50 protein-coding genes (1 of these 50 running past the window's edge) are annotated in these 57,671 nt (G+C 46.6%); 32 read left to right on the top strand and 18 right to left on the bottom strand.

What is annotated here, in order from left to right; genetic code table 11:
• From CWE08_RS11290 to CWE08_RS11265, 6 genes are all read left to right on the top strand, one after another.
• Positions 1-136 carry the 3' portion of a DUF6868 family protein gene (locus CWE08_RS11290; RefSeq protein WP_126768328.1) on the top strand. The gene continues 110 nt to the left of window position 1, outside the view, so 136 of the gene's 246 nt are visible here — the last part of the coding sequence; its start codon lies off the left edge, out of view; its stop codon occupies positions 134-136.
• A 105-nt stretch (positions 137-241) separates the two neighbouring features.
• Positions 242-1,201: a calcium/sodium antiporter gene (locus CWE08_RS11285; RefSeq protein ID WP_126768327.1), complete on the top strand. Its 960-nt coding sequence runs from the start codon at positions 242-244 to the stop codon at positions 1,199-1,201.
• A gap of 148 nt (positions 1,202-1,349) precedes the next feature.
• Complete coding sequence (locus tag CWE08_RS11280; protein WP_198677164.1) at positions 1,350-2,312, top strand: Kelch repeat-containing protein; 963 nt, start codon at positions 1,350-1,352, stop codon at positions 2,310-2,312.
• Between the two features lie 162 nt (positions 2,313-2,474).
• Positions 2,475-2,669 (top strand): YqaE/Pmp3 family membrane protein, encoded by a 195-nt coding sequence (locus CWE08_RS11275; protein WP_126768324.1) that lies wholly within the window; start codon positions 2,475-2,477, stop codon positions 2,667-2,669.
• Between the two features lie 64 nt (positions 2,670-2,733).
• The gene (locus CWE08_RS11270) at positions 2,734-3,276 is read left to right on the top strand and encodes a DUF3750 domain-containing protein (RefSeq protein ID WP_126768322.1); all 543 of its coding nucleotides are present in this window, start codon (positions 2,734-2,736) and stop codon (positions 3,274-3,276) included.
• Between the two features lie 3 nt (positions 3,277-3,279).
• Positions 3,280-4,146: a DMT family transporter gene (locus CWE08_RS11265; protein ID WP_126768320.1), complete on the top strand. Its 867-nt coding sequence runs from the start codon at positions 3,280-3,282 to the stop codon at positions 4,144-4,146.
• A gap of 40 nt (positions 4,147-4,186) precedes the next feature.
• Here CWE08_RS11265 and CWE08_RS11260 read toward each other — a convergent pair whose 3' ends face one another.
• Positions 4,187-5,131: a hypothetical protein gene (locus CWE08_RS11260; RefSeq protein WP_126768318.1), complete on the bottom strand. Its 945-nt coding sequence runs from the start codon at positions 5,129-5,131 to the stop codon at positions 4,187-4,189.
• The gene (locus tag CWE08_RS11255; protein WP_126768316.1) at positions 5,128-5,481 is read right to left on the bottom strand and encodes a PadR family transcriptional regulator; all 354 of its coding nucleotides are present in this window, start codon (positions 5,479-5,481) and stop codon (positions 5,128-5,130) included. The genes CWE08_RS11260 and CWE08_RS11255 overlap by 4 nt, the downstream gene beginning before the upstream one ends.
• A 192-nt stretch (positions 5,482-5,673) precedes the next feature.
• Between CWE08_RS11255 and CWE08_RS11250 the strand changes: the two genes are divergently transcribed.
• The gene (locus CWE08_RS11250) at positions 5,674-6,225 is read left to right on the top strand and encodes a DUF924 family protein (RefSeq protein ID WP_126768314.1); all 552 of its coding nucleotides are present in this window, start codon (positions 5,674-5,676) and stop codon (positions 6,223-6,225) included.
• Here the strand turns inward: CWE08_RS11250 and pnuC are convergent.
• Positions 6,222-6,962: a nicotinamide riboside transporter PnuC gene (gene pnuC, locus CWE08_RS11245; protein WP_126768312.1), complete on the bottom strand. Its 741-nt coding sequence runs from the start codon at positions 6,960-6,962 to the stop codon at positions 6,222-6,224. The two genes, CWE08_RS11250 and pnuC, sit on opposite strands and share 4 nt — an antisense overlap.
• A 102-nt stretch (positions 6,963-7,064) precedes the next feature.
• Between pnuC and CWE08_RS11240 the strand changes: the two genes are divergently transcribed.
• Positions 7,065-7,517, top strand: coding sequence for an energy transducer TonB (locus CWE08_RS11240; RefSeq protein WP_126768310.1), 453 nt, complete (start codon positions 7,065-7,067; stop codon positions 7,515-7,517).
• Positions 7,518-7,524: 7 nt separating this feature from the next.
• Here CWE08_RS11240 and CWE08_RS11235 read toward each other — a convergent pair whose 3' ends face one another.
• Both CWE08_RS11235 and CWE08_RS11230 read right to left on the bottom strand, forming a co-directional pair.
• On the bottom strand, positions 7,525-7,755 hold the full coding sequence (locus tag CWE08_RS11235; protein WP_126768309.1) for a helix-turn-helix transcriptional regulator: 231 nt from the start codon (positions 7,753-7,755) through the stop codon (positions 7,525-7,527).
• Positions 7,755-8,240: a hypothetical protein gene (locus CWE08_RS11230; protein ID WP_126768307.1), complete on the bottom strand. Its 486-nt coding sequence runs from the start codon at positions 8,238-8,240 to the stop codon at positions 7,755-7,757. The genes CWE08_RS11235 and CWE08_RS11230 overlap by 1 nt, the downstream gene beginning before the upstream one ends.
• 242 nt (positions 8,241-8,482) lie before the next feature.
• Between CWE08_RS11230 and CWE08_RS11225 the strand changes: the two genes are divergently transcribed.
• Both CWE08_RS11225 and CWE08_RS11220 read left to right on the top strand, forming a co-directional pair.
• A complete protein-coding gene (locus CWE08_RS11225) occupies positions 8,483-10,672 on the top strand; it encodes an OsmC domain/YcaO domain-containing protein (RefSeq protein ID WP_126768306.1) in 2,190 nt (729 codons plus the stop codon).
• A 30-nt stretch (positions 10,673-10,702) separates the two neighbouring features.
• Positions 10,703-12,538: a DUF805 domain-containing protein gene (locus CWE08_RS11220; RefSeq protein ID WP_126768305.1), complete on the top strand. Its 1,836-nt coding sequence runs from the start codon at positions 10,703-10,705 to the stop codon at positions 12,536-12,538.
• A 1-nt stretch (position 12,539) separates the two neighbouring features.
• Here the strand turns inward: CWE08_RS11220 and CWE08_RS11215 are convergent, their stop codons facing one another.
• Positions 12,540-13,520: a metallophosphoesterase gene (locus CWE08_RS11215; RefSeq protein WP_126768304.1), complete on the bottom strand. Its 981-nt coding sequence runs from the start codon at positions 13,518-13,520 to the stop codon at positions 12,540-12,542.
• 198 nt (positions 13,521-13,718) lie between these two features.
• On the opposite strand from CWE08_RS11215, the gene CWE08_RS11210 reads away from it, so the two are divergent.
• Positions 13,719-14,894, top strand: a complete 1,176-nt coding sequence (locus CWE08_RS11210; RefSeq protein ID WP_126768303.1) for an exonuclease SbcCD subunit D — start codon at positions 13,719-13,721, stop codon at positions 14,892-14,894.
• Entirely contained in the window at positions 14,891-18,028 is a 3,138-nt protein-coding gene (locus CWE08_RS11205) for an AAA family ATPase (RefSeq protein WP_126768302.1), read from the top strand. Before CWE08_RS11210 ends, CWE08_RS11205 begins: the two co-directional genes overlap by 4 nt.
• A 7-nt stretch (positions 18,029-18,035) precedes the next feature.
• Here CWE08_RS11205 and CWE08_RS11200 read toward each other — a convergent pair whose 3' ends face one another.
• The 7 genes from CWE08_RS11200 to CWE08_RS11170 form a co-directional block, all read right to left on the bottom strand.
• On the bottom strand, positions 18,036-18,770 hold the full coding sequence (locus CWE08_RS11200; protein ID WP_126768300.1) for a hypothetical protein: 735 nt from the start codon (positions 18,768-18,770) through the stop codon (positions 18,036-18,038).
• A 40-nt stretch (positions 18,771-18,810) separates the two neighbouring features.
• On the bottom strand, positions 18,811-19,227 hold the full coding sequence (gene rnk, locus CWE08_RS11195; protein ID WP_126768298.1) for a nucleoside diphosphate kinase regulator: 417 nt from the start codon (positions 19,225-19,227) through the stop codon (positions 18,811-18,813).
• Between the two features lie 234 nt (positions 19,228-19,461).
• Positions 19,462-20,715 (bottom strand): DEAD/DEAH box helicase, encoded by a 1,254-nt coding sequence (locus CWE08_RS11190; protein ID WP_126768297.1) that lies wholly within the window; start codon positions 20,713-20,715, stop codon positions 19,462-19,464.
• Positions 20,716-20,855: 140 nt separating this feature from the next.
• Positions 20,856-21,713: an EamA family transporter gene (locus CWE08_RS11185; RefSeq protein WP_126768295.1), complete on the bottom strand. Its 858-nt coding sequence runs from the start codon at positions 21,711-21,713 to the stop codon at positions 20,856-20,858.
• A 70-nt stretch (positions 21,714-21,783) separates the two neighbouring features.
• Positions 21,784-24,873, bottom strand: a complete 3,090-nt coding sequence (locus tag CWE08_RS11180) for an efflux RND transporter permease subunit (RefSeq protein ID WP_126768294.1) — start codon at positions 24,871-24,873, stop codon at positions 21,784-21,786.
• Positions 24,866-28,207 carry an efflux RND transporter permease subunit gene (locus tag CWE08_RS11175; RefSeq protein WP_241973892.1) on the bottom strand — a complete coding sequence of 1,114 codons (3,342 nt, stop codon included), beginning with the start codon at positions 28,205-28,207 and terminating at the stop codon, positions 24,866-24,868. The genes CWE08_RS11180 and CWE08_RS11175 overlap by 8 nt, the downstream gene beginning before the upstream one ends.
• 39 nt (positions 28,208-28,246) lie before the next feature.
• Positions 28,247-29,314 carry an efflux RND transporter periplasmic adaptor subunit gene (locus CWE08_RS11170; protein WP_126768292.1) on the bottom strand — a complete coding sequence of 356 codons (1,068 nt, stop codon included), beginning with the start codon at positions 29,312-29,314 and terminating at the stop codon, positions 28,247-28,249.
• A 363-nt stretch (positions 29,315-29,677) separates the two neighbouring features.
• Here CWE08_RS11170 and CWE08_RS11165 point away from each other — a divergent pair, with 363 nt between their 5' ends.
• Positions 29,678-30,946 (top strand): O-acetylhomoserine aminocarboxypropyltransferase/cysteine synthase family protein, encoded by a 1,269-nt coding sequence (locus CWE08_RS11165; protein ID WP_126768291.1) that lies wholly within the window; start codon positions 29,678-29,680, stop codon positions 30,944-30,946.
• 130 nt (positions 30,947-31,076) lie between these two features.
• On the opposite strand, the gene CWE08_RS11160 is transcribed toward CWE08_RS11165, so the two are convergent.
• Together CWE08_RS11160 and gltA are read right to left on the bottom strand one after the other, a co-directional pair.
• Positions 31,077-31,940, bottom strand: coding sequence for a homoserine O-acetyltransferase/O-succinyltransferase family protein (locus CWE08_RS11160; RefSeq protein ID WP_126768289.1), 864 nt, complete (start codon positions 31,938-31,940; stop codon positions 31,077-31,079).
• Positions 31,941-32,100: 160 nt separating this feature from the next.
• Complete coding sequence (gene gltA, locus CWE08_RS11155) at positions 32,101-33,381, bottom strand: citrate synthase (RefSeq protein WP_126768288.1); 1,281 nt, start codon at positions 33,379-33,381, stop codon at positions 32,101-32,103.
• Positions 33,382-33,677: 296 nt separating this feature from the next.
• Between gltA and sdhC the strand changes: the two genes are divergently transcribed.
• From sdhC to sucD, 8 genes are all read left to right on the top strand, one after another.
• Entirely contained in the window at positions 33,678-34,052 is a 375-nt protein-coding gene (gene sdhC, locus CWE08_RS11150) for a succinate dehydrogenase, cytochrome b556 subunit (protein WP_126768286.1), read from the top strand.
• Positions 34,046-34,393 (top strand): succinate dehydrogenase, hydrophobic membrane anchor protein, encoded by a 348-nt coding sequence (sdhD, locus tag CWE08_RS11145; protein WP_126768284.1) that lies wholly within the window; start codon positions 34,046-34,048, stop codon positions 34,391-34,393. Before sdhC ends, sdhD begins: the two co-directional genes overlap by 7 nt.
• 9 nt (positions 34,394-34,402) lie before the next feature.
• Positions 34,403-36,163, top strand: a complete 1,761-nt coding sequence (gene sdhA / locus CWE08_RS11140; RefSeq protein WP_126768283.1) for a succinate dehydrogenase flavoprotein subunit — start codon at positions 34,403-34,405, stop codon at positions 36,161-36,163.
• Positions 36,164-36,175: 12 nt separating this feature from the next.
• Positions 36,176-36,892, top strand: a complete 717-nt coding sequence (locus tag CWE08_RS11135) for a succinate dehydrogenase iron-sulfur subunit (protein WP_126768281.1) — start codon at positions 36,176-36,178, stop codon at positions 36,890-36,892.
• A 146-nt stretch (positions 36,893-37,038) separates the two neighbouring features.
• On the top strand, positions 37,039-39,843 hold the full coding sequence (locus tag CWE08_RS11130) for a 2-oxoglutarate dehydrogenase E1 component (RefSeq protein ID WP_126768279.1): 2,805 nt from the start codon (positions 37,039-37,041) through the stop codon (positions 39,841-39,843).
• Positions 39,844-39,859: 16 nt separating this feature from the next.
• Positions 39,860-41,470, top strand: a complete 1,611-nt coding sequence (odhB, locus tag CWE08_RS11125) for a 2-oxoglutarate dehydrogenase complex dihydrolipoyllysine-residue succinyltransferase (RefSeq protein WP_126768278.1) — start codon at positions 39,860-39,862, stop codon at positions 41,468-41,470.
• A 130-nt stretch (positions 41,471-41,600) separates the two neighbouring features.
• Positions 41,601-42,770 (top strand): ADP-forming succinate--CoA ligase subunit beta, encoded by a 1,170-nt coding sequence (gene sucC / locus CWE08_RS11120; RefSeq protein WP_126768276.1) that lies wholly within the window; start codon positions 41,601-41,603, stop codon positions 42,768-42,770.
• Positions 42,770-43,642 carry a succinate--CoA ligase subunit alpha gene (gene sucD / locus CWE08_RS11115; RefSeq protein ID WP_126768274.1) on the top strand — a complete coding sequence of 291 codons (873 nt, stop codon included), beginning with the start codon at positions 42,770-42,772 and terminating at the stop codon, positions 43,640-43,642. The genes sucC and sucD overlap by 1 nt, the downstream gene beginning before the upstream one ends.
• A 124-nt stretch (positions 43,643-43,766) precedes the next feature.
• On the opposite strand, the gene CWE08_RS11110 is transcribed toward sucD, so the two are convergent.
• Complete coding sequence (locus CWE08_RS11110) at positions 43,767-44,720, bottom strand: tetratricopeptide repeat protein (protein ID WP_157981253.1); 954 nt, start codon at positions 44,718-44,720, stop codon at positions 43,767-43,769.
• 124 nt (positions 44,721-44,844) lie between these two features.
• Complete coding sequence (locus tag CWE08_RS11105; protein ID WP_126768271.1) at positions 44,845-45,762, bottom strand: LysR family transcriptional regulator; 918 nt, start codon at positions 45,760-45,762, stop codon at positions 44,845-44,847.
• A gap of 80 nt (positions 45,763-45,842) precedes the next feature.
• Here CWE08_RS11105 and CWE08_RS11100 point away from each other — a divergent pair, with 80 nt between their 5' ends.
• The 6 genes from CWE08_RS11100 to CWE08_RS11075 all read left to right on the top strand — a co-directional run bounded on the left by CWE08_RS11100 (position 45,843) and on the right by CWE08_RS11075 (position 51,513).
• Positions 45,843-47,072: an acyl-CoA dehydrogenase family protein gene (locus tag CWE08_RS11100; protein WP_126768269.1), complete on the top strand. Its 1,230-nt coding sequence runs from the start codon at positions 45,843-45,845 to the stop codon at positions 47,070-47,072.
• Complete coding sequence (locus CWE08_RS11095) at positions 47,069-48,142, top strand: phosphotransferase family protein (protein WP_126768268.1); 1,074 nt, start codon at positions 47,069-47,071, stop codon at positions 48,140-48,142. Before CWE08_RS11100 ends, CWE08_RS11095 begins: the two co-directional genes overlap by 4 nt.
• Before the next feature lies 1 nt (position 48,143).
• On the top strand, positions 48,144-48,836 hold the full coding sequence (locus tag CWE08_RS11090) for a histidine phosphatase family protein (RefSeq protein WP_126768266.1): 693 nt from the start codon (positions 48,144-48,146) through the stop codon (positions 48,834-48,836).
• Positions 48,837-48,918: 82 nt separating this feature from the next.
• The gene (locus CWE08_RS11085; protein WP_126768264.1) at positions 48,919-49,671 is read left to right on the top strand and encodes an SDR family oxidoreductase; all 753 of its coding nucleotides are present in this window, start codon (positions 48,919-48,921) and stop codon (positions 49,669-49,671) included.
• Between the two features lie 24 nt (positions 49,672-49,695).
• Entirely contained in the window at positions 49,696-50,499 is an 804-nt protein-coding gene (locus CWE08_RS11080; RefSeq protein WP_126768263.1) for a PhzF family phenazine biosynthesis protein, read from the top strand.
• A gap of 78 nt (positions 50,500-50,577) precedes the next feature.
• The gene (locus tag CWE08_RS11075) at positions 50,578-51,513 is read left to right on the top strand and encodes an alpha/beta fold hydrolase (protein WP_126768261.1); all 936 of its coding nucleotides are present in this window, start codon (positions 50,578-50,580) and stop codon (positions 51,511-51,513) included.
• 90 nt (positions 51,514-51,603) lie between these two features.
• On the opposite strand, the gene CWE08_RS11070 is transcribed toward CWE08_RS11075, so the two are convergent.
• Positions 51,604-52,302: an OmpW/AlkL family protein gene (locus tag CWE08_RS11070; RefSeq protein ID WP_126768259.1), complete on the bottom strand. Its 699-nt coding sequence runs from the start codon at positions 52,300-52,302 to the stop codon at positions 51,604-51,606.
• Positions 52,303-52,442: 140 nt separating this feature from the next.
• Here CWE08_RS11070 and CWE08_RS11065 point away from each other — a divergent pair, with 140 nt between their 5' ends.
• From CWE08_RS11065 to glnS, 5 genes are all read left to right on the top strand, one after another.
• Positions 52,443-52,844: a hypothetical protein gene (locus CWE08_RS11065; RefSeq protein ID WP_126768258.1), complete on the top strand. Its 402-nt coding sequence runs from the start codon at positions 52,443-52,445 to the stop codon at positions 52,842-52,844.
• Entirely contained in the window at positions 52,834-53,583 is a 750-nt protein-coding gene (locus CWE08_RS11060; protein ID WP_126768256.1) for a 5-oxoprolinase subunit PxpA, read from the top strand. The genes CWE08_RS11065 and CWE08_RS11060 overlap by 11 nt, the downstream gene beginning before the upstream one ends.
• On the top strand, positions 53,580-54,401 hold the full coding sequence (locus CWE08_RS11055; protein ID WP_126768254.1) for a 5-oxoprolinase subunit B family protein: 822 nt from the start codon (positions 53,580-53,582) through the stop codon (positions 54,399-54,401). Before CWE08_RS11060 ends, CWE08_RS11055 begins: the two co-directional genes overlap by 4 nt.
• Complete coding sequence (locus tag CWE08_RS11050; RefSeq protein ID WP_126768253.1) at positions 54,398-55,324, top strand: 5-oxoprolinase subunit C family protein; 927 nt, start codon at positions 54,398-54,400, stop codon at positions 55,322-55,324. The genes CWE08_RS11055 and CWE08_RS11050 overlap by 4 nt, the downstream gene beginning before the upstream one ends.
• A 117-nt stretch (positions 55,325-55,441) precedes the next feature.
• The gene (glnS, locus tag CWE08_RS11045; protein WP_126768251.1) at positions 55,442-57,109 is read left to right on the top strand and encodes a glutamine--tRNA ligase; all 1,668 of its coding nucleotides are present in this window, start codon (positions 55,442-55,444) and stop codon (positions 57,107-57,109) included.
• The last annotated feature ends 562 nt before the right edge of the window (positions 57,110-57,671 follow it).

The following is a 57,671-nucleotide window of genomic DNA, read 5'->3' as shown; positions in this document are numbered from 1 at the left end:
CGGTATTCATGCAAAATTATTTGGATTATCGGAAACAGATCTACAAAAAGCCTACTTTCAATACCTTGCAAACTACAAAATAGCGATTACCGTGTTTATTATTGTGCCCTATATTTCACTCAAAATTATCGCGTGAACGCTGCAGCTAGCTTATAGGAGCTCTCATAAAATAACCTTGTATCTTGCATAGAACTCTGAAAACATCCATCCCAGTTATTTTCCAAGAACAAGGTTCTTAAATATGTTGGATCTACTCTTTGTCGCCATCGGCATTGCTTTTCTCACGGGTGGCGGTGAAGTACTTATCAGAGGCTCGCTGGCTGCGGCCGGTAGGCTGGGCATTTCCCCGCTGCTGAGCGGTTTGCTAATTGTAGGCTTTGGTACCTCAATGCCCGAACTGGTGGTTTCAATAGATGCGGCAATGAGCGGCCGGCCGGATATAGCCGTGGGCAATGTTGTCGGCAGTAACATCAGTAATATTTTATTGATTTTAGGGCTATGCGCCTTAATTACCCCACTTGCCGTGCGCCCCCTCGTGTTGCGCCGTGATGCAGTAACCGTTGTTCTTGCCAGTATTTTGTTTCTAATTTTAGTAGGTGGAAGTGCATTAGCTCGAATCGATGCCGCTATTTTTCTTTTTGCTTTGGCCGCCTACCTTAGCTGGGCTTATTGGACAGAGCGCTCAGGGCAAGCACCCTCTGCAGAATTGCACATAGCCGAAGGTAAGGAAGTAACCTCGTTACCGAAAACATCGTTGTGGATAATGACAGCGGTTTTAGCGGGCTTACTTTTATTAATTATAGGCTCTCAAATTTTGTTGAAAGGCGCTGTGGGTATTGCCGAATCCTTTGGTGTTTCAGAAGCGGTGATAGGGCTTACCCTTGTGGCAGTTGGCACATCGTTACCCGAGCTATCAATTTCAGTGATCGCGGCTTTTCGGCGGCACGCTGATGTGGCCATCGGCAATGTGTTAGGTAGCAATATCTTTAACCTTCTCGGCATATTAGGGATTTCTGCGTTATTACAGCCACTGCCAGTTCATGCAAGAATTTTAGATTTTGACCAGTGGGTGATGTTAGGTGTATCGGTAATTCTCTTGATTTTCTTATACACAGGGCGCAGGTTGAGCCGGCTCGAGGGCGGATTACTCGTGCTTGGTTACATCACTTACGTAACATTGAGCTTTACCCTGTTTAGTTGATGTAATGAGTTAACGCAATCAGTTACTGGAATGAACCGCAGGCGGGGTTGCAAAACTTAGTTAATTTTTGCAACAACTGTTTTACAATTGCTCATGCCGTGGGTAATATTCTCGCTTCCCAATGGAACTCAAATTACCAGGATGTAGGATGCTTACTCATCGGTTTAGCCTGAAATCACTTTTTGCGGTGGTTCTTATTATTATTCTCTCTGGCTGCGCAAGCTCAATGCCGCCTCCCGAAACCTTCAAATTAAACTCTGCTCGCTACGGCCATACTGCAGTAGCCGATGATAGCGCCATTTATGTATTTGGTGGCTCGAATGAAAGTGGATTTCACAGAAGTGTTGAGCGTATTGACCCAGTAACGAAAAACTCGGAAGTGCTACCTGTGCAGCTTCTGCCGCGCCGCTATGCGTCAGCCGTGTGGGATGGTAAACATTCTATCTATATTTTCGGTGGGGTGGGGATTCGGCGTGGTCAGGCTTACCTTGAATCGACCATTGAGATCTTGAACACGCGCAACGGCCGAGTAACGCGAACTCAAATGGCTTCGCCACGCCGGTTTAATAGTGCGGTATTCCTCAATGGTGATTTCTATGTAGTAGGCGGCTCAGTGTTTGATTACCCGGTAGCGGGTGAATCGTTTGAGTATCAAGCAAGTTCATTGGTTACCGCATATAATTTTGAACAGCGGCAAATGCTACAGTTCAGCGATTTACCGAATGCACGAGAAACCAGCGTGTTCGCCCATAATGGTAAAGTTTGTGCCATTGGTGGTTATGATACCGAGCAAACCTATTCTCGCTTTGATTGCTTGAATCCAATGAGTGACACATGGGAAAGCATGCCTGATGCACCCGTAGCTGTGAGTGCTCATTCTTCGGTAGTGCACGGTGATACCCTCTATGTTTTTGGTGATTACACAAACCAAAGCCAAGTTCTTACTTTTAACTTTAATAGCGGTGAATGGGCGTTCTCTGATATTCCGTTTCAGGGAAGCCGACATCATGCAGCTGTTGTGTTCGATGATGAAATTTTCGTAATGGGCGGAACAAACAACTCATCGGGGCCCGCTCTCGATATGATTCAAGTTTTTAAGGTGAGCAACTAAGTAGAATTAACTTTCGAAATTAATTTCAGAGCCCAGCTTTCATGCTGGGCTTTTTATTAATATGATTAGCTTAATAGCTATGAATTCAGTAATAATTAGAATTCTTCAGCGCTCCAAAACATAAACTAAGAATCTCTAAAATAACCATGTAAGGATTTAAACATGCGGCTTTTACTGGCAATTTTTTTACCATTTCTAGCTTTTTTTACCATCGGCCGGCCGATCGCGGGCATCATTTGTTTGATTTTGCAGGTAACATTAATCGGTTGGCTGCCAGCCGCTATTTGGGCTGTTTACTCATTAAGTCAGTATAATACAGATAAGAAAATTGACAGAGCGATGAGCAGACGGCCATAGAGGTTAAGTTAGAGAGGCTCTCTCGCCGCTGCGTTGCTTGAACGAGTGAAAGAGGTTTTTAAAAATGAAGAGAGCACTTCCTACCATATTGGCGTTTTTATTTGTTCTCACCGCATGTTCCAGCGGTGATTGGCGCGATGCATCCCGAGAGCCTGCTGGATTAGCGCCTTCTCCTGTTGATACTCGAGAAGCCGTTATTGAGGTGTATGCTGCCGATGCGTTCGGTTGGCGTGGTTGGTTTGCGGTTCATACCTGGATAGCTGTAAAGCCCGAAAACGCGGAAGAATACACAGTATTTGAAGTGGTAGGCTGGGGTGTTGATGAAGGCCGGCCGGCTTTGCGCACTTATCAAACGAAAACGCCAGATCGTTATTGGTACGGCGCGCGGCCTGAAGTGATTCTCTCGCTTCAAGGCGCCAACGCGGATTCCCTAATACCACGCATAGAACAAGCAGTAATCAGCTATCCGTGGGCGGATCAGTATCGCGCAGTGCCAGGCCCGAACAGTAATACACTACCTGCCTGGATCGGCCTGCAAGTGCCGGAGCTTGGTTTAGAGTTACCGTTTAGCGCTATCGGCAGTGGCTATGCGAATCGAGGGGGGTAATTTATTAATCGCATTGTTGTTTTAACCCTTTTGGCGATGATTGCATTCGCCGGCAACTCCATACTGAACCGCATTGCATTAAACGATACCAGCATCGATGCGGCCAGTTTTACCACCATTAGGCTGGTTTCTGGTGCATTGATACTGTTGCTGATTGTACAATTTCGTTCTCCTCCAGTCGGGTTTAAGCCTCCCGGAAAGCGCTCAGACACAGGGAATTGGCTCTCAGCCATTGCGCTTCTGGTATACGCTGCAGGCTTCTCATTTGCTTATATTCATCTTTCCGCAGCCATAGGCGCCTTAGTGCTCTTTGGGGCGGTGCAAGCAACTATGATTAGTTATGGGCTCTGGCGAGGTGAACGCTTAAAAACTTGGCAAACACGTGGGCTTTTATTGGCGCTTGCGGGGCTTGTAGGGCTATTTCTACCGGGTATATCAAAACCACCGTTACTTGCTTCACTGCTGATGCTGCTAGCGGGCGTTGCTTGGGGCGTGTATTCATTGCGGGGAAAAGGCGCCGGTGATGCTACTCGAGTAACTGCAGGTAATTTCCTACGGGCGGTTCCCATTGCACTGATGTTAAACGTATTTATGTATCCTTATTTTTCTATCGATAGTGCGGGATTTTGGTATGCCGTTACTTCAGGAGCACTCGCTTCCGGCCTTGGTTACGCCGTTTGGTATACAGTGTTACCAACTTTGCGTTCAACAACCGCAGCTACGGTGCAATTAAGTGTACCCATAATCGCGGCAATAGGTGGTGTTGTGTTTCTCAGCGAGGCGCTAACCCCTCGTTTAGTACTAGCAGCGATGGCTATACTCGGTGGTATAGCCATGGTTATTTTAAACACTCGGGCGTGTTCGGATTAAGGTTGCCAGCAACAGCCTTCTCTTGTGTGTTTACATTGATTCACGATATGCGGATGAGCCTGCGGATATCCCGAATTACTTCGTAAGCTGCGATGAACGCTATTACGAGTACGAAAATTTGGATGCTAAGTTCTAGGTATGAAACATTTATGGAGGCATGCAACGCTTCTGTATGAATACGCAGTATTGGAGTATTCACGACAAGCCAGAGCGATACTAAGAAAAATGCTGTGCTTATGCCAATATTTAGCATGAGCATATTTCGATTCCACAAGCGTGTGCGTAGCTGCCATAAACTGTGCACTATCGCGATTCCAATTACTGGCGTGAACCAAAGCAGCACACTGTGAGCTTCCAAGGTGAAAATGCTAGTGGCACCGCTATCCGGTTGCCAAATTGGATACCAAATAAGCATCACTAAGAAAAGCATAGTAGCAAGATCACCAAAGATATTCTGCAAACTAATGTGCTGCCAATCTTTACCTGCGGCAGGTAGCTTTTCCGGGCTCCACTTGCCGGTTCCAGGCGCTTCAGTAGAATCCGTTTTCTGCTTGCGAGAGAGCACAGCAAAACCGATAGTGATCGCGGCAAAAGCAAAATAGGCATCATTAAGGAAACTGCTAGCCAACCCTTTTAAAAACCAAAAAAGGTTCATTTCAGCACCATCGAGCCAACGGCTGGTTATAGCGATTGTTGAAATAACCAGTAGTACGCCCAGTACCATGTAAAGCGTGTGCAGGTATAAAGGCATAAGAGCCGCAGAAATAAGCGGGGTAGGCGGACAAAACTGCAACGCTACCGAGCGTGGGTGGCCCATCTCTTTGAGTAACTCTGTTATTTCAGCTTCTGTAACACTGCCTTGCTGTGCTTCCATGGCCTCTATTTTATCGAGAATATTGGCTTTCAGCTCACGGCCAATATCATCCTGTTTGTTCTTTGGCAATTCCCGCTGCACAGCAGCGATATAGCGTTCAACCATCTTCATTCGTGTTGCTCCTCATCGGTTTTACACAACAGTAGGGGGCCAATCGCGCTGTTTAGCGAGATCCACTCCTGAGTGAGTTGTTCTAGCAGATCGGTGCCAAGCGCTGATAACTGATAATAACGCCGTTCTCGCCCTTCACCTTGTTTCCATTCGCTATCGAGTAGCCCTTGTTCGGCTAATCTTCGAATTAACGGATACAGCGTGCCTTCATCAATATCTACCCCTGCATCTTGCAGTTGCTTGCGCAGCGAGTAGCCATAATGCGGTTGGCGTAAAGAAGCGAGCACTGCTAACACGAGTACGCCACGGCGCAGTTCTAGCTTGAGTTTATCGAGTGGTGCAGTAGCCATAGTGGTTCCTCTTTATACTGTGCGCTACATACTGTTTGGTGCACAGTAGAATTATACTAGGCGGCACATAGTATAAATGCAAGTAGAAAAACAAAATAAATCATGCTTTGATTAAAGCTCGTGGTTATGGGAATGAGATTTTAAATGCAGCAACCGTTATTCACGGGGCGTGCATCAGAATACGGAGGCAATATGGCAGCACCACTCAATGAAGATACTGTGCTTAGTTTTTGGTTTAATGAGCTCTCGCAAGAGCAATGGTTTAAGAAAGATGCCGCGCTTGATGCCGAGATCGCCGCTCGCTTTGGTAGTACTTTGCAAGAAGCAGAACGCTGTGAGTTATATCGCTGGCGGCGGACCCCGGAAGGGCGGTTGGCTGAAATTATCGTACTCGATCAATTTTCCCGGAATATCTATCGCGATAAGCCACAGGCTTTTGCGAACGATGCGCTGGCACTGGCCTTAGCGCAAGAAGCTGTTGCCCATTGCTTAGATAATCAGCTTACAACGGCACAGCGAGCGTTTTTATACATGCCGTATATGCATAGTGAATCCTTGGTCATTCATAATATTGCGATACAGCTTTTCGATCAGCCAGGGCTGGAAAATAACCTCGATTTTGAAGTGAAACACCGCGATATTATTGCGCGTTTTGGCCGATACCCACACCGCAATGAGTTGCTAGGCCGTACTTCTTCGGCAGAAGAATTGGCGTTTTTACAACAACCCGGTTCATCCTTTTAACTGGCCGGTTGGCGTAATGATCGCCGCCAACCATACCATCCAACAAAGGCGTTGATTTGATACACCATGGTTTGAATGGCGAATATGTAGTTGTTGTTTGCTAAATTTACGCTGAGCCACACAAAGTTAACGATGATCCAAATACTCCAACTGAATGAGTAGCGCAGTATCATGGTGGTTTGCGCGGTCACACCCAACACAAACGCCGTTACATTGATGGCATACCAGCTAATATCAATACCGAATACACTCATGGCTGTATCGCTGCTCGATTCGATAAAGCTATATTGCTGCAACTGTTCATTGAGCCATGGGAATAGGGCAAGGCCGATAGTAATAAATACCGCTGTAATTATCCAAACACTCACAGTGGCCTGGCGCGGCAGCATATTGCCATCACCGTCTTGATTTTTGCGCCAATAGAAAAGCCCGTATACATGCGTAGCTAAATAGAAAATAGGCGCGAGCATCAAGCCGGTGGCACCGCTTCGCCCTTGCGCTAGCACTTCGCCAATATTGGCAGTAATACCCAAACCATTGCCAGTTAAGTTACGGCGAAAAGCTAACGAAACAACGCAGATCAGGCCGATTAGTGCTACGGTAAGCATGAATATATCTAACCCTGCGCGCTCAGTAGTGAGCCAAAAGCCAGCAAACAATGCAAGCGCACCGCAAATAAACCAAACCACAGCCCATTGCCGTTGCCATTCTTGGGTAATTTTATCGAGTATATGCATTCTTTTTTCGCGCTCTTTGACATGGCCGATGAAGGCTATTACTTTAACCATTGAAAACTGTAAGTTTCAAATAAAATAATAATTAAACAAGGAAAGTGGATCATGAAAAAACTGGCACTTATTAGCGCTTTTACCCTTACCTCGTGCATTGCAGCAACAAGCTTCAACGCCAACGCCTCTAATTACGCTCATGTGCATTTATCACACTTAGAACCAAGTAAAGAAGAATCGATTTGGCTTCGGGCGATTCAAGCAACACCTATGTATCCCCGACAACTGGCGCAACGAGGCATTATTGGTTGTGCCGTTTTTAACGTAAAGATTGATGAAGCCGGTGAAACTGAAAGTATTAGCTTAGAGAGTTCTGTTCCTGAGCGTGGTATTGAACGGCCTGTAGCCGCTGTTATTCGCAGCTGGGAATGGGAAAATGTATCCGGCGAAGCCAACATGGCGGAAGAAAAGCAAATACGCCTGGATTTCTGCATGGGCGGAAGCTCCCCGGAAGAAGCTGAACAACTTTGCATTGCGCAATCGCAATGGGCGTGCTCCTCATAATGTTTAACTAGCTTTTCGGAAAACCTTCAGCGGTTTCCTGTGTGAGTGAGAAAATTGATTCCACAGGAACCGCAAAATAGCCTGCAATCTTTAGAGCAACCACCACTGAAGGTGTGAAACGCCTGGTTTCAATGGTGCTGATGGTTTTGCGGGAAACCCCAATCGCATCTGCAAGTTGCTGCTGAGATAGCCCTTTAAGTTTTCGCTCTATCGCTACTCTGTTATACACATCTTCCATTATTCACTTGCTTCCTCATCGTGGATTAAACGCATTACCGTCATTGCCCAGATTAAGGTACCTGATAACGCAAATAAGCCACCGAGTTGCCCTGCAGAAACAGTTAACATATCGAAATTAGCTAATATTAAATCGGCGAAAAGAAATACGAATAAAGCGAGAAGCATTAGCCCCCAAGTAACCGCTCGATAAGCTTGATAAATAACCTGCTGACAAAACTCATCACTAAATTTTGGCAATTGATAGGGGTTATCGCTCGATAGAATTCCGCTGCTGAAAAAGATAATAGGGGCTACGGTTATGGCTATAAATACACCGATAAAACTTATGATCATAAAAATAGCTGGAAGCTCGAACCAATTGGATACAAAGGTGATGAGAACCCCAAAAGCTGCCACAAAAATGCTTTGCGCCAAGCGTGTTAGTGCTTTTACTTGCCGATCAGGTGTCCATGCGTGGTGTGGGTTCTTGTTTACGTTGTTCATTGAAGCTTCTCTATTCAAGATAATTGATAATGGTTTCTTAGATTAATCCCGATACCTGCGGGTATCAATATATAACCCATAGGTATCATTTTCAAGTGCGAAATAGCGTGTTTGCGGAAGCCTTAATTTAGCTGAGCAAGACAAAAGCGCTAGAAAGAGCGATAATGTAGGCGATAGATATTCATAGTATGTTTCTAGCAACAAAACGTGCTTCACACGACCCAACACCCGGTGCCCCACTCATGCAAATTAATGTTAACTTTCTGGAAAATCTTCGATTAGAAGCGAAATTCGATGATTTTACAGTAATCGCCGATCAGCCTATTCGCTATAAAGGCGATGGTTCAGCCCCCAGCCCATTTGATTATTTCTTGGCTTCCTCGGCATTATGCGCAGCTTATTTTGTACGGGTGTATTGTCTATCGCGGAATATTTCTACCGATAATATTCGTATTTCCCAGAACAATATTGTGGATCCGGAAAACCGTTACAATCAAATCTTTAAGATTCAAGTTGAGCTTCCGGAAGATATTTCAGAGAAGGATCGCGAAGGTATTTTGCGCTCTATCGATCGCTGCACAGTAAAAAAAGTAGTGCAAACTGGCCCTGAGTTTCAAATTGAATCCGTTGAAAACCTTGATGAAGATGCGCAAGCGCTATTGATGGTTAAGCCTGAAGCAGAATCGGCCACCTTTATTGCCGGTAAAGATCTACCGCTCGAGCAAACCATTGCCAATATGTCGGCCATTCTAGCTGATTTAGGCATGAAGATTGAAATTGCCTCGTGGCGGAATATTGTTCCCCATGTTTGGAGCCTACATGTTCGTGATGCCGCTTCACCGATGTGTTTCACCAACGGCAAAGGCGCAACGAAAGAAAGTGCGTTGTGTTCGGCATTGGGGGAATTCATTGAGCGTTTAAGCTGTAATTTCTTTTACAACGATCAGTTTTTCGGCGAAGAGATAGCCAATAGTGAGTTTGTGCATTACCCGAACGAAAAATGGTTTCTGCCAGGCCCGAATAATGAACTGCCAGCTGAGATTTTAGATGCCCATTGTTTAGCTATTTACAATCCAGATGGCGAACTGCAAGGGAATCACCTGATTGATACCAATTCTGGCCGCGCTGATCGCGGTGTGTGTTCATTGCCGTTTGTGCGCCAATCTGATGGGGAAGTGGTGTATTTCCCTTCCAACCTGATTGAAAACTTGTTCTTAAGCAATGGTATGAGTGCCGGCAACACATTGGTTGAAGCGCAAGTGCAGTGTTTATCCGAGATATTTGAGCGGGCGGTTAAAAAGCAGATTATCGAAGAAGAAATTACCTTACCTGATGTTCCTGCTGAAGTATTAGCGAACTACCCGAATGTACTTGAAGGTATTAAAGCGTTAGAAGCTCAAGGTTTCCCAGTGTTGGTGAAAGATGCCTCGTTAGGTGGCCAGTTTCCAGTAGCTTGCGTTACCTTAATGAACCCGCGCACCGGTGGTGTATTTGCCTCTTTTGGTGCGCACCCAAGCTTTGAAATTGCGCTGGAACGTAGCCTTACGGAATTGTTGCAAGGCCGCAGCTTTGAGGGCTTAAACGATTTGCCACTGCCCACGTTCAACTCTATGGCGGTTTCAGAGCCGAATAATTTTGTTGAGCACTTTATTGATTCTAGCGGTGTTGTTTCCTGGCGGTTTTTTAGTGCCAGCGCGGATTACGAGTTTGTGCCATGGGATTTTTCAGGTACAAACGCAGAAGAAGCCGAAACCTTGTTTGCGATTTTGCATGAAATGGGGCTAGAGGCCTATATGGCGGTACATGAAGATTTAGGTGCGCCGGTATGCCGAATTTTGGTGCCAAGCTATTCCGAAGTGTATCCGGTTGAAGATCTTATTTGGGATAACACTAACGTGGCGCTGGAATACCGTGAGGATATTCTCAATCTTCATCGTTTAAGTGATAAGCAACTGGCTGATTTGGTTGCGCGATTAGAAGAAAGCCAACTGGATAACTACACTGATATCATTACCTTTATTGGGGTGGAGTTCGATGAGAACACGGTATGGGGCCAGCTTACTATTCTTGAGCTTAAACTGTTGGTTTACTTAGCCTTGGGTGAGCACGAAGAAGCGCTCGATTTGGTTGAGCAATTTTTGCAGTACAACGATAACACGGTAGCGCGGGTGTTGTTTTACCGCGCCATACAGGCGGTACTGGAAATAACCTTGGCGGATGATCTTGAACTTAATGACTATACGCACAATCTGAGCCGTATGTATGGTGAAGAAACCATGCAGGCGGTTATTGGCTCGGTACAGGGCAGTGTGCGTTTCCATGGCTTAACGCCAACGAATATGCAGCTTGAAGGCCTAGAGAAGCACCAACGTTTAATTGAAAGTTATAAGAAACTGCATGCTGCGCGGGCAATGGCGGCAAAGCGTTCGTAGAATAGGCACTTAGATAACTACGAGGTGCTATTGAGTAAGTTAGCGAATGAAAAGAAAGGCAACTTAATACGCCATGCGATCGCGGTAATTGTGGCGGTTGTGTTGCTCGTTGGCGGCCAATTATTAGCGCTTGAACGTTTGCACGAACCTGCATTTTTAGTGCTACTTGTTATACTCAGCTTGCTTGCCTACCAATATCTTGATGCGGTGCGGATGCTGCGCCGCCAAGCCTTTTTGAGCCATGTGTATAAACCCGAAGGCAGAATTCGCCGGTTGTTTTGGGATAGCCTTTGGCTGCGTGTTGTTTATACCATTGTTTCGGTAGTTTCCGCAGTAATCGCCCTGATGCTCATCGCTCAACTACAAGCACTTGAATGGCTGATTCTGTTTATTGGTATCGGCTCGTTTGTGTTGATTGCTCTCCTAGTTTACCGCTTTCTTAGTAACGAAACCCAACCTCAGTATCATGTAGCGATTGTATTACGCGTAAGTGCGTGGATTAATTTGATCTTGCTCGCGGTGGCCCTCGCGATAGTGCAGATATTTTGGTTAGAAGTGCCCGATACCCGTTATTTAACGGTATTTGAAGTTGCGGAGCAGAGCTGGCAAGTGGAAGCTACAATTCCAATCGTGGGTTGGTTGCTCGGTACCGCAGCGGTACTGCAAGATGTGAGTTGGCATTTGCTGCAACAGGCGAGCAGGGTGGAAGCCAGCATGGGCTTGAAAGCGAGCGCTTGGTTCTTGGTTTTAAGTGTAAATGCTTTGAAGCTCGCGAGTTTACAGATGGTGCTACTGGGTATACCGAGTATTGCAGAGCAGGTGCACCAGAACAGTTGGCGAGTGGCCAGTAAACGAGTATTTAGAAAAAGCTATGTGCTAACACTCATTGTATTGTTGATTGCCTATATTGGTTTAAATCACGTACCTTGGCAGCAGTTGAAAAGTAACGCTACATCGCCATCGGTTGAAGTGGTTCGTGATCCGTGTGCAGAAGTGTTTATTGCCCGTGAACAACAGCAGCTAGAGCAACAAGTGCAGCGCGAATTGAGCGCGCAACAGCTTAATTCAAGCCGGCGTATGCAGGCACATATAACCATTGCTGTAACTCGTGCATTTCAGCACGCGGAAAGTGGCGTTGATGCTTTTTTAGATTGGAATTTTAGTATTCAAGGGCAGTATCAACAGCTTGGTTATTTACTTAGCGCCTCGGTAACATCCGCAAAGTTTAATGATTATCTTAGTAATAAAATGAACGAATACATTGGTGCTGAGCTTACGCCTGCACTCATGGAAGCGAACACGGCATTAAACGAAACCTTCGCTGCGGAAATGCGGCGAGCAGGTGCTGCGCAAAGTGCATTTTTGGAAGAATTACTGGCAAATAGCCAATGCTTTGAACAACCTGAGCTCGCTTTCACCATAGGCGAGTATATGGACAAATCGCTCGTTGGCTTTGGCGTAGCGGGTGGTGCGGTGGCACTACGTTTTGCTACCACAGCAGGGACACGTGCTGCCGGCCGTGCAGGCATTCGTAGAGCGATAGCCGCGATATTCACCCGTTCTGCTACAAGAGCGGGAGCGGTAGGCTCTGGTAGCGCGGGCGCGCTTTGCGGGCCTGCCTTTTGGCTTTGTACACCGGCGCTCATTGCGGGAAGTTGGTTTGCCATTGATTACGGGTTAAACAAAGCTGATGAAGCCATTAACCGCGAGAGAATGCGAGCAGAAATGCTGCTTTCGTTACAAAGTGATCAAGCCGAAGCCATCGCGGAGCTGCACGAATTTTATCAATTAGCGTTAAACGATTTTTACGCAGAACTCGAAGAAGCCCAGCAGCGGCAGTTTAATATTCGTCGAGATGGGCTCTAAGTTATTCCGCACCGGCGGCCACGAAATTAGCGTTATCCAAGACACGCTCGCCACTCCAGCGATACGCCACTAACGGCCCGTTGCGGCCTGCTGAGTAATCAACACAGGCGGTTTTGGGTGTAAGAGTACTCGGTGTTCCGGCTAACCAGTAGTGGCCAAAAAATACCGGGCATTCGCCTTGATAGGCCAAACGTTTTAACAGCTTGTTATCCGCAGTTACCTTGCCAAGGGCATCAATCGCCGCTCGGTTTTGCCCTGGTACAGGAATATGCGCGATATCCGCCAGTGTTTCTGCTTCACTTCGCCACCATGATATCCGCACTTCCCAGCGTTCTTTACCCTTGTGATCAACAAAGCTAACGCCTTCAGGTAGTGTTTCCTCTACGCCCTTTAATAGATTTTCAACGGCTTTAAAGGGCCTGCTTCCAACCGCAAAGATGGCTTCCCATGCATCCGCACGCAGCGAGTTATCCGGATTTAAATAAGGTTGAATATCGGCAAATGATGGCTCGTGCCAACAGGCATGAATAACCCGGAATTCACCTAGATCAAGAAATAATGGCAGGGTTTTGAACCACTCCAGCCATGGGCGGCGATCTTCGAAAGTGGGTAAATCATCAAGAAAAGCTTGATGATGTGCTTGGTTCGTAGCCGAATGCTCGCGCAAGTATTTACCTGTTTGTGAATGTTGTGTAGCCCAACCAACAGCGTTGAGCTCATGGTTGCCCATGGTAATGAGGGCGTGGCCACTATCTACCATGGCTTTTACGGTTTTTAGAACAGCTAGGGTTTGGTGGCCGTTATCAATTAAATCACCCACAAAGATAGCTTTACGGGTAGGGTGCTGGTAAACACCGTTTCGCTCTTCATAGGCGAGCTTTGCTAATAGAGCGAATAGCTTATCGGCCTTACCGTGCACATCGCCGATAATATCGAAGCCTTGTGTTAACTGTGTTTGAGAAACATTGTGTTTAGGATCCATGCCGATGCTATTCTCCGTGGTGATAAAAGGCGGTGGGCGTATCGCAGTGAAATCGCTATTGTTTTCATCATACGCAGGCGGAAAAAATTGTTAAACTGTTTCTGCAGTTTACCAGCAACTATTCCGTGCATAAGATTTAGCATTTAAGAACTGCATAGGCGCTAAGCAAAAACTATAAAGTCGGCAAGGAGCAATAGGTTGAAGATTTTACATACCTCAGATTGGCATTTAGGGCGTTATTTTCACCAGCAATCATTGTTGGATGACCAACGCTTTGTATTGGCGCAGGTTGAGAAATATGTAGAAGAGCAAGAACCTGATGCCGTTATTGTAGCCGGTGATATCTACGATCGTTCTTTGCCGCCCGGCGAAGCAGTAAAACTACTCGACGATACCTTGCATACCTTGGTGCATGAATTAAAAGTGCCGGTGATTATGATCTCGGGTAATCACGATGGTGCCGATCGCTTGGGTTTCGGGGCTCGGCAACTGCGGCAAGCAGGCTTGAGTATTGTTACCTCGTTTACTGAGATGTTAAACCCAGTGGTACTTAAAGATGAGCACGGTGAAGTGGCGGTGTGGTGTATGCCCTACAATGATCCGAATCTAGTGGCTGATTATTTGCAGAAAGAAGTAAAGGGCTATCAGCACGCTCATGAGTTGTTGGTGGCTGAAATCGAACAGGCAAAGGAAGAACTAGGCTTAACGAAAGCACGGCATATATTGGTGAGCCATTGCTTTTTAGATGGTGGCAGCGAATCCGATTCTGAGCGGCCACTTTCGATTGGTGGCGCTGATAAAGTATCGCCAAAAACCTTTGCTGATTTTGATTATGTGGCACTTGGTCACTTACATCAGCCTCAGTATAAAAGTGTCGAATATATTCGTTATAGTGGTTCACTATTGAAATACAGCTTTTCTGAACATCAACAGAACAAAAGTGTAACTTTGGTGGCGTTGGACGAGAAAGGCTTTGCCGGTTTTGAGCTTTTACCGCTAACGGCCAAACGCAACGTTCGGCGCCTAGCGGGTAAATTTGAGCAGTTATTGGCCGATGGCAAGCAAGATCCTCAGCGCAATGATTATATTGAAATTACCCTCACCGATACCGATGCAATTCTTGAACCATTGGCGCGATTGCGTGCGGTGTATCCGAATATTCTTGATTTACAAAAAGAGCGTTTTAGCCATCGCTTAGGTGAAGGGGCTTCACTTGCCCGCGAGCATTTGAAACGAACAGAACTTGATATGTTGGCGGATTTTTATCAGCAAGTAACCGATGCACCACTTTCTGCGGAACAGCTAACATTAGCTCAAGATTTAATTCGTGAAAGCCTTAACCGTCATGCCGATTCAGGGAGTGATAAAGCATGAAGCCGCTGTACTTGAAAATGCAGGCTTTTGGGCCATTCGCAGGCACTGAAGAAGTGCTGTTTACGGAGTTGGGTGAGAATCCACTATTTCTGATTAACGGACCCACGGGTGCGGGTAAAACTAGCCTGCTTGATGGCATTAGTTATGCGCTGTATGGCGAAACAACGGGTGATAGAAGTGGCGAGCAAATGCGCTGTGATCACGCTGATTCGAGCACGGAAACCTTGCTGTGTTTTATTTTCCGCCTCGCTGATAAGGTTTATCGTATTGAGCGTTTACCCACACAAACATTGGCAAAGTTGCGCGGCGAGGGCGTAACCCAACGAAATGCCAGTGGCAGTATTTGGTTACTCGAAGAAGATGCCGAGCTTGCACCGCAAGAATGGCAGCGAAAATTATTGGTGGATAAGAAAATTCGCGAGCTCGATGAGTACGTGAATCAGCTAATAGGCTTAAATGCAAAGCAGTTTCGGCAAGTTGTTGTCTTGCCGCAAGGGAAGTTTCGTGAACTGCTTACTGCCAATTCTACGCAGCGTGAAGAAGTATTTGCGAGTTTATTCCAAACCCAACGATACCAGCTGATTGAAGAGGGTTTTCGGGTAAAAGCGAAAGCACTGCAAAGCCAATATAGCCGGGTAAAAGAGGAAATTTCGGCAATTTATTTGGAAGCTGGCATTACTGCGGATGCTACTGATGAAAGCGGCGATTTTATTGCGCGAGAGCAGCAGTTAGCCGCTCTATTGGCAGCTGCAGAAGGGCCCAGAGAAGCGGCTGAAGTTGAGTACAAACGCCTAAATCAGCGCTATGTTGAAGCTGCACGTAACCTTGATCGCGCCTCGGAACTGGAAAAACAATTTACGCGATATGAAGAATTATTGCGTGAAAAGGAAGCGCTAGATAAGCAAAAACAAGCTATGGCTAAACTTGATAAGTTACTAGCGCGTGGCAAAAATGCTGCGAAAATTCAGCCAATGTGGCAGCGTGTGGCAGATCAACGCCATGCGCTAAAACGCATCGAACGTACTCAAAGTGAAGCTGTAGTAGCTGCGAAAAAAGCGCAAACCGAGCATTCGCAAGCGCGCAAAGCATACGAAAAGGCGCAGCGAAAAGCGAACGAGCTGCCGGAATTGCGTGAGCAACAAGGGCCTTTGAAACGAGCTTTGATAGATGCGCAAAAATTACAACAGGCTCGGAGCGAGCAAGCATTACTAGATAAACGCAAGCAACAAGCTCAGGAAAGTGCGCAAGTGAGTGACGCCAAGCTTGCTGAAGCCAACATCGAATATAGAGCGGTTGAAAAGGCCATTGATGCGCAAGAAGCGCTGATTGTGGGGCAGGACAATATTGCTGTAAAACTCGCGCAATTAGAGCCGAAAATTGCTCAGCGCCAAGAGCTCAGCCAGCACCAAGAGCGTGAGAAGCAGCTTAAAACAAAGCAATCTAGCGTTCAGGCTGAGGTTGATTCCGCACGTAAGCAATTGCAAGCCGCTGAACGCGAAGAAAAGCAGCTGGTTAGAGGTTGGCACTTAAGCCAGGCTTTGCTGCTTTCAAGGGATTTAGCCGATGGTGAGCCTTGTATGGTGTGCGGTAGTTTGGAACATCCGGCGCTGGCGCATGAGCAAACGAACAACACGCAAGTTGTAGAGCAAGAAACAGTTGAAGCAGCGCAAGCAAATACCGGCCAGCAGCGAGAAATCTTGGGCAATATTGAACAGAAATTGTTGCAATTGAACACTGAGCTGAGCACTGAGCAAAAACGCATAAAAGCATTACAGGTAGCGCTGGGCGAGGCTGCTGAGCAGGACATTAGCGCGCTACAGCAAGAGCGTGATGTGTTGCAGCGGCAAGCGGAAGCGAATGCTCAGCAAAAGCAGGAGTTACAGCAGCAAAAGCTGCGTTTTCGGGAAATCCGAAGCGAGCTTGAGGAGCTTCGTAAGCAACAGCAATTCGCCCAAAGCGCTTTGCAATCAGCGGCTCATGCGGCAGAAGCAAATACAATCCGGGTACAAGAACTAGAACGCGAACTCCCTAAAGATAGGCGCAATTCGACACAAATAGAGCAAAAAATAGCGGAGATTAACGACGTTATTGCAAGTATTGAAGGCGAGCTCGAACGCGCGCGCCAAACACAAGAGCAGGCGGGCCAGAACGTTAGCAGTGCAGAGGCTAGGTTGAAGCAAACGCAAATGCAGCGTGAAGAGCTGGAAGCAAACGTAGTGAAAGCCGATAAAGCGTGGTTAGAGGCTTTGCAGGCAAGTGAGTTTGCCGATGCAGAGGCGTTCACGCAGGCGCAACTTAGCGCAGAGGAAGAGCAACAATACAGTATGCAGGTGCAAGAGTGGCAGCAGAGTTCACAACACAATGCTACGTTGCTGGCGGAATTATCGCAGGCGATTGAGGGCAAGGGCCGACCCGCGCTCGATACATTAAATGCCGAGCTTAAGGCGCTAGAGGAAAATGTGAGCGCGGCGTTGGAAAAGATGCAGCAACTCAACAATGAATACCAAACCTTGCAGAATATAGCCCAACGTTTAAAAGCGAAAGAAGCCAGTAGTGCTGAATTATCTGAGCGTTATCAGGTATTGGGTACATTGGCAGATGCGGTTGCAGGGAACAATTCTCAGCGCTTAACCTTACACCGTTTTGTACTTAGCATTTTGCTTGATGATGTGTTGCACGAAGCTTCGGTGCGCTTGGATAAAATGTCCGGTGGGCGATACTTATTGCGCCGTGATCTCGACGTGGCCGATAAACGCTCGGCTGCGGGCCTGAGCCTTGTGGTGGACGATGCGTATACCGGGCGAACGCGGCCAGTGAACACTTTGTCCGGGGGGGAAAGTTTTATGGCGGCACTGGCATTAGCGCTTGGCCTTTCCGATGTGGTGCAAAGTTACGCCGGTGGTATTCGTTTAGAAACACTCTTCATTGATGAGGGTTTTGGGAGCCTTGATGAGCACGCGTTAGATGCTGCAATTGCGGTTTTGGCCGAGCTTCGCGCTCATGGTCGAACTATCGGTATTATTTCCCATGTGCGGGAACTGAAGGAGCGTTTGCCCGATCGTATTGATGTGATTCGCCATCAATCAGGTAGCAGCACACAATTGGTTAATCAGGCGACGGTGAGCGGGCGATAGCGCGCCGTTAGCGCATGTGAATAACTTGATAAGCACAGTTTACAATCGCTTCGGAATGGTCATGGATTGGCGTATAAATATCGGTGGGGCACATGCCTTGATAGGTGGCTACTTCGCTACGGCGATGTTGCAGGTGTTGTTCAGAGCCATCGGAAAACACTAAGCTTAAAGTTGATTCATGCCAGCGCCAAAGGCCATTTAAATAATGTAGGTTTTGCTCATCATCGGCGTAATAAACGAATTCGAGTTGAAAGCTGCCATCGTTACTAATTTTCAGTAAACCGTCTTGTTGTGGGCATTGCGCACTTCGCAGAAATGGGTTTGCGAACCGTTGTTGTTTAGATTCAGGGTTGCGAACATAGATACCGATATTTTTACCAAAATACGCATGATTTCCCTCACCAAAACGCATGCTGTGCACTGCAGCTTGAGTTTTATCTTCTAGTAACGCCGCTAAGCGCTCGAGAAATTGAATATCGCTAAATGCCGGATTAACGGAAATCGTGGTATCAGGGAATGCCTCGGGTATCTCGATGCGGGTTGTTTCTACAGCATAATCGAGCGCTTCCAATTGCCTGCGGAGGTCCGCTTGTTGTGTTTCGCTGTACCCCTCAGTGGTGAGGTACAGCGTTGGAGTGCTGCAGCCGCTCACTATAAAAGCCGCGGCTATTACCAACCCTGCTGATAAGCGGGGTCTTCCAACACTGCGGCGTTCTGCACTCAAAAAATCATTCTTAAACACAAGAAAAAGCCTCTGAAAAAGAGGCCTTAATAGTAATAAATTAGCTGGTGAAATCACCATCACGCTCCGGCTGAAATACAATATCAATTACTTCAACGTGGCTTACACCATGTTGAGTTGGCCATTCAATGGTTTCGCCCACGCGCACGCCGAGAATAGCGCTACCGATGGGGGCAAAAATTGAAATGCTTTCCGCAACGTTAGCAAGATCTTTTGGGTACACCAAGGTTTTTTCGAATTCTTTGTTGGTTTCTACAATGCGAAAACGAACGCGCGAATTCATGGTGACAACATCGGCCGGAATTTCTTGCGGCTTCACTACTTTTGCTCGCCCTAGTTCAGTTTCTAGCGCGGCTACTTGCTTGCTTAAGCCGGGCGTTTTTTCAATCAGTGATTCAATTCGAATAACATCGAGCTCAGATAAAATAAGTGTTGGTTGAACATTTGGTTCTGGCATTCTAATTCTCCAAAGGCAGCACTGCTAAGTGTTTCCAAATTTAATGCTGGTTTAGGCTGTTAGTTACAAAGGTGATAAGCCATAGGCATAATAAAAAACCGCCCGATTAAATCAGGCGGTTTGCTTTAAATCTTTCTCTATTTATGGCGCTTATTCCGTGAAAAAGCAAGCGCTTTAGATTAGCCGGTTAGGTTTTTTCGCAAAAACGGTTAACCGGTCATGATTACACTATGTTTAACCACGGCCGCCTTGGCTACGGTTACCCGATCGAGCGCCACCAGAGCCACTCGGGCGTCCTGAACTATGGCCGCTGCCGCCCCGTGCGGGTTTTGGAAGTGGCTTAGCTTTGGACAAATCCACCTTGGTAAAGCCTTCTAAGTAGGCTTGTGGAATCTCTTGTTTAATTAAGCGCTGAACTGCTCTTAAGAGTTTCAATTCTTCGCCTTCTACAAGTGAAATCGCGTTTCCACTGGCACCAGCCCGGCCCGTACGGCCGATACGGTGAACGTAATCTTCCGCAACCTGGGGTAAATCGTAGTTCACTACAAATGGCAGTTGATCAATATCGAGGCCACGTGCCGCAATGTCAGTGGCTACAAGAATTTGTACCTTACCGGTTTTAAATTCAAGCAAAGCCTTCGTGCGCGCGCTTTGGCTTTTGTTGCCATGAATCGCGGTAGCCAAAAATCCACTGCTCTCAAGCTGCTTAACTAACCGATTAGCACCATGCTTGGTGCGGGTAAATACGAGCACCTGGGGTAAATCTAGTTGCCGTAACAAGGCCATGAGTAGTACTGGCTTTTCCGTTTTTGGAACCGGATAAACCACCTGTTCTACGCGCTCTGCTGTGGTATTACGCGGGCTTACCGATATTTCTACTGGATCGTTCACTAAGCCTTTCGCAAGCTCTCGAATCTCATCTGAGAATGTGGCGGAAAACAATAAATTTTGACGTTTTGGCGGTAAAACTTTAATAACGCGTTTAATATCATGAATAAAGCCCATATCGAGCATGCGATCGGCTTCATCTAAAACAAGAATTTCTAACTTTGGAAAGCGTACTGCGTTTTGCTGATAAAGATCGAGCAAGCGGCCTGGGGTAGCCACTAAAATATCAACGCCTCGGCGCAGTTTCATCATTTGTGGATTGATTTTCACGCCACCAAACACAACCGCAGAGCTTAAGTTTAAGCCTTTTGCATAAGTTTCAACGCTTTCTCCTACTTGTGCCGCTAGCTCGCGGGTAGGGGTGAGAATCAGCACGCGCGCTTCATTTGGCTTTGCGCGTTCGCCATCTTTTAGGATCTCCAACATCGGCAAGGTGAAACCAGCTGTTTTTCCTGTACCGGTTTGCGCAGCGGCCATTACATCGCGGCGCGCGAGCACTGCGGGAATCGCTTGTTCTTGAATGGGTGTTGGCGTGGTGTAGCCTTCGGATTGCAAGGCTTCGAGAATAGTGGCGCAAAGGCCCAGAGAAGCAAAACTCATTTAATACAAAATCTCTTTGGTGAGTGCGAGCGCTGAGAATGTCTTGGCTCCGCCCGCTGCGAAAGGCTCAAATGAACCTTTCAAAACAGCGGCAAGGATACAGCAGAAGCGCAACTAGCGCAATCAAGAGGCGCCTTTGCTTAGGGCTTGCTGAGGGAGTTTCGTGAGGTAAGCCAAACGGCAAAAAGAATAATGGCGCCGCCCAAAATTAGTGAACCCCATTGCACGTTTTGCCCCCACAAAATAAAGTTAACCAGTAAACCTGCGGGTATCAGGGCATTGTTCATTGTTGCCAGTTGGCCAATGTTTACCTTTTTACTGGCAATGCTCCACGCTAAATAGCCAACACCAGAAGCGCCAAAGCCCAACCATAATAAAACTGACCAATGTATCCAGGTGCTAGGTAAACGGCTGTAATCAGCAAATAACAGCATACCAATGCCGGATACAAGGGTGGCACCAAGGAAGAATAATGCATACACGCCAATTTGCTGTTTGGCCTTACCCAGCGGTAAGCGTTTGTAGGCTACTTGCCCTGTAGCAAAGCAAATATTAGCGCCTTGAATCAGCAAGAAGCCGGTAATAAATTCGCTACTCAGGCCCTGATAGCGAATGAGCCCGGCGCCGAGCACCGAAAGCGCGGCAGCTAACCACCAGATTCGTGGTAACGGTTTTCGGTTTAACAGCCATTCATCAATTAAGGTGATGTAGAGCGGGGTGAAAATGGTAAAGAGCAACACTTCTGCCACACTGAGATAGAGAAAGGCATGGTAAAGCAGAAGATACATCAAGCCAATTTGAATGCCACCAATCAGCATTAACCGCACACGAATGGGCGCGGAAACATGCTTCACTTTTAAAAAGGGTAACAATAAACATAGCGCCAGAATCATACGGATAAACACAGCAATGTAAGCATCCACATCACGTGATAAAAATTCACCAATGAGTGAGAAGCTAAACGCCCATACGATAGTGATTAAAATTAATACTGGCATGCGGTTGCTCCAAAATAACGATGTAGCGCCTTGAATAACCAAGGCACTACATCGTTTTCAATTACGTAGGCTAACGGGAGTGTTGGTTTGCGGGCTGTTTCTGGCGGCGTAGTGGCCTACCAGAACGTTCCCACACCTTGCCCCAATGCGAGCGCCAGTATAGCAGGCGGCTATAGGCATGAGGAACAAAGTATAAGCTAGTAAGCGTACTAAATGCTAAACCGCTAATAATAGTAATGGCCATAGGTGTGTAAGGCGGGCCATCACCACCAATTTGAGTGCTGCCGAGGGCTAGGGGCACCATACCAAGAATAGTTGTGGCTACTGTCATTAAAATTGGGCGCACACGGCGAGAGGCCGCCTCCAGAATTGCATTCTCTAATACGTAACCTTCATCCACGAGCTGATTAATGGCATCCACCAATACAATGCCGTTATTCACAACAATACCCATCAAAATTAACATGCCGATTAAGGCCATCATTTCGATACCATTACCAGTGAGCCATAACCCCCAAAATACACCGGTAATGGCTAAAATTAATGAGCCAATTACTGCAGAGGGCAGTAAAAGCGATTCGAACAAAGCGGCCATAACCATGTAAACCATCGCCACAGCTAAAAGCATATTTACTAGCATAATGGAGTTTTGCCGTTGCTGAGCGCGAAATCCACCATCGAGGCTCCAACGATAACCATCAGGTAGTTGCACGTTCGCCATAACTTGATTTATGGCTGTGCGTGCCTCTGCCATGGTCATATCATTTAGGTTGGCATTTATCCGCACTGCGGTTTGTCGATCAAACCGGCGGATATTGCCCAACTGCTCAACTTCTTCAATGCGAGCTATCTGGTTTAGATTAATCAGCGTATTACCAACTCGTGCCACCACCATTTGCTCTAATTCAGCAAGAGATTGGCTGAAATATTCAGGGAACATAACGCGAATACGCATATCACCTTCGGGGTTATGGCGGAAGGAGCGCAGGTTGCTGCCACGCAAAGCTACGCCAATTTGCTCTGCAACTTGTGCACTATTTAAACCAAAGCGTTCTGCTTGTTCACGATCAATGTGAATACGTAATTCATTTTTGGCGTTGTTGTCGTCGGTTTGCACATCTGCTAAGCCATCAATCCGAGATAGCATCGGAATTAAACTATCAGCGATGTTTTCAAGTTCTTGCGTTGAGCGGCCCTGCAGTGTGATTTGCACACCATTATTATCACCACCACGAAAACCAAATACAGGCTCGCTGCGAGGTAAAGGGGGCATATTGTCGCGAACGCGTTGCTGAATTTCAGCTACCGAAAGTGTGCGGTCGGGTTTTAGAAGTAGAGTAGACATGGCATAGCCGGGGGTATAGTAGCTATACACATGCTCCAACTCTAATGCCTCTTTATTTGCGTAAAGGTAGCTTTCTAAAGCTGTAACTTCCCGCTCTACCTCCTCAAGTTTGTATTGGCCGGTGATGTGGTAATTGATAAACAGGCGATCGTTATAAGCCACATCTGTTTCGTCACTCCCCACGTTTGAGAAGGGCACTACGGTGCTAGCCATGATAAGAAGTGTGAAAAGAGTTGTGAGCCTCGGATGGCGATGCGACCAACGCAGGCTGTGTAGATACCCTCGCTTGATAATTCCCGCCTTTGGCGGTTCTGCTGAGATATTTAATTTAATTTTACTGAGTAGCATGGGGATAAGCGTTTGCGCTATTAACAGCGAAGCTAATAGCGAAATACAAATAGCAATGGCTACATGCTCAAGGAAAATTGTAATTTGGTCAGTTTCGCCGAATATATTAGGTAAAAACACGATTGCAGTGGTGAGTGTGCCGGCGATAATGGCCAGAGACACACGGCTTGTTCCGGCTATTACAGTAGCTTTATCTTGCACTTTACCGGTTGCTTGCTGTTCCTGCTGAATACTTTCGGTAACTACCACCGCGTTATCGATAAGCATACCAATAGCAAGCATAAGGCCCATCATAGAGAGAATGTTTAAGCTATACCCCAACAAATACATCACCCCAAGAGTAAGGCAAATAGCAATGGGTACTGAAACGACAATGATCAGTGTTGTACGCCAATCACGTAAAAACAGGTAAAGAACAACGATCGATAACAAGGCTCCGAAACCACCAGCTTTTAGCAAATCACTTAACGATGTCGTTACACTTTCTGCCGTGTTATCCATCATCATTAGATTAATACCTGAAAATTCAGGGCTATTTGAAACCTCATCAATTAACTGGCTCGCTGCACGCGCTACATCTACTAAATTCGCACTCGATTCCTTGTAGATATCAACACCAATGGCAAAGCTTTGATTAAAACTGCGGCCATCAGTGGCCCGTGGAAGCTCATAATTAACCTCCGCAATATCGCCCAAGCTGAGATCAGGTGTGATCGGCAGGGTACGAATATCATCAAGGTTTCGATATTCCCCTGCTGGTTTCACTAAAATACGATCGTAATCAGTTTCTAGATAGCCAGCCGACATCGTAAAGTTAGCTTCGTTTAACCTGGCGGTAATAGCATTTACCGAGAGGCCGGTAGCACTTAATGCTTCCGGATTTAAGCGAAGCATAATTTCTCGTTGCTGCACGCCATATAGCCCCACACGCGAGATGCCCTCAACACGTTCAAGAGGCTGTTTTAACTGACGATTAAGAAGTTCCCACGCTAACGATAAATCTTGCTGACTGGAAATCCTTAGCTGCATAACTGGCATATCTTCGGTATTAAATTGGAAGATAAATACACGCTCAACATCATCGGGTAATAAATGACGCATACTCTCCACTCGTTCTCGCGCTTCAATGCTGCGTGCGGAAACGCTATCTTTCCAAGCGAAATTGAGTACTACATCGGCGCCGTTTTCCGCTGAGTTTGAGCGCATTTCTTGAATTCCCGGTAAAGTGGCTAGCGCCTCCTCCAAAGGCCGGGTAATCAAGCGTTCCACTTCCGCCGGAGTAGAGCTGCGATAGGGCACATTAACCACAATTTGCGGGATATCGATGCCGGGAAACTTTTCTAAAGGCAGCATGCGGCTGGATACGAGCCCTAGAATCAGAAAACTCAAAAAGAACATGCACACAGTAACCGGACGCTTAAGGGCAAAGCTGGCAAGCGGCGCACTGAGTTCAGAGATCTTACTCATGAGAGCCTCCGCTTAGCGCAGAATCGTGGGTAGCCAGTTCATCATTGGTATTCGCTAAGTTGAAATTCTTACGATCGAATAGTTGATACACCAAAGGAATGAACAATAAGGTAAGTAAGGTAGCAAATAACAAGCCACTAATTACTGCAATGGCCATGCTAGCGCTCAGCTCCGCGCCTTCGCCGATACCCAAGGCTAACGGTAATAACCCCAGAACAGTTGTTAATGTTGTCATTAAAATTGGCCGCAAACGTTGCGCTGCGGCTTGTTGAATGGCTTTCAACTTGGGTGTTCCCTCAGTGCGTAATTGATTGATACGATCAATCAACACAATAGCGTTATTAACTACTATACCGGCGAGCATAATTAAACCAATGAAAACCACAACGCTGAGAGGCGTGTTGGTTAACCACAAACCTACAATTGAGCCGGCAGCAGCTAAAGGCACCGAAAACATAATCAATAGTGGGTGGCCGAAGCTTTCAAATTGTGAAGCCATTACTAAGTAAACCAAAAAGATCGCTAACCCAAGCGCGAGTAGAAGCGAATTATAAGATTGCTCCAATAGCTCACTTTGGCCACCAATATGCGCGGTAATACCGGGTGCCAAGCGTACATCGCTGATTATTTGTTCCAGTTTCGCCTGTGCTGAGCGTAAATCGCCGGCTGCACTGGCACTGATAAGCGCTACTCGCTGTTGTGATAACCGAGTAATTTCACTCGGGCCAACCGTGCTTTTAATTTCAGCTACGGCTGAGAGTGGTAGCTCAACATCGCTACCTGGGTTGATGATTAGTTGTGAAACTAAATTCGGATCTTGGCGCACATGGTCCGGTAAGCGAACGCGGATATCGATTTGTCGATCTTGTAAGCTATATTGGGTAGCAATTTGGCCACCAATTTGCGTGCTTATTACCTGGGCAACATCGGCTGCGGTTAAACCTACCCAAGCTAATCGAGCATGATCAAATATGATTTCGAGTTCGGGTTGGCCCCGTGTTAGGCCGTTACGCACATCGGTAAACGCGGCATCTTCCTCTAAGCGCGTGCTAATTTGCTCGGCGTTTGTGAGTAGGTCGTTCAGTTCATAACCATAGAGCTCAACAATCATGGGCATATCGATGCTTACAAGTTCAGGGAAATCAATACGCGCTTGCACATCTGGCTGGCGCTGCAAATAGAGCCTTAAATCATCAATCAATGCATCGCGAGTTTCCGCAGTTATCGTTGTTTTAGTCACTATGTGAAAGCGGCCCCAGAAATCACCACCTTGATTTGCTTGCACTTGCATTAACGAGCCGGAGCCCGCAACCGAGTATGTGCGCTCAATGCGGCTATCATGGCTTAAGTGTTCAGCGATACTGGCAAGAAACTCATCAGTGCGTGCAATAGGTGTGCCGCGGGGAAGTTCAATATCCACATAAAATTCCCGCTGCTCCATTTGGGGTATGAGTTCTGCTCCCAAGCGCGGTACCAGAGCGAAACATGCGATGGTAAGCGCGGTGAAAAGAGAGAAAAACGCCCAGGGTTTGGTTTGCATTCGCGCAAGGCTACTCGCGTGTAAATTACTTACTCCGTTTAGGCCTTTATCAAATAGATAAACAATCGGCCGAGCAAGCCAGCCAAGACCCTTGGCAATACTTGCGAAAATTATACGAAATACACGAAGAATAGCCAGTGGCAGCCAGTAAAACAGTGTTTTGCTGAGCATGCGAAATGGCCAGCCCAGCCAAAACAACAGCTTACGGCGGGTTGGGGGCGCTGTTGGTGCTGTTGGCTGAGTGGCGGTTTGCTCTTGTTGTATTTGCGCTTGCTCTAATTGGGCATGTTTACGGAACTGCCGGCTCGCAAGCATCGGGATTAAAGTTAAGGCAACAAAAAGTGATGCGATTAATGCAAAGCTTACGGTGAGAGCTTGATCGGTAAACAGTTGACCGGCCATGCCACTAACAAAAATTAACGGTATGAAAACCGCAAGAGTGGTTAAGGTGGCAGCAATAACCGCGCCGGTTACTTCTTGCGTACCAAATATGGCGGCGGTTTTATTATCTTCACCCAGTTGTTTACGGCGATCGATATTTTCTAAAACAACAATGGCGTTATCAACCAGCAACCCCACCGCAAGGGCAATACCACCAAGCGACATTAAGTTTAAACTTAACCCGCCCATAAACATGAATAAAAAGGTAGCAATGATCGATACCGGAATGGCTAAAGAAATAATAACCGTGGGGCCAACTTTGCGAAGAAATAATAGAATAACCCCCATGGCCAATAAGCCGCCGAAAAGTGCATTCTGTTTTACAGCCGCGATTGCATTGCGAATAAAGGTTGATTGATCGGCAAGGAGTTCAATACTGTAATCGGCGGGCAATTGCTTGTTCAAAGCCGGTAGGCGAGCGCGAACAGCATCGGCTACCGTTACCGTGTTGGCGTCACCTTCCCGATAGAGGTTTAGCTCTATGGATTCGCGGCCATTTACTCTGCTAATGGCGGTGCGATCTTTATGGCCACTGCGAATTTGTGCAATATCTTTCAGTTGAATTGGGGTGCCATCACGGCTAGCGATGTAGATATTTTCCATATCTTCAAGCGATTGGAATTGATTAACCGTACGCACTAAGAATTCTTGCGTACCGGTTTCAATGCGGCCACCCGATTGGTTCATGTTCTCTGCACGCAACCGGTTGATAATGGTTTGCATATCAATATTGAGTTGGCTTACCCGATATTCATCAACTAAAACCTGTATCTCATCTTCATAACCACCACCCGTTCGAACAGCGGCAACGCCAGGAATACTCTCAATTTGGCGTTTCAACTCATCATCTGCATAACGGCGGAGTTCTTGCAGTTGCCAAGGGCTTCCTGCAGATTCTTCACGATTTAGTGCCAATCGCATAATAGGCTCTAGATTTGGGTTAAAGCGCAGCAGAGTGGGTTTCTCGATATCAAGCGGGAGCATCACCATATCGAGCTTTTCACGAATATCGATACCGGCGAAATCCATATTGGTGCCCCACACGAATTCTAAAACGATATCCGATTGCCCAGAGCGCGCATATGAGGTGATGGTGCGTACCCCTTTTACCGTGCCTAAGGTTTCTTCAATAGGGCGGTTAATCAGTTGTTCTATCTCGCTAGGTGCGGCTCCAGCATATACGGTGCGCACGGTAAGCGTGGGGTAACTTAAATCAGGTAACAGATTTACCGGTAACCGGCCTAAGCCAACGAATCCAAATAGAACGATAGCTAGGGTAAACATTATGATAGTTACAGGGCGGCGAACCGCAAGGGCGGCGATACCCTTAGCTTTAGGTGTAGATGCGCTCATTTATAGCTTCCTTGAATTATTGTTGTTAGTGGGCTGTGATTAAAGTTCAATCACTTCTAGCAACGCATCGTTTCGTAGCGTATTTTGGCCGGTAACAATAAGAGCTGCGCCGGTATCCAAACCCTCGGTTACTTCTATCCAACCATTTTCTCGAATACCAGTAGTAATGGCTAAGCGTTGAGCTTTGTTTTCATTGGCGATAAATACATAACTTGCTTGGTCAATATTCACTAGTGCATGGTGAGGAATTCGCACAACATCGTGTTTTTGTGCGTAATGTAGATTCACTCGAGTAAACATACCAGCACGCAGTTTTTGCTCGGAATTGGGAATCGAGAGCACCACTCGGAAGGTTCCTGAAGTAGCATCAACTACTGTGCTAACGCGAGTTACTTGTGCTGAAATATGATTATTTTGGCCCACACCTTGTAACTCCAAATCGGCTTCTTGCTCAGCCTCGATATTAGCCAGTGCATGCTCTGGTAGATTCACTGTGGCTCGCAAAGTGGTGTCGTTCACAATGTGAAACAGTGCTTTTTGTTGATAGGCTTGAATCATGTTGCCAGTTTTTACAAAGCGTTCGGCGATATGCCCAGAAATTGGTGCACGAATAACTGCTTCTGCTAAATCAAGTTCGGCAATTTGTAACTGAGCAGAGAGCGCATCGTGGCGCGATTGCAGCCGTTCAACTTGCTCGGTGCTTACCATTTGCTGGCCAGCTAACTGGCGCATCCGGGTAAGCTCTTGAGTAACGCCTCTTAATTCTGCGGCAATCTGATCGCGGCTATAGCGATAACGTGAAGATTCCAACCGAACTAAAGCTTGGCCTTGTTCAACAAAATCGCCTTCTTCCACCAAAATCTCTTCTACAATACCGCTCACTCGGGCGATTACATCAGTTTCTTCTTCAGCCTCTAAAATAGCGCTAGCTTGAATGCTCGCTCGCACAGTGCCGCGCGCTACCTTTTGCACTTCAACAGGCACGCCGCGTTCGGTTTCTTTGGGCTCGGATTCAACGGAGTTTGCGGTGCTTGGATTACCACAGCCGAAAAGCGCAACGGGTAGGGCTAGAAGTAAGGCAAAGATTCTAATTTTGGCGGTGTTCATTAGGTTAGTTCCATTAATTAAGTTAACACTACATTTGCAGATTGATATTTGGTGTTCATACAGAATGTCTTACTGGTTTTATGCGAAATCCATGCCAAAAACAGTAACTGCATGTTATTTCGTTGTTTTTATTGTTTTCATTCCACTTCACTGACACGTGGGTGGCGAATTTAGCACAACTTCTTTGAATTAATTGGTAAATCTCACCACTGTATCGAAATAATTTTTACTGTTGTTTTATTTGAGCTTTGGCCAAGCAGCGAACAAATAAAGTAAACTTGATAAAAGAGGTGTAGACATTTAGATGGCTAAACGTATAGAATTCTAGCATTGCCTGTGTCGCGAAATTTTGGAGAAAACTCTATGCGTTTAGAAACACTTGCTTTGCACCACGGCTACACAGCCGATGAAACCACCCGATCGGCTGCAGTACCCATTTACCAAACAACTTCTTTTACTTTCAGAGATACTCAGCACGGCGCTGATCTGTTTGATTTAAAGGTAGAAGGGAATATTTATTCGCGAATCATGAATCCAACGAATGCAGTGTTGGAACAACGTATCGCAGAAATTGAAGGGGGGATTGGAGCCTTGGCTGTAGCGTCGGGTATGGCCGCTATCACCTATACCATTCAAACCATCACTAGCGCGGGGGATAACATTGTAAGTATTAGCCAACTCTATGGCGGTACTTATAATTTCTTTGCGCACTCTTTGCCAAATCAAGGTATTGATGTGCGTTTTGCCGATGCGGATGATTTTGCTGGCATCGCTGCATTGATCGATGATCGTACGAAGCTACTGTTTTGTGAATCCATCGGTAATCCGGGCGGGAATATCGTTGATTTGCAAAAATTAGCCGATATTGCTCATGCCCATGGTATTCCACTAGTTGTTGATAACACCGTAGCAACGCCCGTATTGTGCCGGCCGTTTGAGCATGGGGCCGATATTGTGGTGCACTCTTTAACTAAATATATTAGTGGACATGGTACAACTATCGGCGGGGTAATCGTGGATAGTGGCAAGTTTGATTGGGCAGCACATGCGGAACGTTATCCGCAGTTGAACCTCCCAGACCCTTCCTATCACGGCGTGGTGTATACCGAAGCTTTGGGGGAAGCGGCCTTTATCGGCCGTGCGCGCGTTGTTCCGTTGAGAAACACTGGGGCGGCGTTATCGGCGCAAAGTGCCTTTAATATTTTGCAGGGGTTGGAAACTTTGGCGTTGCGTATGGAGCGGCACTGTGAAAATGCGCAGAAAGTGGCGGAATATTTGGCGCAGCATCCACAAGTAACCTGGGTTAAATACGCGAGTTTAAGCAATGATAAATATCATTCATTGGCCCAGAAAATTAGCTCCGGAAAAGCCTCTGGTATTTTGAGTTTTGGCATTAAAGGTGGGTTACCGGCCGCGGTGAAGTTTATCGATTCGTTAAAACTATTATTGCGGCTTGTGAATATCGGTGATGCGAAATCCTTAGCGTGTCATCCGGCTTCAACAACTCATCGTCAATTATCACCGGAAGAGCATTCGCGGGCTGGAGTGAGTGAAGATCTCATTCGCCTCTCAATTGGCATCGAGCACATTGACGATATTATTGCTGATATTGCTCAAGCACTCGAAGCTTAAGCTTAGTTATATTGAGTTGCGGGCTCTGTGGTGCTTGATGAAGAGCATACACCGCAGGGCCCTGCATCCAGCCTAAGCACTACTGGCCTCAGCATAATCGGCTTTCTCACTACCGGGCCTAGTTTGGGATTTATTTTAGCCAGTGATTTATCCAATTTTGAATTAAGGTGCTGCCGTCATCCTGCCAATGCGGTAAGGGCAATTCAAAGGTTTCGTTATCCACGAAGTAGTATTCCGGTGGTAGTGGTTCCATTCCTTTTTCAAATTCTCGTTTAAATTCTTTTTGTAAGGTATCAGCTTCGTATTCAGGATGGCCAAAAATATAGGCGCGCCGGCGGGGTTCATCAACTGCATAAAAAGCACCTGCGTTTGGTGCTTGCATTAACACCCGAACTTCTGGGTGGGCAAAAAGTTGCGTTTGCCGAGCCTCGGCAAAGCGGGAATGTGGAAATTGTACGCCGGCTTCCATGTGTTCAATTAATGGGTGCCTCCGCACAATACGATGCTGATAGATACCACTAATTTTGCGTGCGCGCACCCGGCGAGGAATGTTGTAAAAATGGTGCAACGCTGCATTGGCTGCCCAGCATGAATATAATGTGCTTGTAGCGTAATAGGAGCTCATATCAAAGATTTCTTTCAATTCATCCCAATAGGGAACTTGCTCATATTCCTTATGCCCGAGCGGTGCACCCGTAATCACCAAGCCATCAAAATCACTTTCCAGAGTGAGCGGTTGATAGAGCGCCCGAAGGTGCTTAATATCGGCAGTGTCTGGCCGCCATGAGGATAAGCGGATGAAATGTAAATCCACAGTATCCTTTAATTTGGCGAAGAGGCGGAGCCAATGCCGCTCTGTTTCTGCATGATTCGGCATTAAATTTATTAAGCCTATGGATATCTTTCCCTTTTTTCCGGGCGCATAGGTGATGGCAAGCCCTTCGGATTGTAGCTCTTTAATGGCGGGTATAGGCCAATGCAAAATAACAGGCATGGGTAGATAGCTTCCTCGGCTTTTCTAGTAATGAATATATGATGACACCAGGATTTATTATCGGCAAGCTTCAGGATACCTAGAGGGATTTATTAATTAAAAAACATAAAAAACCGCGTAACGAGAATATCGCTACGCGGTTTTTTAAGGTGCAATGAAGTTATTTCTTAATAGCAGAAAATTCACGCTGTGCTTCGCCAGTATATAGCTGACGAGGACGCCCAATCTTCTGGCTCGTTTCACTTAGCATTTCGTGCCAATGTGAAATCCAGCCTACCGTGCGCGACAACGCGAAAATTACGGTGAACATATTGGTTGGAATGCCAATCGCTTTCAAAATGATACCCGAGTAGAAATCTACGTTCGGATATAGTTTTTTCTCTACGAAGTATGGGTCTTCCAGAGCGATACGCTCTAGTTCCATCGCCACATCAAGCAACGGATCGTTAATGTTTAAATCGCTCAATACTTCATGGCAAGTATCACGCATAACTTTCGCACGTGGATCGAAGTTTTTGTATACGCGGTGGCCAAAGCCCATTAAACGGAATGGGTCGTTTTTGTCTTTCGCTTTCGCAATGAATTCTGGGATGCGATCAACCGTGCCGATTTGCGCTAACATCTTCAAACACGCTTCATTTGCGCCGCCGTGAGCTGGGCCCCACAAAGATGCCACACCAGCCGCGATACACGCATAAGGGTTGGCACCAGACGAACCGGCTAAACGTACAGTAGAGGTAGACGCGTTTTGTTCATGGTCCGCATGCAGAGTGAAGATACGGTCCATTGCTTTGGCTACAACCGGATTGATTTCGTAATCTTCAGCCGGCACCGAGAACATCATATTCAAAAAGTTTTCTGAATAGCTCAATGTATTTTTCGGATATACAAAAGGCTGCCCTACATTGTGCTTGTAACACATGGCTGCAATTGTTGGGATTTTCGCAATCAAACGATAGGCACTGCGAACCCGTTGTTCAGAATCAGCAATGTTCAAATCATCATGGTAAAACGAAGATAATGCGCCCGTTACCGCGCAGAGCATCGCCATTGGATGAGCATCGCGGCGGAAACCACCGAAGAACTCATGAATACCCTGATGCACCATAGTATGGTTAGTAATAGTGTCTTTAAACTCTGCATATTCTTCAGAAGTAGGCGCTTCGCCGTGAATGAGCATGTAGCACACTTCTAAATAATCTGCTTCAGTAGCTAGTTGATCAATCGGATAACCGCGGTGCAATAAAACACCATTTTCACCATCGATATAGGTGATTTTCGATTCACAAGAGCCAGTAGCGAGAAAGCCAGGGTCGAAAGTGAAGTAGCCGTGCTTGCCTAAGGTCCGTACATCTATTACATCGTGACCGGCGGTTCCTGAAAGAACCGGCAGCTCGATACTGTTGCCATCGATTTGAATAGTGGCTTTACGCTCAGCCATGGAAATCTCCTTTTATTCGGTGCAAGAGGTCTGAAAAAAGTGCGCTAGTTTTACTTGATCCAAGGGTAGTTTGTCAATTTTACGTAAGGATTAGCATAATGGATGAGGAATAATACGAACTTACTACTTTAGTCTAAATGTTGTTCCATTAGTTCGATTGCAAGCCATATTTTTACAGGGTTTCAACATTTCACCTGAACCAGATTTAACCGCAGCGAGTAATTGTAATTGTGTGCCACGATAGATATACTTGAGGGCACTGATTTCAACAGAGTTTTCAGATAAGGCAAACAGTTGTGAAAAAACAAAGACCTGTTAACCTGGAGCTGAGCACGATCAGCTTCCCACCCGCAGCGATATCCTCCATTTTGCACCGTGTATCTGGTGTAATTATGTTGGTGTTAGTCGGCCTATTGGTTTGGCTACTCGCAAAATCGTTAACCTCTCCAGAAGGATTTGCCGAAGCGCAGGCAGTATTTGCGCATCCAATCGTGCGCTTCCTTGTTTGGGGCTTCTTAGCCGCACTTGGCTATCACTTACTAGCTGGTATTCGCCATATCTTCATGGATTTAGGGTTCGGTGAAGAAAAAGAATCTGGTAGAAACTCAGCAGTATTAGTGATCGCTGGTGGAGTTGTACTCGCAATCTTGGCAGGAGTTTGGTTATGGTAAAAATAGCATCCACCTTTGGCCGCAGTGGCACGCACGATTTCGTTTTAGTTCGTGCGTCGGCACTAGTAATGTTGGCCTATACAATCTTTTTAGTGGCTTGGCTCGTAAGCAACCCTGGAGTGGGTTATTCCGAGTGGGTAACATTATTCAGCCACCTTGGCATGAAAATCTTCACATTACTTACGCTTACTGGTCTGCTGATTCACGGCTGGATTGGTATTTGGCAAGTTCTCACTGATTATGTGAAGCACTCTCTTCTACGCGGTATCATTCAGCTTATTTTTGTGATTGCTCTACTAGCGTACTGGTTCACTGGTTTGTTCGTATTGTGGGGTGTTTAAGTGAGCAACATGAAAGAACTTCAATTTGATGCAGTAGTTATCGGCGCTGGTGGCGCGGGTATGCGCGCTGCATTGCAGATTTCAGAAAATGGCATGAGCTGCGCGCTCATGTCGAAAGTATTCCCAACGCGCTCGCACACAGTATCTGCGCAGGGCGGTATTACCGTAGCTTTGGGTAACGCACACGAAGATGATTGGCAGTGGCACATGTTCGATACGGTAAAAGGTTCTGATTACATCGGTGATCAAGATGCTATCGAATACATGTGTAAAACTGGTCCAGAAGCTATTTTAGAACTTGAGAACATGGGCTTACCATTTTCTCGTTTTGAAGATGGCCGGGTTTACCAGCGCCCATTCGGTGGCCAATCGAAAAATTTTGGTGGCGAGCAGGCGGCACGTACTGCGGCCGCAGCTGACCGTACCGGCCACGCGTTGTTACATTTGCTGTACCAACAAAACGTTAAAAACAAAACAACCGTTCTCTCTGAATGGTACGCCCTAGATTTGGTTAAAAACCAAGATGGCGCGGTTACCGGGGTAACGGCTCTGGATATCGAAAGTGGCGAAGTATTCCATATCAAAGCGAAGGCTGTGATTTTAGCGACCGGTGGTGCGGGCCGTATTTATGCCTCTACCACGAACGCACACATCAATACTGGTGATGGTGTTGGTATGGCGTTGCGTGCAGGCGTTCCTTTACAGGATATGGAAATGTGGCAATTTCACCCAACCGGCATCGCAGGTGCAGGTTCTTTGGTAACAGAAGGTTGCCGAGGGGAGGGTGGCTATCTATTGAATAAAGATGGCGAGCGTTTCATGGAGCGTTATGCGCCGAATGCGAAAGATTTGGCCGGCCGTGATGTTGTGGCGCGCGCCATGATGACAGAAATTCGCGAAGGCCGTGGTTGTGATGGTCCTTGGGGCCCACACATTAAACTGAAACTCGATCATTTGGGCCGTGAAACTTTGGAATCACGCCTGCCAGGTGTTTGTGATTTGGCGAAAACCTTTGCTCACGTCGATCCAGCAGAAGAGCCAATTCCAGTAATCCCAACGTGTCACTACATGATGGGTGGTATTCCTACCGACGTGAATGGCCAATGTTTGCAGGTAGATGAAACCGGTAAAACATCGCCAATTCAAGGTTTGTTTGCCTGTGGTGAAATCGCGTGCGTATCCGTGCACGGTGCAAACCGCCTAGGTGGTAACTCACTTCTTGATCTAGTGGTATTTGGCCGTGCAACGGGCTTACACTTAGCCGACGCCTTAGCCGCTAACACAGAAGCACGTGATGCTTCAGCTTCTGATGTAGATGCTGCCATGACACGCGTTAATCGCTGGAACAACACGCAGAAGGGTGAAGACCCGTTCAAAATCCGCAAAGATTTGCAAAACTGCATGCAAATGAACTTCTCGGTATTCCGTGAAGGCGATGCAATGAAAGATGGTTTGCAGGAACTTCGTGAGATTCGCGAGCGTTTAGATCATGCACGTTTAGATGATACGAGTATGGATTTCAATACTACGCGTATTGAATGCTTAGAGCTTGATAATCTTATGGAAACGGCATATTCGACGGCCGTATCAGCAAGTTATCGGGAAGAAAGCCGTGGAGCTCACAGCCGTGCCGATTTCCCAGAGCGTGATGATAAGAAATGGTTGGTACACACAGTGTATCGCCCTGAATCACAATCTATGGTGAATCGCGAAGTTAATATGGCGCCTAAGCTGCGCGAGGCGTTCCCGCCGAAAGCGCGCACTTACTAAAAGGTTCAAACGATGAAAAAAATTACATTTTCGATCTATCGTTACAACCCTGAAGTGGATAAAAAGCCACATATGAAGGATTACACGTTAGAGCTGAAGGACGACCAAGATATGATGGTGCTTGAAGCACTCATCAAGATTAAGGAAGAAATCGACCCAAGCCTATCGTTCCGCCGTTCATGCCGCGAGGGTGTTTGTGGTTCTGATGGTTTTAACATCAATGGCAGAAATGGCTTAGCATGTATTACGAGTTTATCGTCGTTAAAAGCGAATAAAATCGTAGTGCGCCCGCTACCTGGTTTGCCGGTTATTCGTGATTTGATTGTAGACATGACACAGTTCTACAAGCAATACGAAAAAGTGAAGCCATACCTAATCAACGACGATAAAACGCCACCGGCGCGCGAGCGTTTGCAAAGCCCAGAAGAGCGCGAAAAGTTGGATGGTTTGTACGAGTGTATTTTGTGCGCATGTTGTTCAACCTCGTGCCCGTCTTTCTGGTGGAATCCTGATAAGTTTGTGGGCCCAGCGGGCTTACTGCATGCTTATCGCTTCCTTGCAGATAGCCGTGATACTGCAACTGAAGAGCGTTTAGATGATCTAGACGATGCGTTTAGCGTGTTCCGTTGCCATGGCATCATGAACTGCGTTAACGTTTGCCCGAAGGGTTTAAACCCTACCAAGGCTATTGGGCACATTAAATCAATGCTACTGAGCCGCGCGGTTTAGCGAAACCGCAGGTTTTCTGATATAGTAGTGGTGAGTTGTTAAGATAGCCATCCCGCTACGGATGGCTATTTTTTTAAAAAAGAAACCTTTTTTATCAACGCGTATCTGCTGTTTTTTCGCAGTTCAAACCAGTGAAAGGAAAAGCAATGCAAGAAGGCGCAATGCAAGCCTGGATTGAGTCCTCGCAGTTTTCTGGAGGAAACGCAGCTTATATAGAAGAACTATTTGAGCTGTATTTAGATGACGCCGAAGCTATACCTTCGGAATGGCGCGAGCTATTCGATAGTTTACCCCGTGAAGGTTTAGCAACCGACGTTAAACATAGTGAAATACGCGAGCAATTTCGCGAAGCAGCGAAACAAAAGCTGAAGCAAGCTGGTTCAAGTGCGGCTAATTCGGAAATAGCCGAAAAGCAAGTACGCGTATTGCAACTTATTAATGCCTATCGCTTTCGCGGGCATCAGCATGCCCAGCTCGATCCTCTCGGGTTATGGAAGCAAGCAACTGTGCAAGATCTCGACCCACAGTTTCATAGCCTAACCAAAGAAGACATGGACACAGAGTTCAATGTTGGCTCTTTGGTTATCGGTAAAGATACCGCGAAGTTAAAAGATATTCATCAAGCGTTAGAAGCTATTTATTGCGGCCCTATCGGTGCCGAATACATGCACATTGTAGATACCGAAGAAAAACGGTGGATACAACAACGTTTGGAATCGCAACTTGGTAAACCTAAGTTCTCAGATGAAGAGCGCAAGAAAGCGTTAAAAGAGCTGGTAGCAGCGGATGGCCTTGAGAAGTATCTTGGTTCGAAGTTTCCGGGCGCGAAACGCTTTTCGTTAGAAGGTGGTGATGCACTTGTACCGCTGATGAAATCTCTTATTCGCCGTGCAGGAAAACAAGGCGCGAAAGAAGTTGTTATCGGCATGGCTCACCGTGGCCGCTTGAACCTTCTAATTAATGTAATGGGTAAACACCCGAATCAATTGTTCGATGAATTCGCGGGTAAAAACACAACCGATAAAGCCGGTGATGTGAAATATCATATGGGCTTTTCATCCGATTTTGAAACGGAAGGCGGTAATGTTCACCTTGCACTTGCTTTTAACCCATCACATCTAGAAATTGTAAACCCTGTAGTTATCGGCTCGGTGCGTGCGCGCATGGACCGCCGCGGGTGCAAAGATGGAAGCCAAGCGTTACCTATCACGATTCACGGCGATGCAGCTATTGCCGGTCAGGGCGTTGTGCAAGAAACCTTCAACCTCTCGAAAACACGTGCTTACCAAGTAGGTGGTAGCATCCGCATTGTAGTAAACAACCAAGTTGGTTTTACTACTTCTAAGCGAGAAGATGCACGCTCTACGCAATATTGTACGGATATTGCAAAAATGGTTCAGGCGCCCATCTTCCACGTGAATGCCGATGACCCAGAAGCGGTAATGTTTGTATCGCAGCTGGCTATTGATTATCGCAACACCTTCAAGCGTGATGTAGTGATCGATTTGGTATGTTATCGCCGCCATGGCCATAACGAAGCAGATGAGCCAAATGCAACGCAGCCGCTGATGTACCAGAAGATTAAAAAGCACCCAGTGCCGCGTGAAATTTATGCCAAGCGATTATTGAATGAAAAAGTAATCACAGAAGATGATGTTAAGCAGTTAGTTTCTGATTACCGCGATGCCTTAGATAAGGGTGATTGCGTTGTTGATGAATGGCAGCCGATGAAAGCTCATTCGGTTGATTGGAGCCCGTTTATTGGTAATGAGTGGGATGTTGATTATGATTCCAGCATTTCCAAAGATGAACTGCAAACACTTGGCGAAAAAGTAAGCCACGTGCCAGAAGATTTTAAATTGAATGCGCGTGTTGGCAAAGTTTATGAAGAACGCGCCAAAATGGCAAAAGGTGATCGCAAACTCGATTGGGGTATGGCAGAAACACTGGCGTACGCTTCATTAGTTAAAGCGGGCCACCGGATTCGCATGACAGGCCAAGATTGCGGTCGGGGAACATTCTTCCATCGCCATTCGGTATTGCATAATCAAAAAGATGCGGCCACATTCTTACCGCTTACAGCCATTGATAAAGATCAAGCGCCGATAGAAATTTACGATTCGGTATTATCGGAAGAAGCGGTTATGGCGTTTGAATATGGTTACGCAACGGCTGAACCGAACACCATGGTGATTTGGGAAGCGCAGTTTGGTGATTTTGCCAACGGTGCGCAAGTTGTAATTGATCAGTTCCTAAGCTCCGGTGAGCAGAAGTGGGGCCGCTTATGTGGTTTAACTTTATTGTTGCCTCATGGTTATGAAGGTCAGGGCCCAGAGCATAGTTCGGCTCGTTTAGAACGGTTCTTACAGCTATCGGCAGATCATAACTGGTCAGTTTGTGTTCCCACAACGCCGGCGCAAGTATTCAATATGATTCGTCGTCAACAACTTCGTCCGGTACGTCGGCCGTTGATTGTGATGACACCGAAATCGTTATTACGCCATCCTGATGCGGTTTCAAGCCTGGATGAGTTGGCGATTGGTAAGTATCAAAATGTTATCGGTGAAATCGATGACCTTGATTCGAAAAAAGTAAAACGCGTCGTGTTCTGTAGTGGTAAAGTTTACTACGATTTATTATCAGCTCGCCGTGATAGCGAGAAAACTGATGTTGCTATTATTCGAGTGGAACAACTTTATCCGTTCCCGCATGAAGAAATGGCAGAAGTTCTGAAAGATTACCAACATGTAAAAGACTTTGTTTGGTGTCAGGAAGAGCCGCAGAACCAAGGCGCCTGGTATTGCAGCCAGCATCATTTCCGGGAAGCGATTCCTGATGGTGCCAAACTGCAATATGCCGGAAGGGCTGCTTCTTCATCACCTGCGGTAGGTTACGCAGCGGTGCATAAAGAACAGCAAGAAAAACTCGTTAACGAAGCGTTAAGTATTTAACAGGTGAGATGAAATCATGGCGATTGAAATCAAAGTACCAGAATTACCGGAATCCGTAGCGGATGGCACTATCGCAACTTGGCACGTTAAGGAAGGCGATAAAGTAAGCCGTGACCAAAACCTGGTAGATATCGAAACCGATAAAGTTGTACTCGAAGTTGTTGCAGAGGCCGACGGCGTGATCGGTAAGATTTCTGCGGAAGAGGGCGCAACGGTTAAAACTCAAGAAGTGATTGGCAGCATTGAAGAAGGTGATGCTGCTGAGAGTTCTGATTCTGACGACAAGAAAGAATCAAAGAAAGAAGAAAAATCAGATGCTGCTGATGAATCGGCGGACGAAGATACCACCGAAGAAGCGGATAACGATTCAGAAGAAGAATCAGAAGACGATTCAAGCGAAGCTTCTGGTGAAGAAATTGAAGTGAAAGTGCCTGAGTTACCGGAATCGGTATCGGAAGCAACAATTGCGGCTTGGCATGTAAAAGCAGGCGATAGTGTAAGCCGCGATCAGAACTTGGTTGATATCGAAACTGACAAAGTTGTTTTGGAAGTGGTTGCGGAAGCTGATGGCGTGCTTGGTGAGATCATTCATGATGAAGGCGCAAACGTAGGCGCTCATGATGTGATTGGTAAGATCGTGAAAGGCGGCGCTGCCAAATCAAAAGATAATGCAAAAGGTAAATCAGAGAGCAAGTCAGAAAGCAAAGACGAAAGCGGCTCTGATAAAGATGCCGATGCGGTAAGCCCTTCTGTGCGTCGTTTGTTGGCTGAAAATGATTTAAGTGCTAGTGATGTAAAAGGCACTGGTAAAGATGGCCGAATCACTAAAGAAGATGTTGAAAAGCATGTGAAATCAGCGGGTGAGAAGAAATCGGAAAGCAAAACAGAAAGTAAATCTGAAAGCAAACCAGCTGCTGTTAGTGGTGATCGCACACAAAAACGTGTGGCCATGACACGTTTGCGCAAAACTATTGCGAAGCGTTTGCTAGAAGCGAAAAACTCAACAGCCATGCTAACCACGTTTAACGAAGTGAACATGAAGCCAATCATGGATCTACGGAAAACGTACCAGAAAGAATTTGAAGAACGCCATGGCATTCGCCTAGGCTTCATGTCTTTCTACGTGAAAGCTGTTGTTGAAGCATTAAAACGCTTCCCAGAAGTGAACGCATCAATTGATGGTGATGAAATTGTTTATCACAATTACTTCGATGTTAGCATTGCGGTATCAACGCCACGTGGCCTAGTTACACCAGTGTTACGTGATTGCGATAAGCTAAGCTTGGCTGAGATTGAAGCAGGTATTAAAGAATTGGCGTTGAAAGGCCGTGATGGCAAGTTAACCATGGATGAAATGCAAGGTGGTAACTTCACGATCACGAACGGCGGTGTATTTGGCTCACTGCTCTCAACACCAATTTTGAATCCGCCACAAAGCGCGATTTTGGGGATGCACAAAATCCAAGATCGGCCAATGGCGATTGATGGCAAGGTTGAAATTCTACCAATGATGTATTTGGCGATGTCTTATGATCACCGAATTATTGATGGTAAAGAATCGGTAGGCTTCTTAGTTACCGTGAAAAACCTGCTCGAAGATCCTCAGCGTTTATTGCTGGATATCTAAAAGCAATCGGCGGTAGCCATTTTCGGCTACCGCTGTCATTTTGAGTGCGGAAACTGTATAATCTCGCGCGAAAATTCGGGTAAGCAGCCTCGGCTGCTTTCGTTTTGAATGAACAAACGGAATAAGCATAATGAATTTGCATGAGTATCAAGCAAAACAGCTTTTCAGAGAGTTTGGATTACCAGTATCTGAAGGATACGCGGTAGACACTGCTGATGAAGCCGTAGAAGCAGCCAAGAAAATTGGCGGCGACAAATGGGTAGTTAAATGTCAGGTTCACGCTGGTGGACGTGGTAAAGCTGGTGGTGTAAAACTGGTTTCTTCCCTAGATGAAGTACGCGCATTCGCAGATAACTGGGTTGGTAAGAACCTAGTTACTTATCAAACTGATGCAAACGGCCAACCGGTTGCAAAAATTTTGGTTGAAAGCCTCACCGATATCGATAAAGAACTTTATCTCGGTGCGGTAGTAGACCGTGCAACACGTAAGATCGTTTTCATGGCCTCTACTGAAGGCGGCGTGGAAATTGAGAAAGTTGCAGAAGAAACCCCGGAAAAAATCTTAAAAGCGATCATCGACCCAACTGTTGGTGCACAGCCTTACCAAGGCCGTGATTTAGCATTCCAATTGGGCTTAAACCCAGATCAAGTGAAGCAGTTCACGAAAATCTTTTTAGGTTTAGCTAAAATGTTCGAACAGTACGATTTCGCGCTGTTAGAAATCAACCCATTGGTAATTACTGATGAAGGCAACCTACATTGCTTAGATGGCAAAATTAACATCGATAGCAATGCGATTTACCGTCAGCCTAAAATCAAAGAAATGCACGATCCTTCGCAAGAAGATTCACGTGAAGCGCATGCTGCCAAATTTGAACTTAACTACGTAGCACTTGATGGCAACATCGGCTGTATGGTTAACGGTGCTGGCTTAGCGATGGGCACAATGGATATCGTTAAGCTTAGCGGTGGCGAGCCAGCGAACTTCCTAGATGTTGGTGGCGGTGCTACCAAAGAGCGCGTTTCTGAAGCATTCAAAATCATCTTATCGGATAAGAGCGTTAAAGCCGTATTCGTGAACATCTTCGGTGGCATCGTTCGTTGCGATATGATCGCTGAAGGTATCATTGGTGCTGTTGAAGAAGTTGGCGTTAAAGTGCCAGTTGTTGTGCGCCTTGAAGGTAACAACGCTGAACTTGGTACAGAGAAGCTAGCGGAAAGCGGTTTGAACATTGAAGCTGCTACCAGCTTATCTGACGCAGCTCAGAAAGTTGTAGCTGCTGCGGCTGGAGGTCAATAATGAGCATCCTGATTAATAAAGACACCAAAGTAATCTGTCAGGGTTTCACTGGCGGCCAAGGCACCTTCCATTCTGAGCAAGCTATTGCTTATGGAACGCAAATGGTTGGCGGCGTAACCCCAGGTAAGGGCGGCCAAACGCACTTAGGTTTACCTGTATTCAATACCGTGAAAGAAGCAGTGGCAGAAACTGGTGCAACGGCATCCGTTATCTACGTACCTGCACCTTTCTGTAAGGATTCAATCATCGAAGCTGCTGATGCCGGCATCGAACTGATTGTATGTATTACTGAAGGTATCCCTACGCTGGATATGCTTTATGTGAAAGAGTACCTAACGCACAAGGGCGTTCGCATGATCGGCCCTAACTGCCCAGGTGTTATCACACCAGGTGAATGTAAAATTGGTATTATGCCAGGCCACATTCACAAGCCAGGTAAAGTAGGTATCGTTTCTCGTTCTGGTACCCTTACTTACGAAGCAGTTAAGCAAACCACAGATGAAGGCTTCGGCCAATCAAGCTGTGTTGGTATTGGTGGCGATCCAATTCCAGGTTCTAACTTTATCGATATCCTTGAGATGTTCGAAAAAGATCCAGCAACCGAAGCTATCGTAATGATCGGTGAAATCGGTGGCACTGCAGAAGAAGAAGCAGCTGAGTACATTAAAGCGAATGTAACTAAGCCTGTGGTTTCTTACATTGCTGGTGTTACTGCGCCTCCAGGTAAGCGTATGGGCCATGCTGGTGCGATTATCTCTGGTGGTAAAGGTACTGCTGATGAGAAATTTGCAGCGCTTGAAGCTGCTGGTGTAAAAACTGTACGTAGCCTTGCCGATATCGGTAAAGCATTACGTGAGAAAACAGGTTGGTAATCAGCTCGTGTAGCTGAGCTAAGTTTCCTTGCAAGGTACATACGCAAGGCGCACCCAATAAAAACGCTTCCTCAGGGAAGCGTTTTTTATTTCTACGCACGATACTCGCTTTGCTGATTAAAGGTTATTGCGTTGGATCTGAGAGCATATCTACAATGCTTCCGTGCCGATTGCTTGGCTGCACACTTACACAGCCCATTGCGAAGCTACAGGGCTGCGTTCTTATTCGTGACAAACTGCCACGATTAAAGGTTCGGTCCATCTCGAAGGTTATGTCAGATACCGCTGAATGTGTTCTACCGAAGGATAGTGGCGTAACTCGAATACGCTCTATGTTAGTGAACCGCTCTAAACGTTCCGCAACTTCGAGTGTTTCTTTATCAATTGTTGCATTTTCTTGTGCTTCTTGTTCGATTTGCGTAATTAACTGCCGCGATAATGCGCGAGCACCCTCGTGGCCTTCACGGCTTAGCCGCGCCAGTAAATTCGATGCGCCCGCTAAATCATATTCAACCCACTCCCCAAGAAGCTTCATACGAGCAAGCAGAAACATTGCGGGCGGTGAACCCCAACGAGCGGCCGCTTCTAATAATTCATTCGCCTCATGAATAGATTGTTCATCTTCGCTCGCAAACAAATATAATGATTTTTGATATTTAGCAGGGGGATAGTTTAGTTCAACTGCTTTATCGAGAAGCTCATTTGCTCTCACTATATCTTGTTCAACATATAAGCCTTCGCGATGCCATTTCGAAAGCGCTAATATGGCCATTGCGCCGCCGCGCTTCGCTGCCAACTGTATGAGCGTAACACCGTGTTCCACATCTTTATCAACACCATCGCCTGATATATACATTACCCCAAGAACAGCTTGAGCATCCTGATAACCATAACGCGCTAAGCGGTGGAGCATAGCAATGTGAGGCTCACAGGAGCCATCTTCACAAAGCTTTTCGGCTTTCACTTCGTTGTTATCACTTCCCCGCGTTTCGGATGCAGCTAAAGTTGCTGAAACAGGCATGCTAAGCAGGAATAATCCGGCAATGATTGGTGAAGCGATTTTGGCTTTCTTAAGCACACTGATGAATCCCATACTAGGCCTTATTTTGCTATTTAGTTAAATACTATACTGAGTAGCTTAGTCGGGTAGCGAAAAAAGTAAACAAATCGCAATCATAAAAAGTGTAACTAAATGTAACTATTTAAAACGAATCGCTCGCAATGCCATCGAACTCCGCTAATAACCAGCTCAGCGCGGGATCATGCTGATAGGCAGAATGCCAATAAAGTTGTAAGCGCGTAGCCGGAACATCGATCGGCATGGGCCAGTTGCGTAAATTATATTGCGTTACCAACTGTTTAGCGATGCGTTCGGGCAACGTGAGTAGGGCGCCCGTTTGGCTTACCAATTGCGCTGCAGTTTGATAACTTTGCACACGCGCAAGTATGTCGCGTTCTACGCCTAATTCTTTCAGTAAAAGATCTTCCAGCACAGAACCCCGTGCTCGGGTAGATACAGCAATGTGTTTGCTGGCAAGGTAGCGGGCTTGAGTAAGCTGATTCTTATCTTGCTCTCTACTAAGCACTGCAAAAGGCTCTTTTAGCAGAGGCCTCTGCATAACGGGTGCGCGAGCGGCGATGGCAACATCAACTACCACATCGGCTTTTCGATTTAATAAGTAATCACCAATCTGCGCATGAGGCACAGCCAAGCTCTCAAACTTAGCGTTCGGAGCCGCATGTTGAAATTGCCGATACAAGCGTGGATAAAGCTCGGCTTCAATGGCTTCAGGCATACCAATCCGAAATACGCGTTGGGTAGTGGCAGGGCTGAAGTTTACGCCTCGGCTTAGCAAGCCTTGCATCCGCGCTAATACCTCATTTAATTCCGGTGCCAGCTTTTCGCATAGCGCCGTAGGGCGTAAGTACCGGCCACTGCGAACAAACAGCTCATCGTCAAAAATATCGCGCAGGCGGCGCAAAGCATGGCTAATTGCCGATGGCGTAAGGGATAGTTCGGTAGCCGCTCTTGCCAGCTGCCGTTCCCGGTGAATGGCTACTAAAACCCGCAACAAATTTAAATCGATTTTACTGAGCTGATTAAAGTGAATTTGATTCATGTAATACCTTAAATAACTTTCACTTCATTCATGTTAAGAAAATTCGTAGGATGTAGCCACTTATTTTTAGGAGAATCGCCATGTTTGGATTATCAGAACGTTCGCAGCAGTATTTGAGCCGCGTGCAAGCCTTCATGAAAGAGCATGTTTATCCACTAGAAGCCGAAATATTGGCAGAAGTTACACAAACACACGGCCATGGTAATTGGCGCGAGTGGCAGGTGCCTGAACAAATCGAAGCGCTTAAGGCGAAAGCTCACGAGGCAGGATTATGGAACTTATTCTTACCGGATGCCGATCTAGCCGCGGGCCTTTCTACCAGTGAATACGCGCCGTTGGCAGAAGAAATGGGGCGCAGCATTATTGCCCCGGAAATTTTTAATTGTAATGCGCCAGATACCGGTAACATGGAAGTGTTGTATCACTTCGGAACAGAAGCTCAAAAAGATACTTGGCTAAAACCTTTGTTGCGCGGTGAAATTCGTTCCGTGTTCGGTATGACAGAGCCGCAGGTAGCTTCCTCTGATGCTACTAACATGGAAACTCGCATCGTTGCTGATGGTGATGAGGTAGTGATTACCGGCAGGAAGTGGTGGTCTACTGGGCTTGGGCATCCGAATGCGAAAGTAGCGATAGTTATGGGGTTAACCGATCCTGATGCGGATCGCCATCAACGCCACAGTATGGTTTTGGTGCCGCTCGATGCCCCAGGTGTTACCATTGAGCGCATGCTTAGCGTATTTGGCGATTACGATGCGCCGTATGGCCATGGTGAAGTGAGTTTCGATAATGTGCGGGTGCCCAAGAGTAATGTAATTGGTAAGCTAGGGGCAGGGTTTGCGATTGCGCAAGGGCGTTTAGGGCCAGGCCGGATACACCATTGTATGCGTGCACTAGGCGCAGCCGAGCGTTCGTTAGAGCTGATGATTACCCGTGGCATGAGCCGAGTAGCATTTGGCCAGCCGCTGCTGAAGCTTGGTGATAACGGCACACGGGTGGCGAAACACAGAATGGCAATCGACCAGGCCCGGCTTTATACCATGTATACTGCCAACGTAATTGATTCTGCTGGGGTTCGGGCAGCGGCGAGTGAAATCGCCGGTATTAAAGCGGTAGTGCCCACGGTGTTACAGAATGTGGTAGATGACGCCATGCAAATACACGGTGGCGGCGGCTTGAGCCATGATTATATACTCACTGGTTTCTACGCAATGGCGCGCGCGCTGCGCCTAGCCGATGGCCCCGATGAAGTGCATCAAGCCACGGTGTTGCGGCAAGAACTAAAAAAATATCGACAGGATAAATCATGAGTAAACCAACGGTTATCGATACAGGTGTTGCTGTACGAGAGCAAGAATCCTTTGATGTAGCTGCGGTAGATGCTTGGATTAAATCGAAGCGCCCAGAGATTGAAGGCGAACCGGAACTAACGCAGTTTCCCGGTGGTGCATCGAACTGGACCTACCGTTTAGCTTACAGCAATGCTGATTTAATATTACGCCGCCCGCCCGCGGGCACCAAGGCGAAATCAGCGCACAACATGCAACGGGAACATGATATTCAATTAATGTTGAAGAAACACTACCCGGTGGTGCCGAACATGTTGGGCTACTGCGAAGATACCAGTTTAATCGGTACTGATTTTTATGTGATGGAACGGGTTGAAGGTATTATTCCGCGCAAAAATATGCCGCGTGATTTGGCGTTGAGCGAGGCGCAGGTGCGAACATTATGCACCAATATGTTAGATCAGTTAATTGCCTTGCATAAAGTAAATTACATTGAGGCCGGGCTTGATTCTATCGGCAAAGGCGAGGGTTACATTGACCGCCAGGTTGCTGGTTGGAATCAGCGCTACAGCAAAGCAAAAACTTGGAACGTGCCCTCGGGTAAGAAAATTATGCGTTGGCTGGAAGCAAATAAGCCAAATCAGGAAGTGTTGTGTGTTACCCACAATGATTTTCGGTTCGATAATTTAGTGCTGAATCCGGATGATCCAACCGAAATTTTAGCGGTGTTAGATTGGGAATTAGCCACCATTGGCGATCCGCTCGTAGAGCTTGGCAACTTACTAGCCTACTGGGTTCAGGCGGATGATGATCGCGTAGCGAAAGCGACTCGCCGGCAACCCACACACTTAAAAGGAATGCTTAGCCGCGATGAAGTAGTGGCCTATTACTGTGAAAAAATGGGCTTGGGGAAAATCGATATCACCTTCTATCAGGTATTCGGCTTATTTCGCTTATCCGTGATTGCGCAACAAATTTATTATCGATATCACCATAAGCAAACGCAGAATCCGGCATTTAAGAATTTTTGGTTTGTTGTGCATTACCTCCATCGCCGTTGCCGTAAGCTAATGCGCGCACAGCGAGGTTAATATGGCTCTGGTAACCTTAATTCGCCATGGCCAAGCTTCATTTGGTGCCGCAGATTACGATCAACTGTCGCCCTTGGGTGTTGAGCAACTTACGCATTTAGGTGCGGTGCTGAATAGCCAGGAAGAACATTTTGATATTTTAGTGCGGGGTGGCCTGAAGCGGCATCAGCAAAGTGCGGAAGCCTTTTTGCAAGGCTATACTAGGCCGCTAGACGTTATTGAACAGCCGTTTTGGAACGAATTTGATCATCGGGCGGTGATGCAAGCATTGGCGAACGATGAACCAAAACTGCAAGAATTATTTAGCCCTGATGGTAAGCCCAATATCAGCGAAACAGAAGTGCTTGGGCTCTTTATGAAAGCCGTAACACGTTGGCAATCAGGCGCTTACGATACTGAATATCAAGAGCCATGGCAGCATTTTGTGGCAAGAGTGAAAGCGGCATGGCAAAGCTTGGCTGAGCTTTCTGAACACAAGCGTATCGCCGTGATCACCTCAGGTGGGCCAATTGCACTTACAACAATGGGCAGCTTGGGCATGCCTTCGGCGCAAATGATGGAAATTAACGCACGGTTGGTGAATTCAGGGTTAAGCCGGTTTTTGTACAAACCCGAGCAAGCGCCGCGGTTATTGAGTTTGAACGAACATCACCATGTTACCGGCCGTTATCAACACTTATTGAGCTATCGCTAAGCCACATTGCACACAAGCGGCGAGCGCCAAATAAAAACACAAAAGAATAGCAATACAGCAGAATAACTAGGAAAAATAATATATGCGTAAACGTATTTTAATTACTGGAGCAAGCTCTGGGCTTGGCGAAGAAATGGCGCGCCAATTTGCGGTCAAGGGCCATGATTTAGCCCTATGTGCACGGCGAGTAGAGCGCTTGGAAGCACTAAAAAACGAAATTGCGGAAAACTACCCGAATGTAAAAGTGAGCTTGAAAGCGCTTGATGTGAATGATCACGATGCCGTTTTTCGGGTGTTTAACGAATTTAAAGATGAGTTCGGTGGCCTTGATCGCGTGATTGTAAACGCCGGTATGGGCAAGGGTGGTTCACTCGGAACAGGATTATTTAAATATAATAAACTCACCGCAGAAACCAATTTTATTGCCGCACTCGCTCAGTGTGAAGCGGCGTTAGAAATCTTCCGTGCGCAAAACGCCGGCCATTTAGTAACCATCTCATCGATTAGTGCCTTACGTGGTATGCCTCGAGCTTTAGGCGCTTACGCCGCCAGCAAGGCAGCGTTAGTGAACTTAACGGAAGGTATTCGCGCCGATATGTTGCGCAGTGGCACGCCTATTGCTGTGAGCTGCATTATGCCGGGCTTTATTCGCTCTGAAATCAATGAGAAGGTAAAAAATACGCCCTTTATGTGCGATACTGTTCCTGGTGTTAAAGCTATGGTGCAAGCCATTGATAAAGAGAAAAAAATCGCTTATGTGCCAGGTTGGCCATGGCGCCCGTTGGCGTTTTTGATAAAGCGGCTACCATTGAAAATCGTGATGAAAATGGGATAAGCATACCCGTTACGTGAGGAAATTATGGATATAAAGCTCTACCAAGTTGATGCGTTTACTGATCATGTATTCGGCGGAAATCCGGCAGCGGTGTGCCCACTTGGCGGCTGGCCAGAAGATTCCTTACTGCAAAAAATAGCGGAAGAAAATAACTTATCAGAAACGGCATTTTTCGTGAGTGAAGGGGCTGAATTTCGATTGCGGTGGTTCACGCCAAAAGCGGAAGTAGATTTGTGTGGGCATGCAACGCTAGCCACAGCGCATGTGTTGTTTAAGCATTTAAATTACAACAAGCCTGAAATTGTATTTCGCACGAGAAGTGGTGAATTGCGCGTTCAGCAAAGCGAGCATGGCCTTAGCATGAATTTCCCCGCTTCCATGCCAGAGCCTGTGGTAAATGTGCCGCCTGCACTATTGAATGGGTTAGGTATAACGGCCGCGAATGTAGTAGCCGCCTATGATTATATTGTGGAGCTTGAATCGGAAGCTCTTGTTGCAAAATTAAAACCGGATTTTGCGGCGTTGGCGCAACTTGATGGCCGTGGTGTGATTATTACAGCACCCGGCGATACCCATGATTTCGTAAGCCGTTGCTTCTTTCCAAAGCTAAATGTGAATGAGGATCCAGTAACTGGTTCCGCCCATTGCGAATTAGCGCCTTTTTGGGCGAATAAGCTCAAGAAAAAAGTGCTCGTGGGCGCTCAGCTTTCCGAGCGAGGTGGTATTGTTCACTGTGAGGTGGTTACTGATGAGCAAAATAGCAGCCGAGTTGTTCTTACTGGGCAAGCCGCAGATTATCTGCAAGGCATGATTTCGCTAGGGAAGTGAGCCTTTCCCTGTAAAGAGTGCCTTCCCCTATAAAGTGAGCCTTAAAAAACGCCTAGTGAACTTCAAAAAGGAAAATGAATGAGAGTTTTAAAATGGTTTGGCATTGGCTTGGTGCTATTGTTATTGGCGGTATTAGCTTATGTATTTATTGCCCACCAAAAGAATTTTGTAGAATCGCAACGTTTAAACGTGGAAACTCGAGCGCAAGCGCCTGGCGATTTTGTTGAACTCACCGATGGCTACACTCATTACCAAATAGCCGGCCCGGAAAATGCGCCTGTGGTGGTACTTGTGCACGGTTTCAGTATTCCAATGGCGATCTGGGGCGGCACATACCGGGCCTTGGAAAGCGCCGGATACCGAGTTCTTCGTTATGATTTATTCGGCCGCGGTTACTCCGATCGGCCTCGCGTGCAATACACCGGTGCCGTGTTCGAGAAACAGCTCATAGAATTGCTCGATGCTTTAGATATTCAAGAGCCAGTGGTGTTGGCGGGGTTATCTATGGGAGGCGCGGTAGTGATGCGCACGGCCGCAAACCACCCGCAACGGGTTGCGGGCAATATTCTTATTGCGCCCTTGCACCAGCCGTTGCAGCCACCACCCATGCCTGAGCGAATCGGCTACTACATGCTATCTGGTTTCTACGTGCCAACCATACAACAAAGCATAGCCGCGCCATATTTATCTGAGGAAGATTCTGCAGCAATGCAAACGGCTTACGATGCCCAGTTAACCTTTCGTGGTTTCACACAAGCATTAACCTCGTCGTTTTACGCGTTTACAACCGAGAATCACCCCGCGTATTACCGAACAACAAAAGAACAGCGGCAACCAACGCTATTGATTTGGGGCACGCAAGATGCGGTAGTGCCCTATAGTTATTCCGAGGGCGTGCAAGCCGATGCCTACGTAGTTGATTTTCTTACCGTTGAAGGTGCCGGGCATACACCACATTTAGAGCAAGCAGAGCTCGTTAACCAGCGTATTCTCAAGTTTCTGAACGATTTATAGCAATGATTTAAATCTAAAAGCGCCGAACAAAATATTTGCTCGGCGCTTTTTCGTTAGTTACATGTTACTTACAAACAGTTAACTTCGGCTTTATATTTTCCAGCGAAATCCAAGCATGGCTACGAGCGGGTCGATATCTACATTTACGCTTTGCACAGTGTTGCCATTCACTTTTACATTGCCGGTAGTATCAATCGCTATTTTACTTACCATGAAGTGAATGCCCATTTTTTCATTGAGCTCGTAGTTAAAACCAGCTTGTAACGCGAGGCCCCATGATTCAGAAAGGCTCAAGCTCACATCATCGCTAGCCGTGGTAACATCTAAATCAATTAACGCACCTTCAAGGTCACCACTTACTTTTTCATCGAAAAATGTGGTGTAGTTCAAGCCAATGCCCACGAAAGGTTGAAACGTAGCATGCTGGGTAAAGTGGTATTGTGCCATTAAAGTAGGTGGTAAATGTTTGGTTTTACCAATATTGAGCCCATCAATAGCTGAACCTTTTACTTTTAAGTTGTGGCTAAATGGTGTGGCGGCAATAAGCTGTAAGCCAAAGTTATCATTGAATTTATAATCAAAAGTAAGGCCCAGCTGGGTATTATTATTCACGCCAACAGAGGTGGAGCCCGCTGGCAGGCCGGCAACATCCTCAATCACGTTTAAATTGCTGCTGCTCTCATCGGGCATCACGCTAATTGCGCCAACATTAATAGAAAAATCAGCCATGGCAGGAGTGGCTGCAAAGGCAGAAAGGGCGATAGCGATTAGCGATAATTTAGTTTTCATAATGTTTCTCCAGTTGGTAACTGGGTACATTATGACGCTTCACTAAATCTCATTATTGCGCGAGATCAATGTTGGTTATGGTTTGTTTCTGATTTCGTATCTGGCATTATCTGCCATAGGCTCAACAGCATGGATAAAACATGAACATACAACGAATAATTGCGTTAGTAACAGCGCCCATAGGTTTGCTGCTACTGCTTTCTGATCCACAAGATTTATTGCGTTTAATCGCAAGTACAGGCTTGAACTGGTATCAAGCCTTTAACCCAATTGCTTGGGGGATAATTTTAGGTACAATTGCGGGCTTAATGCGTATAGATGCAGTGCAAAAAGGCGCTGTATTCGGCACTTACGCCGCTACGGCGCTCACTACCTTCGGTTTGGTAGGCACCATTGCTATTTTCTTTGAGCATCGGCTTTGGTATTTGGGCTGGCCAACAATGTGGATCGCTGCCCTTGGCATCGGTATTTATACCTTCTTTTTGATGCAAGTGCGGTTTTCCGAGAAATATCAAAAAGGCAATGAGCGCGATGGCAAATAATCGAATTCTATTAAATTGCGATCTCGGTGAGGGGCTTGGGCCGTGGCAAATGGGTAACGATGCGGCCATCATGCCCTACATCGATTGTGCTAATGTAGCCTGCGGCTTCCATGCGGGCGACCCTGTAATCATGCAAAAAACCGTGGCGCTTGCCGTAAACCACAAGGTAAAAATCGGGGCGCACCCGGCCTATCCAGATTTACTCGGGTTTGGCCGCCGCTCAATGGCGTTAAGCGCACAAGAAGTAGAAGCTACTGTGTTATACCAAATGGCGGCCCTAGATGGTTTTTGCCGCGCGAAAAATACCGCAATTGCTTATGTGAAACCCCATGGAGCGCTTTATCACGATATGTTACGTAATGATGCTACCTTTATGGCTATTTTGCGTGCCATAAAAGCATTCGATGATAAGTTACCCTTAGTGATGTTAGCCCAAGAGAATGTGCAACACTGGCAAACGATGGCCGCGAACGAGGGGATCAACTTGTGGTTTGAGGCCTTTGCTGATCGCGCGTATACCGATACTGGCGCCCTCGTGCCTCGCAGCGAGCCTAAAGCAGTTATTCATGATGTGGCCGCAATGCATAAGCAGGCATTGCAGCTTGCGCAAACGGGAACCGTTACCAGCATCAATGGCAAAACAATCGCGATTCAGGTTGATACGCTATGCGTGCATGGTGATACGCCAGAGGCTTTAGATGCGGTTAAGCGTATTCGCAACGGCAAGGAATTTTCATGAGTAGTGATGCAAAATCAAATGCAAATAGCCTTGGCGCTGAAAAAATTGCGGGTGAGGTTGCAGAGAACTCAAAACGGCCGGAACCAACCTTCGTTCATGCTGGGGTAGATGCGGTTCTCATGCAGTTCGGCGAACAGCTCGATCCCTGTATGCCAGGGTTTTTAGCAAGCCTGCGCGCTCAGATTATTGCGGAATTAAACGATGTGGTTTACGAAGTTGTGCCCTCGTATGCCAGTTTACTTGTGTATTACGAGCCTCGAGCTATTGGCACCTACGATTTAGAGCAGGTGTTGAATACCATAGCGAGCGATACACCATGGTTGTGCAGCCCGTGGTCGGCCGATTCAGGTGCCCCAGGTAAATTGGTTGAGGTTCCTATTTACTACTACGAGCTTGATGATAACGTTGCGGAAAACGATATGGCGTTTGTTTGTGAGCAAACCGGCTTAGCGCGCAACGAAGTGATTGCGCGGCATAGTGGCCGAGATTACCAAGTTTATGCGCTCGGCTTTGCACCGGGTTTTGCATATCTAGGCGCATTAGATAAGGCCTTGCAACTTCCACGATTAGCCAACCCACGCAAAAATATTGGGGCTGGCAGTGTTGGTATTGCGGAAGCACAAACGGCCGTTTATCCGCAGGCATCGCCAGGTGGCTGGCACATCATAGGCTACAGCCCGTTTACTTGGTTTGAGCCGAAAAACCATGAGCTCACTCCGGTGCAAGTGGGGGATCGTATTCGTTTCAAGGCAATATCTAAGGCGGAATATGAACACGCGAAAGCCAAAAACCAAGCTCAATTAGGAGGCGCCGTATGACCGGTTTTCGCGTTTTAAAAGGCGGTATTCTCAGTTTGTTGCAAGATACCGGCAGGCTTCGCTATCAACATTTAGGTGTTACCCGAGGTGGCCCACTTGATGCTAAATCGGCAAGTTGGGCCAACCGGCTATTGGATAATGATCCCGATGCGGCGCTGATTGAAGTTACCGCCGGTGGTTTAGAGCTCGAATCACGAACACAGATAATGGTGGCGGTAACGGGCGGCGATCTAAACCTAACACTGAACGGTGAACCGCAGCCACCATGGCGGAGTTTTTGGGTGCGGCAAGGGGATCGCCTCAAGTTTGGTACGCCGCGTTATGGCTTTCGTGCGTACTTAGCGGTGAGTATGGGCTTTCAAACACAGCCTGTGTTGGCCAGCAGAGCAACTGTGCAACGAGATCAACTTGGCGGTTTAGATGGTAATGGTGGCGCTTTGAAGGCCGGCGATGAGCTGCCTTGTGGGCATTTGCCGGAAGAGCCAATTAGCCGCGAAATACCTATGCAATACTTGCCAGAAATTAGCCAAGACATCGTATTAAATCTTATACCGGGCTATCAGCAGCAAGATTTTAGCAAAGAAGCGTGGCAAACCCTTTGGCACAGCACCTATAGCCTAAGCCAAAACAGTAACCGTATGGGGGCGCGTTTGGAAGGGCCTGCTATTGTTACGCCGAATAAGAGTTTCCTTTCTGAAGGGGTAAGTTACGGTGCGGTGCAAGTGCCGGCAAACGGCCAACCGATTATCATGTTAGAGGATCGGCAAACCCTTGGTGGTTATCCAAAGCTTGGGAATATACTCCCGCTCGATGGTTTTCGCCTCGCGCAATGCATGCCCGGAGCCAAGATTCGCTTTAAACCTATGAGTTTGGCAGAGGGGCAGCAGCAAATGCGCCGATATCTTCGTTTTTTCGGCTTGTAAGCTGCGCATAATATTGCGATCATAACGGCCATTTTATAACGTGATGCTGGCAGTAAGGTTACCGCTGCAAAATAGCATCTAACGATTTAAGCATGATAGATTTTGGAGTATATCTGAATGGCCGAAAGCGCCTCTCGCTCAAACAATTTTATTCGTAAGATCATCGATCAGGATTTGGCATCGGGTAAACATAGTGCAGTACACACACGCTTTCCGCCTGAGCCAAACGGCTATTTACACATTGGCCATGCGAAATCGATTGTATTGAATTTTGGCATTGCTGATGATTATCAAGGCACCTGTAATCTGCGCTTTGATGATACCAACCCACTCAAAGAAAGCATGGAATATGTGAGCGCAATTAAAGCAGATGTGCGCTGGTTAGGTTATGAGTGGGAAGGGAAAGAGCGGTATTCATCAAATTACTTTGATGCTCTCCATGGTTTTGCTGTTGAGCTTATCGAAAAAGGCCTGGCCTATGTTGATTTCTCACCGCAAGAAATGATTCGTGAATTGCGTGGCACGCTGAAAGAGCCAGGTAAAAATAGCCCCTATCGCGATACTTCAGTGGCTGAGAATTTAGCTGAGTTTGCAAAAATGACAGCTGGCGAATACCCAGAAGGGCATTGCTCACTGCGTGCTAAAATCGATATGGCATCACCGTTCATGTGCATGCGTGATCCCATCATTTATCGCATACGCCATGTTCATCATCATCAAACCGGTGATAAGTGGTGTGTTTACCCAATGTACGATTTTACCCACTGTATTTCCGATGCCCTTGAAGGTATTACGCACTCTCTGTGCACGTTAGAGTTCCAAGATAACCGCCGCTTGTATGATTGGGTGCTGGATAACATTAGTATTCCGTGTCATCCGCAACAAATTGAATTTTCTCGGTTGAACCTTGAATACACTGTGATGAGTAAACGTAAGTTAAACTTATTGGTTACCGAAAATTACGTAAGTGGTTGGGATGATCCGCGCATGCCTACGATTGCGGGCTTACGGCGCCGCGGATATACGCCGGGCTCTATTCGTGAGTTCGCACATCGAATTGGTGTTACGAAAATGGATAACATGGTTGAGATGGGCATTTTAGAATCGTGCATTCGCGACGATCTCAACGAAAATGCTCCGCGTTCTCTTGCGGTGTTAGATCCAGTAAAAGTAGTTATCGAAAATTTCGCTGAAGATACAACTGAAACCTTGCAATCACCGAACCATCCGAACAATGAAGCCATGGGCACACGTGATGTACCATTTACTCGTGAGCTTTACATTGAACGCGAAGATTTCCGTGAAGAGGCGAACAAAAAATTTAAACGCTTGGTATTAGGCAAAGAAGTGCGTTTGCGCAATGCTTATGTGATTAAAGCGGAACGCGTAGAGAAAGATGCGAATGGTGAAATAACCACTATTTTCTGCAGTTACGACCCTGAAACACTTGGCGTAGATCCTGCCGATGGGCGCAAAGTAAAAGGGGTAATTCACTGGGTATCTGCTAAACATGGAATACCGGCCGAAATTCGTTTATACGATCGGTTGTTTAGTGTGCCGAACCCCGGAGCAGCAGAAACCATAGATGAAGCATTAAACCCAGAATCGTTGGTAGTAATGAATGGTTTTGTAGAGCCTTCATTGGCAAAAGCTGAAGCAGAGCAGGGCTTTCAATTTGAGCGTATGGGTTATTTTTGCCTAGATAGCAAAGATTCAACCACCCAAAAGCTTGTTTTTAATCGGACAGTTGGCTTACGCGATAGTTGGGCGAAAATTGCTGATTAAAAAATGAAGAAACTTATCCGCATTAACATAGCGTGATTTTAGCGTTAATTTAAACACTGAAAGATCTATCCTCTGCCATCGAGCTTACCTGTTCCCCAGTAAGCACAACGATGGCAGACGTTTTCTCTACCCACCCCCATTGTACGAATCAAACAATAGCACCCCCCGCTGAAATAGATAAAATCAAAAGTTCTGTAACATTTTGTTACAATTTATATAATAAATTGTTTGCTTATTGTTGTTTTTTATTTAAAGCTAAACCCGTGCGAATCATTATTGGCTGATATGGAGCGTACATAACCTCTAATTTTGAGGATATATTCTCTACAAGGACGCCTAAAAATGCGCACATTCAACGTTTTATTTCTACTAGCTAGCCTCTTTTTGCTTAGTGGTACTGCTAAAGCACAAGATATCCCAAACAATGTTTTTTTACCCCCCTTTGCAAGTGCTGAACAGAATGATGATGTTATGGGAATCAAATCCGCACGACGGTGTGTAGTTTGCATTATGCCGGTAGTTGCGGTGGTAGTGGCTTGCAGCTAAATGAGGGCAAGCGCAT

This window comes from Aliidiomarina iranensis (assembly GCF_003987135.1).
Taxonomy (GTDB): Bacteria; Pseudomonadota; Gammaproteobacteria; order Enterobacterales; family Alteromonadaceae; genus Aliidiomarina; species Aliidiomarina iranensis.
Note: the sequence above shows the minus strand (reverse complement) of the source record. Positions and strands in the feature narration are given on the sequence as shown.

Coding starts and splice junctions, on each gene's coding strand:
- glnS (WP_126768251.1), top strand. CDS start 55,442: ATGGCCGAAAGCGCCTCTCGCTCAAACAATTTTATTCGTAAGATCATC.
- CWE08_RS11275 (WP_126768324.1), top strand. CDS start 2,475: ATGCGGCTTTTACTGGCAATTTTTTTACCATTTCTAGCTTTTTTTACC.
- CWE08_RS11260 (WP_126768318.1), bottom strand. CDS start 5,131: ATGAAGATGGTTGAACGCTATATCGCTGCTGTGCAGCGGGAATTGCCA.
- CWE08_RS11280 (WP_198677164.1), top strand. CDS start 1,350: ATGCTTACTCATCGGTTTAGCCTGAAATCACTTTTTGCGGTGGTTCTT.
- CWE08_RS11135 (WP_126768281.1), top strand. CDS start 36,176: ATGAAAAAAATTACATTTTCGATCTATCGTTACAACCCTGAAGTGGAT.
- CWE08_RS11075 (WP_126768261.1), top strand. CDS start 50,578: ATGAGAGTTTTAAAATGGTTTGGCATTGGCTTGGTGCTATTGTTATTG.
- CWE08_RS11190 (WP_126768297.1), bottom strand. CDS start 20,715: ATGAGTTTTGCTTCTCTGGGCCTTTGCGCCACTATTCTCGAAGCCTTG.
- pnuC (WP_126768312.1), bottom strand. CDS start 6,962: ATGCATATACTCGATAAAATTACCCAAGAATGGCAACGGCAATGGGCT.
- CWE08_RS11070 (WP_126768259.1), bottom strand. CDS start 52,302: ATGAAAACTAAATTATCGCTAATCGCTATCGCCCTTTCTGCCTTTGCA.
- sucC (WP_126768276.1), top strand. CDS start 41,601: ATGAATTTGCATGAGTATCAAGCAAAACAGCTTTTCAGAGAGTTTGGA.
- CWE08_RS11240 (WP_126768310.1), top strand. CDS start 7,065: ATGAAAAAACTGGCACTTATTAGCGCTTTTACCCTTACCTCGTGCATT.
- CWE08_RS11090 (WP_126768266.1), top strand. CDS start 48,144: ATGGCTCTGGTAACCTTAATTCGCCATGGCCAAGCTTCATTTGGTGCC.
- odhB (WP_126768278.1), top strand. CDS start 39,860: ATGGCGATTGAAATCAAAGTACCAGAATTACCGGAATCCGTAGCGGAT.
- CWE08_RS11250 (WP_126768314.1), top strand. CDS start 5,674: ATGGCAGCACCACTCAATGAAGATACTGTGCTTAGTTTTTGGTTTAAT.
- CWE08_RS11100 (WP_126768269.1), top strand. CDS start 45,843: ATGTTTGGATTATCAGAACGTTCGCAGCAGTATTTGAGCCGCGTGCAA.
- CWE08_RS11230 (WP_126768307.1), bottom strand. CDS start 8,240: ATGAACAACGTAAACAAGAACCCACACCACGCATGGACACCTGATCGG.
- sucD (WP_126768274.1), top strand. CDS start 42,770: ATGAGCATCCTGATTAATAAAGACACCAAAGTAATCTGTCAGGGTTTC.
- CWE08_RS11185 (WP_126768295.1), bottom strand. CDS start 21,713: ATGCCAGTATTAATTTTAATCACTATCGTATGGGCGTTTAGCTTCTCA.
- rnk (WP_126768298.1), bottom strand. CDS start 19,227: ATGCCAGAACCAAATGTTCAACCAACACTTATTTTATCTGAGCTCGAT.
- CWE08_RS11180 (WP_126768294.1), bottom strand. CDS start 24,873: ATGAGTAAGATCTCTGAACTCAGTGCGCCGCTTGCCAGCTTTGCCCTT.
- CWE08_RS11215 (WP_126768304.1), bottom strand. CDS start 13,520: ATGGATCCTAAACACAATGTTTCTCAAACACAGTTAACACAAGGCTTC.
- CWE08_RS11080 (WP_126768263.1), top strand. CDS start 49,696: ATGGATATAAAGCTCTACCAAGTTGATGCGTTTACTGATCATGTATTC.
- gltA (WP_126768288.1), bottom strand. CDS start 33,381: ATGGCTGAGCGTAAAGCCACTATTCAAATCGATGGCAACAGTATCGAG.
- CWE08_RS11130 (WP_126768279.1), top strand. CDS start 37,039: ATGCAAGAAGGCGCAATGCAAGCCTGGATTGAGTCCTCGCAGTTTTCT.
- CWE08_RS11105 (WP_126768271.1), bottom strand. CDS start 45,762: ATGAATCAAATTCACTTTAATCAGCTCAGTAAAATCGATTTAAATTTG.
- sdhD (WP_126768284.1), top strand. CDS start 34,046: ATGGTAAAAATAGCATCCACCTTTGGCCGCAGTGGCACGCACGATTTC.
- CWE08_RS11270 (WP_126768322.1), top strand. CDS start 2,734: ATGAAGAGAGCACTTCCTACCATATTGGCGTTTTTATTTGTTCTCACC.
- CWE08_RS11055 (WP_126768254.1), top strand. CDS start 53,580: ATGAGTAGTGATGCAAAATCAAATGCAAATAGCCTTGGCGCTGAAAAA.
- CWE08_RS11065 (WP_126768258.1), top strand. CDS start 52,443: ATGAACATACAACGAATAATTGCGTTAGTAACAGCGCCCATAGGTTTG.
- CWE08_RS11085 (WP_126768264.1), top strand. CDS start 48,919: ATGCGTAAACGTATTTTAATTACTGGAGCAAGCTCTGGGCTTGGCGAA.
- CWE08_RS11060 (WP_126768256.1), top strand. CDS start 52,834: ATGGCAAATAATCGAATTCTATTAAATTGCGATCTCGGTGAGGGGCTT.
- CWE08_RS11160 (WP_126768289.1), bottom strand. CDS start 31,940: ATGCCTGTTATTTTGCATTGGCCTATACCCGCCATTAAAGAGCTACAA.
- CWE08_RS11255 (WP_126768316.1), bottom strand. CDS start 5,481: ATGGCTACTGCACCACTCGATAAACTCAAGCTAGAACTGCGCCGTGGC.
- CWE08_RS11170 (WP_126768292.1), bottom strand. CDS start 29,314: ATGAACACCGCCAAAATTAGAATCTTTGCCTTACTTCTAGCCCTACCC.
- CWE08_RS11165 (WP_126768291.1), top strand. CDS start 29,678: ATGCGTTTAGAAACACTTGCTTTGCACCACGGCTACACAGCCGATGAA.
- CWE08_RS11235 (WP_126768309.1), bottom strand. CDS start 7,755: ATGGAAGATGTGTATAACAGAGTAGCGATAGAGCGAAAACTTAAAGGG.
- CWE08_RS11285 (WP_126768327.1), top strand. CDS start 242: ATGTTGGATCTACTCTTTGTCGCCATCGGCATTGCTTTTCTCACGGGT.
- sdhA (WP_126768283.1), top strand. CDS start 34,403: ATGAAAGAACTTCAATTTGATGCAGTAGTTATCGGCGCTGGTGGCGCG.
- CWE08_RS11095 (WP_126768268.1), top strand. CDS start 47,069: ATGAGTAAACCAACGGTTATCGATACAGGTGTTGCTGTACGAGAGCAA.
- CWE08_RS11050 (WP_126768253.1), top strand. CDS start 54,398: ATGACCGGTTTTCGCGTTTTAAAAGGCGGTATTCTCAGTTTGTTGCAA.
- CWE08_RS11225 (WP_126768306.1), top strand. CDS start 8,483: ATGCAAATTAATGTTAACTTTCTGGAAAATCTTCGATTAGAAGCGAAA.
- CWE08_RS11205 (WP_126768302.1), top strand. CDS start 14,891: ATGAAGCCGCTGTACTTGAAAATGCAGGCTTTTGGGCCATTCGCAGGC.
- CWE08_RS11175 (WP_241973892.1), bottom strand. CDS start 28,207: ATGAGCGCATCTACACCTAAAGCTAAGGGTATCGCCGCCCTTGCGGTT.